Below are 55,089 nucleotides of genomic sequence, written 5' to 3'. Positions count from 1 at the left end.
ACGCCAACCTGTATCCGGGCCAGGACACCACCGGACTGTGCCCGGTCGATACGTTCGACAAGACGCCGCTCTATGCAGACGGCAACGGACCGGACGATGCGGAAATTGCCGCGCGCCGCGACGCAATCTGGCGTCCGTACCACAACGCGCTGGCCGAGGAGCTCGCCCGCCTGCGCGCAGCACACGGCACCATCGCGCTGTGGGACGCGCATTCGATCCGTTCGGTGCTGCCGCGCTTCTTCGACGGCAAGCTGCCCGATTTCAACCTGGGCACCGCCAATGGCGCGAGCTGCGATGCGGCGCTGGCGGAGCAGCTGCTCGACATCGCGAGCGCCGTGCCGGGCCATACCGCGGTGCTGAATGGCCGCTTCAAGGGCGGCTATATCACGCGCCAGTACGGGCAGCCGGAACAGGGCGTGCACGCGGTGCAGCTGGAGCTGGCGCAGTCCGCCTATATGAGCGAGACGTATCCCTTTGCCTACGACGAAGCACTGGCTTCAGGCTTGCAGCCGTCCCTGCGGGCGATGCTGGCCACGCTGCTGGAGTTCGTCGAAGGGAAGGGCTGAGGTCAGGGTCTGCGCGGATTGCGGGGGGCAGGGCACATCGGCGCGAAGGGCCGATGTGGTATTCGAGAAGCGCGTAGATGGGGCAGCGCGGCATAGGCCGGCAGCCCGCGGCTCAGGGTTGTTTGGACAGGCGGTCCTCGATATGTCTTGCGCGCTGCAGCGAGCCCGGGTGTGAGCTCAGCATGCTCGACTGGCCGCCATCCAGCGTGGAGAGCTTGCGGAATGCCGAGGCCAGCGCCTGGCGGTTGGCGCCGTTCCTGGTCAGCAGGTCGAAAGAGTAATCGTCCGCGGCGCTTTCCTGCCGTTGCGAGAACTGCGCGTTGACGAACTGCTCGCCCAGATCGGCCAGTTGCGAGGATGACAGCGCCGCGAGCGTCGCATTGCCGGTCGCGCCGAGCAGCCCGCGCGCAGCGGTCGTCGAATAGGCCACCTGCATCGCGGCCTTGGTGTGGCCCAGCGCCACGTGGCCAATCTCGTGCCCCACCACGCCGCGGACTTCATCGTCGCTCATCAGGTCCATCAGTCCGCTGTAGACGCGCACGCAGCCGTTGGCCATGGCCCAGGCGTTGACGTCCTTGGTCATGTAGACCTTGGCGTCCAGCGGCAACCCGGTATTGCCCAGGCCGCTCATGACCGTGGCAAGCCGTTTCGTGTAGGTGCTGTCGGCGGTGGCCAGGATGTTTTTCTTGTCCATCTCAGCGCAAGACTGGTCCGACAGCGTCTTTACGTTGGCATCTGACAGCGTCGCCGCCGAAAACAGGCTGCCGCCGGCCTGCGTCAGGCTGTCCATGTTGGCGCCAGCGCAACCGGCCAGCAGGGCGGAACAGGCGAGGGCGGAAAAGGTGAGTCGCTTCATGGTCGGCTCCGGAGGGGAGGTTGGCAATCCCATAGGATAGGAAACCCGCAGGGGTGATCGCCAGTGGATTTCGTCCGACATGGTGCCGTTCCGGCGGGGTGACTAAGAGCGCACGGACGTGACGTGGCAGTCCAGGCCTGGTGGCCTGCGCGCGATCCGCCGGGCCGGTGCTTGCCGGCGGCGGTGGGCAATCTGGAACGGGGAAATTAAGCTGGTGCCCGGGGTCGGACTCGAACCGACACGCCTTGCGGCGGGGGATTTTGAGTCCCCTGCGTCTACCTGTTTCACCACCCGGGCAGGGTGTCTGGCGCCGGAACCGGCGCCGTGCTGAGCCGCGAATTATGCCGGATTTCCCTTGTGCAGACAACAGCCCGGCAGGTCAGCGCCCGCGCCGGGCGTTCGTGGAGCGGCTGCGGTCGTAGTACTCGGGCGGCTTGCGCGCGACCCAGCGGACGAAGTCGGCGATGGCAGGGTGGCGGCGCAGGGCATTCCAGTCGTGGAAGGTCGAGGCCAGCTCGGACTCGGTGAAAACGGAATGGATCTTCTGGTGGCAGATGCGATGCATCGGCACGACATCGCGGCCGCCGAGGCTGCGCGGCACGGGATGATGCAGGTCGGTGCTCGGCCCGGCGACCAGTTCGCGGCCGCACAGCGGGCACCGTGCGGCGGCCGATGTTGCCGGCGAGGGCGGGCCAAGCTGGCCGGACTGCCCGGCTCTCAGGCTGCGTTTTACGACCATGACGGTTTCATCAGACTGGAATAGCGTAGGCGCGGGTAGCGGGCCAGGCTACAGAACCCATTTCACAATGAAGAAGGGGACCCTTCTTCATTGTGAAATGGGTTCTTATCCGGTTAGGATGGCCGGATTGCCATGCAGTGCCGTCCCGATCCCTCCCACCGACCCGGAGCGCCATGTCAGCCCAATCTTCCCTGGCCAGCCTTGCAGAATTGCCTTCGCAGGATCCGGCCTTCTACGAGCGAGAATATAACAACCGGGCGCGCGTGCCCGACAACGCCGAGCATATGGCGCGCTGGGCGGCATTGTCGGCGCAGGTGCGCGCTCGCGGCAGCGTGCTTGAGGGGTTGAGCTACGCGGAGCCGGGCTCGCCCCTGGCGGCGGACGAGGAACTGGATTACTTTCCCGCCAGCGGCCCGAATTCGCCCCTGCTGGTGTTCGTGCACGGCGGCTACTTCCGTGCGCTGGACAAGCGCGACCACAGCTTCGTCGCCAGCGAACTGCCCCGGCTCGGCGTTTCCGTGGCGCTGCTGAACTATTCGCTGTGCCCCGCCGTGACGGTCGAGACCATCGTGCGCCAGGTGCTGCAGGCCACGGCGTGGCTGTATCGCCAGTCGGACGTGCTTGGCCACGAGCGCTCGCGCATCTTTGCCGCGGGTCATTCCGTTGGCGGCCATCTCGCGGCGATGCTGATGGCGGCCCTGTGGCCGCAGGTGGGCGAGGACCTGCCGCACGACCTGGTGAAGGGCGGCCTGTCCGTCAGCGGGCTGTATGACCTGGAGCCGCTGCGGCGTGCCGAATTCCTGCAGCGCGACCTGAAGCTGTCCGAGACCGATGTGGCGCGCCTGTCGCCCGCCTTCATGCAGCCGGCGACGGCAGCGCCGCTGGTCACCGCGGTGGGCGAGCTCGAGGCGGCGGAATATCACCGCCAGAACGCGCTGATCCGTACGGCTTGGCCGGCCAACGCTGCCGAAGACGTGCCGCTGCCGGGGCGGCACCATTTCAACGTGATGGATGACCTGGCGAAGCCGGACAGCGCACTGCTGCGCGCCGTGCTGAGGCTCGTCGGCGCCTGAGCTTCAGCTTTCCAGCACGCGCAGCAGGGACGAGGTGTCGTCCTTGCCCCAGCCGTGCTCCATCAGCGATTGCAGCTGGGCCGAGGTGGCCTGCATGGCGGGCAGCTTCAGGCCGATTTCCTCGGCGATATCGCGCGCCAGCCCGAAGTCCTTGTCGTGCAGCCGTGCCTCGATGCCGGCGGAAAAATCGCGCGCCACCATCTTCGGGCCCATCAGGTCCAGCATGCGGCTGCCTGCCATGCCGGTGGAAATCGCCTGGAACACCCGGCCGGTGTCGACCTGCTGTGCGGCGGCAAAGCGCATCGCTTCGGCGATGCCTTCGATATTGACCACCTGTGCGATCTGGTTGCACAGCTTGGCCACCTGGCCGGCGCCGTTGTCGCCGATATGTGTGATTGTCTTGCCCAGCAATGCCAGCAGCGGGCGCACGCGCTCCAGCATCTCGGCCTTGCCGCCGACCATGATGGTCAGGCTGGCGGCTTCGGCCCCGGCGGTGCCGCCCGAGACCGGGCAGTCCAGCGCCTCGATGCCGCGCGCGGCCAGCGCCGTGGCGATTTCGCGCGTGACGATGGGCGAGATGGTGCTGTGGTCGACGCATATAGTGCCCGGCGCGGCGCCGTGAATCACGCCCTGGTCGCCCAGCAGCACCTGGCGCACATCGTCTGACGAGGTCACGTTGGTGAACACCACGCTGGCGCCCTGCGCCGCTTCGGCGGGCGTGAAAAACGGTTCGGCCCCCAGCGCGCGGGCGGCCTCGGCGGCTTCGGGGCGGCGCACATAGGCGCGCACGGTGTGGCCGGCGGCCAGCAGGTGGCGGACCATCGGCGTACCCATGGCGCCCAGGCCGATGAAGGCGACGGTGACGGGGGTTTGGGGGGAGGTCATGCGGTGCTTCCTTTCAACGGGTTCAGGCTGATTCTGGCTACTTGTCGCCCGCATAGGCGAACTTGCCGTTGCGAATAACCCCCATCACGCGCGAACGCTGGTCGAAGCCCTGATGGTCCTTCGCATTCATGTTCATCACGCCATTGGGGATCGTGAGGTTGGTAGTGGTTTCGAGCGCGTCGCGCATGGCCGCGCGGAATTCGCGCGTGCCCGGCTGGGCGCCGGTCTTCAGCGCGCGGCGGGCGGCATCGTCCAGCAGCTGCCAGGCGCCCCAGGCGTCGCCGGCGAACTGGGTCACGCTGTCGGCGCCGTACTTCGCTTCATAGCGGGTGACGAATTCCATCGCCACCTTCCTGACCGGATGGCTGTCCGGCAACTGGCGCGCGACCACGACCGGGCCGGTGGGGAACAGCGTGCCTTCGACATCCTTGCCGCCCACGCGCAGGAAGTCCCAGGTGGCGATGCCGTGGGTCTGGTAGACCTTGCCCTTGTAGCCGCGCTCGCCCAGCGTCTTCTGCGGCAGCACCGACGGGGTGCCGGCGCCGGCGACGAGGATCGCGTCAGGATTGGCGGCCATCAGCTTGAGCACCTGCCCGGTCACTGAGGTGTCGTTGCGCGAGAAGCGTTCGTTGGCCACGACCTTCAGCTTGCGCACCTCGGCCAGCTTCGAGAATTCGCGCCACCAGCTCTCGCCATAGGCGTCATTGAAGCCGATGAAGCCGACCGTCTTCACGCCGTGGTTGCTCATGTACTCGGTCAGCACCGTCGCCATATGCGAATCGTTCTGCGGCATCTTGAAGGCCCAGCGGCGCCTGGCGTCGGTCTGCGGCTCGATGATCGCGGCCGAGGCGGCAAGCGCCACCATCGGCGTTTCGCCTTCGGCCACGGCATCCAGCGAGGCGATGGCGGTCGGCGTGATGTTGGGGCCGACGATCACGTCGACCTTCTCTTCGGAAATCAGCTTGCGCACGTTGCGCACCGCGGCGGCGGGGTCGGAGCCGTCGTCCAGCAGCACGTAGTGCGCCTTCTGGCCGCCGAGCGTCTCGGGCCACATCAGGATGGTGTTCTTGGAGGGAATGCCGATCGACGCCGCCGGCCCGGTGGTGGACACGTCAACGCCGACACGGATGTCGGCGAGGGCGGCGGTGCTGGTGCAGAGCAGGGCGGTGCTTAGCAACAGGCGGCGCAGGGGTTGTTTCGGCATTGTCGACTCCTCCGTTTTTATATGTGACGGGAAGGATAGCCGAACTCGCGCCGGGCGGGAGGGCATGCAGCCGCCCTCGCGCCCGGAGGACCGGTCAGCGCGCGCCGAGCCGCCAGAGCGTCGTCACTTCGGCGGAGCGGGCCGCGTGCAGCGGATCCTCGATGTCCGTGGCGCGCGGATGGCGCGCGCGGATGTCGGAGCGGCCCAGCACTTTCAGCCCGGCCGCCTCGATCCAGCCCATGAGCTGCTCGCGCGGGCGCAGGCCGAGATGCTCGGCCAGGTCGGACAGCAGCAGCCAGCCTTCGCCGCCGGGCTCCAGATGCGCCGCCAGGCCTTCCAGGAAGCCGCGCAGCATGATGCTGTCGGGATCGTAGACGGCACGCTCGACCGGCGAGCTCGGCCGGGCCGGCACCCAGGGAGGGTTGCAGACCACCAGCGGGGCGCGGCCGGCGGGGAACAGGTCGGCGTCGATGATCTCCACCTGCGCGGCGTAGCCGAGCCGGTCGATGTTCTCGCGGGCGCTGGCCAGGGCTCGCGGGTCCTGGTCGGTAGCCACCACGCGCTTCACGCCGCGTTTGGCCAGCAGAGCGGCCAGCACGCCGGTGCCGGTGCCGATATCGAAGGCCAGGGCCTTCGACGGCAGCGGCTCGGCCGCGACCAGGTCGACGTACTCGCCGCGCACCGGCGAGAACACGCCGTACCACGGGTGGATGCGGTCTTCCAGCGCGGGGATCTCCACGCCTTTCTTGCGCCATTCATAGGCGCCGATCATGCCGAGCAGCTCGCGCATCGACGCCACATAAGGCTCGCTGGCGGCGCCGTAGACCTGCTCGCAGGCCTCGCGGACATCCGGCGCGCGGCGCAGCGGCACGCTGTGATCGGCTCCGAACGGCAGCAGGAGCATGCCCAGCGTGCGCGCGCGTTGCGACTGGGCCAGGCGGTGCAGGTGGAAGGCCTCGGTCGGGGAGGCCGGTGCCTCGGCCTTGGCCTTCTTGCCGGGGCGCGTTGCCTTCTTCGGCTTGCGCTCGGTGCGGCGGGCCATGGCCTGCAGCAGCTGGCGCGCGTTCTGGAAGTCGCCGCGCCAGAGCAGGGCGGTGCCTTCACAGGCCAGCCGGTAGGCGGTGTCGGCGGTGGTGGTGTCGTCGGCAATCACCACGCGCCGCGGCGGCGGCAGGCCGGCCTCGGAGCGCCACAGGGCGCTGTGCTCGACGCCGTCTTCGGTCCAGTGGATTTGCGGTAGGTCGCTCACGGGCGCAGCTCCGGCTGGCGCGAAAGGGATGGGGAAAAGTGCATGTTTCGGGTCCTGCTATATAGAAGGGGGCTCTGACACCGCTCGGGGCGGCTTCAGAGTTCGTAAGCTTCGTGCTCGCCGGACATCGCCTGTTCCACCAGCTTGCGGTTCAGGGTCGGCGAAAACAGCTCGATAAATGTGTAGACAAAGCTGCGCAGGTAGGCGCCCTGCTTGACGGCCAGGTGTGTCACGTTGGTGCCGAACAGGTGGCCGGCCGGAATGCCGCGCAGCGTGCGGTCGCGCTCGGCATCGAACGCCACGCCCGCGACGATGCCGACGCCCATGCCGATCTCGACGTAGGTCTTGATCACATCGGCGTCGATGGCCTCCAGGATGATGTCGGGCTTCAGGTGGCGCAGCTCGAATGCCTTGTCGATCTTCGGCCGGCCGGCAAAGTTCGGATCGTAAGTGATCAGCGGGTAATCCATCAGGTCTTCCAGTGCCAGGTGCTTCTTCTCCAGCAGTGGATGATCGGGTGGCGTAATCACCACGTGCTGCCACTGGTGGCCCGGCAGCGAGACCAGGTTCTTGTCGTCGGAGATGCCTTCCGTGGCAATGCCGATGTCGGCCTGGTCGTGCAGGATCATGTCGGCGATCTGTGCCGGATTGCCCTGCTGGATCGATAGCCGCACCTTCGGGTAGCGCTTGGTGAACTCGCCGATCACGCGCGGCAGGGCGTAGCGCGCCTGCGTGTGGGTGGTGGCGATGGTGAAGTTGCCCTGGTCCTGGGCGGCGTAATCCTTGCCCACGCGTTTCAGGCTTTCCACTTCCTGCAGGATCTTCTCCACCGATGCCAGGATCCGCCGGCCCGGTTCGGTCAGGCTGCGTATGCGTTTGCCATGGCGGGTGAAGATATCGACACCCAGCTCTTCCTCCAGCTCGATAATGGCCTTGGATACGCCGGGTTGTGACGTGTAAAGCGCTTTGGCGGCCTCGGTCAGATTGTAATTCTGCCGTACCGCTTCGCGCACAAAGCGAAACTGGTGCAGGTTCATATAACTAGGGTCGTATAAACAAACAACTTCTTATTAGTTTGAGGTATGAGGCCAGTTTATTACGATTCTCGAACTTTGTTAATTAATGCCCGGCCCTCCGTGCGTCCTTCCGCAGCAACCACTGGTGAAGCGGAACCGGCAGGCCAGGCTCAATCGAGTCCCCCCAAATGTCCCTTGCCTATACCGTATCCGGTTTGCTGGTAGGCGTCCTCGTCGGTCTGACCGGTGTGGGCGGGGGCTCGCTCATGACGCCACTGCTGACGCTGCTGTTCGGCTTCTCGCCGGCCACGGCGGTGGGTACTGACCTGGCCTTCGCGGCCATCACCAAGGGTTTCGGCACGATTGCCCACCGCGCGCACGGCCATGTGCAGTGGCAGGTGGTGCGCCGCCTGTGCATCGGCAGCCTGCCGGCGGCCGTGGCCGCCATTCTGGTGCTCAAGAGCGCCGGTGAGCTCAATGCCCAATGGCTGCATGCGATTCGCCTGACCATCGGCGTGTCGGTGTTGCTGACCGTGCTGTCGCTGCTGTTTCGCAAGCAGATGCTGGCGTGGCTGTCGCGCAATCCTCGCTTCCAGCTCGAAGGCCGTCCGCAGGCGGTTGCCACCGTCGTGGTGGGCGCCGTGCTGGGCGTGCTGGTGACGGTATCGTCGATCGGCGCCGGCGCGGTTGGCGCCACACTGATCCTGCTGCTGTACCCCCATATGAAGCCGGCCGAAGTGGCCGGCACCGACATTGCCTACGCCGTCCCGCTGACGGCGATTGCCGGGCTGGGCCACGTGTGGCTCGGCACGGTCGACTGGAATTTGCTGCTGGCGCTGCTGGTGGGCTCGATCCCCGGCATCTGGCTGGGCGCGCAACTGTCGCGGGCACTGCCCGAACGGCTGGTGCGTGCCGCGCTGGCGACCACGCTGACGCTGGTCGCCATCAAGCTCGTTTCCTGAATTCAACGAATACTGAACGGACCCCGCCATGTATCAGTACGACCAATATGACCAGCGCATCGTCGCCGAGCGCGTCGCCCAGTTCCGTGACCAGGTGCGCCGCCGCGTATCCGGCGAGCTGACCGAGGAAGAGTTCCTGCCGCTGCGCCTGCAGAACGGCCTGTACATGCAGCGCCACGCCTACATGCTGCGCGTGGCGATTCCGTACGGCCTGCTGTCGTCGAACCAGCTGCGCAAGCTGGGCCACATCGCGCGCGAGTACGACCGCGGCTACGGCCACTTCTCCACCCGCCAGAACATCCAGTACAACTGGATGGACCTCGAGCGCGTGCCCGACGTGCTGGCCGAGCTGGCCAGCGTCGAGATGCACGCCATCCAGACTTCGGGCAACTGCGTGCGCAATATCACCACCGACCACTTCGCCGGCGTCGCGCCGGACGAGTCGGTGGACCCGCGCGTGCTGGCCGAACTGCTGCGCCAGTGGAGCACCTTCCAGCCGGAATTCGCCTTCCTGCCGCGCAAGTTCAAGATCGCCATCTCCGCTTCGGCCGACGACCGCGCCGTGGTGCAGATGCACGACATCGGCATCTACGCCTACAAGAACGCCGAGGGCGAGACGCGCCTGCGCATCCTGGCCGGTGGCGGCCTGGGCCGCACGCCGATCCTGGGCTCGATCATCAAGGAAGACCTGCCGTGGCAGCACATGCTGTCGTACGTCGAGTCGGCCATCCGCGTGTACAACCGCTATGGCCGTCGCGACAACAAGTACAAGGCGCGTATCAAGATCCTGGTGAAGGCCATCGGCGCCGACAAGTTCGCGCAGGAAGTAGAAGAAGAGTGGCAGCACAGCAAGGACGGCCCGGCCACCCTGACGCAGGCCGAGTTCGACCGCGTGGCGCAGTACTTCGTGCCGCCCGCCTATGAGAAGCTGGCCGACACCGACGCCTCGTACGAGAACCATCTGCTGGAAGACAAGGCCTTCGCCCGCTGGGTGAGCCGCAATGTGCACGGCCACAAGGTGCCGGGCTACGCCGCGGTGACGCTGTCGACCAAGCCGGGCGTGGTCTCGCCGCCGGGAGACGCTACCGACGCGCAGATGGAAACCGTGGCTGACCTGGCCGACCGCTTCGGGTTTGGCGAACTGCGTGTGGCGCACGAGCAGAACCTGATCCTGCCGGACGTGAAGAAGCGGGACCTGTTCGAGTTGTGGCGCCTGGCCAAGAAGGCCGGCCTGGCCACCGCCAACATCGGCCTGCTGACCGACATCATCGCCTGCCCGGGCGGCGACTTCTGCTCGCTGGCCAATGCCAAGTCGATTCCTATCGCGCTGGCGATCCAGGAACGCTTCGACGACCTCGACTACGTCTACGACCTCGGCGAGATCTCGCTGAACATCTCGGGCTGCATCAACGCTTGCGGCCACCATCACGTGGGCAACATCGGCGTGCTGGGCGTGGACAAGGACGGCGAGGAGTGGTACCAGGTCACGCTGGGCGGCGCGCAAGGCAACAAGACCGCGCTGGGCAAGGTGATCGGCCCTTCGTTCAAGGCCGAGGAAATGCCCGAGGTGGTGACCCGCATCATCGACACCTTCGTTGCCAACCGCATCGAGGACGAACGTTTCATCGAAACCCTGGCCCGTATCGGCATCGCCCCGTTCAAGGAGCGCGTGTACGCCGACAAGCAGCCGCGCGAGCGCGCCGAAGCCTGAGGACCGGAGACTGAACATGGCAAAGATTATTCAATTGCAACGTGACGCCGCTGCGGTCACCCCGGTCATCGTCGATGACGCCTGGACCGTGCTGCGTGGCACCGAAGAACAGCCGCTGACCGATGAGCAGATCGCTGCCGCCGCGCAGGGCACGGATGCGGTGCTGTTTCCGCTGTCGGTGGTCAAGGCCAACGAAGCACTGCTGGCAGGCCGCGAGGCCGCTCGCACCGGCGTCTGGCTGGCGCCGGAAGACGAGCCGGGCGATGCCGCCGCGTACTTCGACCGCGTGGCGGTGGTGGCGGTGGACTTCCCGGTGTTCCGTGACGGCCGCGGTTTCTCTACCGCCTACCTGCTGCGCACCCGCTACAACTGGAACGGCCAGCTGCGCGCCATCGGCGACGTGCTGCGCGACCAGCTCAACTTCATGAAGCGCTGCGGCTTCGACGCCTTCGCGGTGCGCGCCGACAAGAACATCGAAGACGCGATCAAGGGCTTCACCGAATTCACCGTGGCCTACCAGGCATCGGTGGACGAACCGCTGCCGCTGTTCCGCCGCGCGCGGGCAGAGGTGGGTGCTGTGCAGTCGAAGGAAACGGCATGAGCACGGTTTTGAGCGATATCGCGGTGGTCGATGGCAGCGGTGCTGCGTCGTCGCTGCGTCCTCCGGCCTTGTGGGTCGCGCCGGAGTACACCGGCAGCATCGAAGCGCTGGAGCAGAAGGAACGCGCGCTGGGCGAGCGCCTTGCGGGAATCGCCGGCCGCTTCTTCCGCGCACGCTTTGCGTCGAGCCTGGCCGCTGAAGACATGGTCCTGACCGACGCCATCCTGCGCGGCACGGAAGGCGTGCGCGCCGGCATCCGCGTGTTCACGCTGAACACCGGCCGCCTGCACGCCGAGACGCTGGCGGTGCTCGATGAAGTGACCTCGCATTATGGCTACACCATCGAGCAGTTCACGCCGGACACCGAGGCCGTCGAGAATTACCTGAAGAAGCATGGCCTGAACGCCTTCTACGACAGCATCGACCTGCGCAAGGAATGCTGCGGCATCCGCAAGGTCGAGCCGCTGAACCGCGCGCTGTCGCACGCCGACGCCTGGCTCACCGGCCAGCGCCGCGAGCAGGCCGTTACGCGCGCCGAGCTGCCGTTCGAGGAGCTGGACGAAGCCCGCGGCATCCCCAAGTTCAATCCGCTCGCGGACTGGACGGAGGCCGAGGTGTGGGCTTACCTGAAGCGCCACAACGTACCGGTGAACGCGCTGCACGCCAAGGGCTACCCGAGCATTGGCTGCGAACCTTGTACGCGTGCCGTGCGCGCAGGCGAGGATGTGCGCGCAGGACGTTGGTGGTGGGAGAGCAAGGACTCGAAAGAGTGCGGGCTCCATGAACAGAACATCAAGCATTGATAGCGAGGCCTAACGACATGGGCATCATGAACGACATCGCAGAAGCCACCTCCGGCGTGGCCCACCTGTTGGAGGTCCAGAACGACCACCTCGACCGGCTCGAAGCCGAGTCGATCTACATCATCCGCGAAGTGGTGGCCGAGTGCCGCAACCCGGCGCTGCTGTTCTCCGGCGGCAAGGATTCGATCGTCATGCTGCACCTGGCGCTGAAGGCCTTCCGCCTGGGCGACCGCAAGATCGAGCTGCCGTTCCCGCTGGTGCACATCGACACCGGCCACAACTACCCGGAAGTCATCACCTTCCGTGACCAGCGCGTGGCCGATCTGGGCGCGCGCCTGGTGGTGGGCCACGTCGAGGATTCGATCAAGCGCGGCACCGTGCGCCTGCGCAAGGAAACCGATTCGCGCAACGCCGCGCAGGCCGTGACGCTGCTGGAAACCATCGAGGCGCACCAGTTCGACGCGCTGATGGGCGGCGCCCGCCGCGACGAAGAGAAGGCGCGCGCCAAGGAACGCATCTTCTCGTTCCGCGACGAGTTCGGCCAGTGGGACCCGAAGGCCCAGCGCCCCGAACTGTGGAGCCTGTACAACGCCCGCATGGCGCAGGGCGAGCAGATGCGCGTGTTCCCGATCTCGAACTGGACCGAGCTGGACGTGTGGCAATACATCGCCCGCGAGAACCTGGCGCTGCCGCCGATCTACTACGCGCACCAGCGCGAAGTGGTGCGCAAGAACGGCCTGCTGGTGCCGGTCACGCCGATCACGCCCAAGCAGGACGGCGACGTGAGCGAAGTGCTGTCGGTCCGTTTCCGCACTGTTGGCGACATCAGCTGCACCTGCCCGGTGGCCAGCACCGCGGCTTCGCCAGTGGAAATCATCGCCGAGACCGCCGTGACCGAGATCACCGAGCGCGGAGCGACCCGCATGGACGACCAGACGAGCGAAGCCTCGATGGAACGCCGGAAAAAAGAAGGCTACTTCTGATCCCGGACGCAGCAAAGGAATTCATCATGACTCACCAAGCAACACATCAGGGCCTGCTGCGCTTCATCACCGCCGGCTCCGTCGACGACGGCAAGAGCACGCTGATCGGCCGCCTGCTGTACGACAGCAAGGCCGTGCTGTCCGACCAGCTGACCGCGCTGGCCAACGCCAAGAACAAGCGCACCGCCGGCGAGCAGATCGACTTCTCGTTGCTGACAGACGGCCTGGAAGCCGAGCGCGAGCAGGGCATCACGATCGACGTGGCCTACCGCTACTTCTCGACCGCGCGCCGCAAGTTCATCATCGCGGACACGCCGGGCCACGAGCAGTACACCCGCAACATGGTCACCGGCGCCTCGACCGCGGACGCGGCCATCGTGCTGGTCGACGCCACCCGCGTCACCGTCACCGACGGCCGTGCCGAACTGCTGGCGCAGACCAAGCGCCATTCCGCGATCCTGAAGCTGCTGGAAATCCGCCACGTGATCGTCGCCATCAACAAGATGGACCTGGTCGACTACAGCGAAGAGCGCTTCAATGAGATCCGCGCCGCCTACACTGAGCTGGCCAGCCAGCTTGGCCTGAAGGATGTGCGTTACGTGCCGGTGTCGGCGCTGCGCGGCGACAATATCGTGCACGAGAGCGATGCCATGCCGTGGTTCCAGGGCGAGCCGCTGCTGCCGCTGCTGGAAGAGCTGCCGGTGGAAGAAGCCGCGCCCGAGGACGACGCTGCATTGCGTTTCCCGGTGCAACTGGTGATCCGCCAGGACGGCGCGCAGTCGGACGACTTCCGCGGCTATGCCGGCCGCCTGGAAGCCGGCACGGTGCGCGTGGGCCAGAAGCTGCGCGTGCTGCCGGCCAACCGCGAGGCTGTGGTGGCCGAAGTGCTGACGCCCAACGGCGCGGCCGAATCCGCCAATGTCGGCGACACGGTCACCGTGCGTCTGACGGAGGATGTCGATGTATCGCGTGGTGACATGTTCGTCGCCGCCGACGCCGCCACCGCGCCGGCCAAGCAGCTGCAGGCCGACCTGTGCTGGTTCGACGACGAATCGCTCAACCCGGCCCGCAAGTACGTCCTCAAGCACACCACGGCCAGCGTGTTCGCGCGCGTGTCGGCGGTGGACCGCGTGCTGGACGTGCATACGCTGTCGCACGAGACCGGCCGCCACGACATCCGCCTGAACGATATCGGCTCGGTGCAGATCTCGCTGCAGAAGCCGATCGTGTGCGACGCCTATGGCGATAACCCGGCGACGGGCGCCTTTGTGCTGATCGACGAAGCGACCAATCACACGGTGGCCGCGGGCATGATCCGTGCGTTCTCCTGATCGGTAACGACAGGCAAGGGGCAGGAGATGGACATTCAGGCGCGGAAGACTTACGGCAAGGTGACCCTGATCGGGGCAGGCCCCGGTGCGGCAGACCTCATTACGGTGCGTGGTGCACGGCTTTTGGGCGAGGCCCAAGTGGTCCTGCACGACGCACTGGTGTCGCCGGAGATGCTCGCCTGGTGTCCGCAGGCCGAACTGGTCGAGGTGGGCAAGCGCTGCGGCCAGCGCTCCACCGCCCAGCTCTTCATCAACCGCCAGATCGTCGACCTGGCGAGCAAGTACGACCGCGTCGTGCGGCTCAAGGGAGGCGACCCGATGCTGTTCGGCCGCGCCGACGAGGAACTGCAGGCACTCGAAGCCGCGGGGATCGAGTATGAGGTCGTGCCCGGCATCACTGCCGCGCTGGCTGCCGCCTCGGCCATCCGCAAGCCGCTGACCAAGCGCGGCGTCTCGCGCAGCGTTGCCTTCGCCACCCAGGCCAAGGCTGCCGACGGTGAGGGCTCTGCCGACATCGAGGCCGCGGTCAAGGCCGATACGCTGGTCTACTACATGGGCCGCGACCAGGCCGCATCCATCGCCGCGCAGCTGATTGCGCATGGCAAGCCGGCATCGACGCCGGCTTGGGTGGTGGAAGCTGCCACCACGCCGCAGCAGCGCAGCCGCGAGTTCACGTTGCGCGAGATGGCTGCCGGCGAAGCAGCTGAGTGGATCGATCCGATCCAGCCGAGCCTGCTGATGATCGGTGCGGCGCTGGCGGCGCGGGCCACAGAGGCGGGCGAGGATGCCGCGCCGGACACGATGACTGTCAGGGCCGCCTGAGACGCGCCATACGCGCTGTCAGCGGCACCATCCGGAGCCGGGCAATTGCCCGGCTTTTTCATTGCAGGAGGGGGGATGCCCGGCGTCAGGGTGCGTCGGGCGGCGTGGACACTAGCGACGCCACGCAATAGGCGGCAATCGCATCGAGGACGTTGTCCGACTCGCCGACCGCGGCGGCGCAGCGAATCCGCAGGGAAGGATATTGCTGCCGGCACTGGTCAACCAACGCCGGCAGGTCGCGGCGCAGATGGCCACCCTGGCCGAAGAACACCGGCACGACGGTGACGTCGGTCACGCCGGCGGCTGCCAGTTCAGGCAGGCAGGCCGGGAGGTCCGGCGTCATCAGTTCCAGGAACGCCAGCCGGACAGCGCCTTGCGGCCAGGCGACGGCCAGCTTCTGCTGCAGACGGTCGAACGGCTCGCGCCAGCGCGCGTCGCGCGCGCCGTGCGCGAACAGCACCAGGGCCTGGCGGGAGGGCGTTTCCATGAACGACATTTCAGTGACGGTCGACCCAGCGCAACGCCGTCAGCGCCACCAGCAAGTACAAGGTGCCGGGCACCAGCGCCGAGATGATCGGTGGCCAGGTATGCAGCAGGCCGACGTGCGAGAACAGCGTATTGGCCAGGTGGAACGACAGCCCCAGCATGATGCCGCCGAACACCTTGACGCCAACCGCGCCGGCACGTGCGTGCAGGTAGGCGAACGGCAGGGCCAGTGCCACCATCACGAACAGCGTCAGCGGGTAGACCACCTTCTTCCAGAAGGCGATCTCGTAGCGCTGCGTGTCCTGCTTGTTGTCGCGCAGATGGCGGATATAGCGGAACAGGTCCAGCGTGGACATCCGCTCCGGTGTGACCAGCAGCACGGACAGGATCTGCGGGGTCAGTTCGGAGTGCATGGTCACGGTCGGGAACTTGACCTGCTCGGCGCGGAATTCCGGTGCCAGGGCGTCGCGCTGGGCGGGCGGGCCTTGCGCGAGTTCAGTGAAGCGGGTCTCGTTGACGCCCTTCAGCTCCCAGGCCTGGCCGCCCTGGTATCGGCCTTCCTCGGCCACGCGGATGACGCGCAGCCGGTACTGGGGATCGAACTCATAGATGGTGATGCCGGTGATGGTCTGGTCCGCGCGCAGCCCAGCCACGTTGACGAAGCGGGTGATCTCGCCGCCGCCGGCGGCCGCGGTGTCCTTGTCGCGGTCCTTGACCCAGACGCCGGAGCGGAAGTCCGACGACACCGTCGCGCCAACCGCCTCGAGCTTGATCTTCTGCGCGAACTGCTCGGCGCGCGGTCCGATGAACTCGCCGAAGATAAAGGTCACGATGGCCAGCGGGATGGCGAGCTTGAACAGCGAGAACAGCGCCTGGCGCGTATTGAGCCCGGCAACGCGGAAGATGGTGAACTCCGACTGGCTGGCCAGCTGCGAGAACACATAGATCGCGCTGATCAGCACGGCAATCGGCAGCACCTCGTAGACCCGCGTGGGCGCCTGCAGGATGACGTGGAAGAACGCCACCAGCGAGGTGTACCTGCCGTTGACGCTCTCCAGCTCATTGAGCATGTCGAAGAACACGAACAACGACAGCACCGCGAAAAGGATGAAGACGAACACGCCATAGACCAGGCTGGCGAAGTAGCGTTCGTAGACGCGCAGGACCCTCATGCCTGACCTCCCGTGCCGGCCGTGCGGCGCAGGCCGAACACCGCGCGCCATCCGCCCAGGCTGCGGTTCTGCCGGTAGCGGAATAGCATCAGCGCCCCCAGGAACACCACGAGGTGGATCGGCCACCACGCGAGCCAGAACGGGATCGAGCCCGAGCGCACCCACGACTGCGACAGGTTGATCAGGTTGCTGTAGGTCAGGTAGATCAGCACGGCGAACACCAGCGGGGTGTAGCGGCCAAGGCGCGGGTTCACGTACGCGAGCGGAATGGCGATCATTACGAAGTTGAAGGCGAGAATCGGCAGCGACATGCGCCAGAGCAGCTCACCGAGGTTTTCCCGCGTGGGATTGCGCAGCAGGTCGATCGTATTGCGGCTCTTGGGTGGCATATCGGCTTCGGTCTCGGGCGGCTTGTTGTCCACCTTGACCGCATAGCGCGCGAATTCCACGATCCGGTAATCGATCTGGCCCGGTGTGCCGGCATAGCGGCGGCCGTTCTCCATCACCACCAGGCGGTCGCCGTTGGGCATGGTCTCGAACTGGCCCTGGTGGGCCAGCGCCACGCCGATCTTGTTGGCTTCGGCATTGGCGACGAACACGTTGCGCGCGTGCTTCATGTCGCTGTCGATGCCCTCGATGAACAGCACATAGTTGCCGTTGGAGGGCTCGATAAAGCGCCCGGCGGCAATCATCGACAGCACGCCGCGCTGCTCGAAGCGGTCGCGGAACAGGGCGCTCTGCTGGTTGGCCCACGGCCACGCGAACATGCCCAGCAGCAAGGCCAGCACGACGAACGGCGCGGCGAACTGCAGCACCGGCTTGACCAGGTCGCGCAACGAGATGCCGGCCGAGAACCAGACCACCATCTCGGAGTCCTTATACCAGCGCGTCAGCACGATCAGGGTGGAAATGAACAGCGTGGCCGAGAGCAGGATCGACAGGTAGCCGATGGTGGCCAGGCCGATCAGCATCAGCACGTCGTTGGGGCTGGCCTTGCCATTGGCGGCCAGTCCGAGAATGCGGATCACGAGCGACGTGAGCATGAAGGTCAGCATGACCAGGAACACCGCGCCGGCGGTGTAGGCGAGCTCGCGTCGCAGGGCTTGTTGAAAGATCATGCAGGTTCGGTTCCGGGCTGCCGGCCGGAGCGGGCGATGTGCCGTGCAAGAAGTGCCTGACAGAACAGCGGGCTGGCAGGACAGCGAGTTGTCAGCCTGGCGGATCAGCGGCGGCAGGTCGCGGGTAAAAATCGCGGATAATGGAGGCTTTCGTGTCTAACGAGCCCCTGAAGGAAGCGCGATGGAATTTAGCACAAAAGCCCTGGATTGGAGTAAAGCCGGCCAAAATGGTTTCCTGGCAACCAAGACCGACTGCCTGGTGGTGGGTCTGTTCGAAGGCCAGAATCTGGCCGGGGTGGCCAAGGCACTGGATGTGGCGACCAAGGGCTTGGTGGCGCGCCTGGTCAAGCAGGGCGACTTCGAGGGCAAGCGCGGGACGCACCTGATGCTGCACGAAGTGGCCGGCGTGGGCGCCGCGCGCGTACTGCTGGTGGGCCTGGGCAAGGAAGCCGAATTCAGTGACAAGGCATTTGCCGACGCGGTGCGCACGGCCGTGCGTGCCTTGTCGTCCACGCGCGCCACGTCGGCGCTGTGGTGCCTGGCACAGCAGGCGCCGCTGCAGCGAGATGTGAGCTGGAGCGTGATCACCACCATCACGCTGGTGCGCGATGCCGGCTACCGGCTGCTTGAGCGCCATCCCGGCCTCAAGCGCGCCAATGCGAACGGCAAGGGCAACGACAAGGCGTCGCTGCGCAAGGTGGTGCTGGCCGTGAACGCCGAAGACGCCAAGGTGGCGACGCAGGCCGCGGTGCGTGGCACCGCCATCGCCAACGGCATGGAACTGACCCGCGACCTGGGCAACCTGCCTTCCAATATCTGCACGCCGACCTACCTGGCCAATGCCGCGCGCGGCATTGCCAAGCGCCACAAGCTCAAGGCCGAGGTACTGGGCCGCAAGCAGATCGAAGCCCTGAACATGGGCGCCTTCCTTTCCGTGACCAAGGGCAGCGTAGAGCCGCCCCAGTTCATCATGCTGCGCTACGACGGCGCCGGCGCCAAGCAGGCGCCGGTGGTGCTGGTGGGCAAGGGCATCACCTTTGACACCGGCGGCATCTCGCTCAAGCCGGGCGAGGGCATGGACGAAATGAAGTACGACATGTGCGGCGCGGCTTCCGTGCTGGGCACCATACAGGCCGTGGCGGAAATGGGCCTCAAGCTCAACGTGATCGCCGTGGTGCCGACCTGCGAGAACATGCCGAGCGGCATCGCCAGCAAGCCGGGCGACGTGGTGACCAGCATGTCGGGCCAGACCATCGAAATCCTGAACACCGACGCCGAGGGCCGCCTGATCCTGTGCGACGCGCTCACCTATGTCGAGCGCTTCAAGCCGGCCGCCGTGATCGACGTTGCCACGCTGACCGGCGCCTGCATCATCGCGCTGGGCCACGTCAACAGCGGGCTTTACGCGCGCCCCGATACCCTGGCGGACGAGTTGCTGCAGGCCGGCCGCAAGGCCATGGACCCGGCCTGGCGCATGCCGCTGGACGACGAATACCAGGACCAGCTCAAGTCCAACTTCGCCGACATGGGAAATATCGGCGGCCGCCCGGCCGGCAGCGTGACCGCGGCCTGCTTCCTGTCGCGCTTCACCGAGAAGTACGACTGGGCCCACCTGGACATCGCCGGCACTGCCTGGAAGAGCGGGGCGGCCAAGGGCGCCACTGGCCGCCCGGTGCCGCTGCTGACGCAATTCCTGATGGACCGCGCGGCCTGAAGGCCGCGCAGGAAGACAGGCGACCATGACGCGTATCGATTTCCACAGCAACGTGCCCGACAAGCTCGGCTATGTCTGCCGGCTGGTCCGCAAGGCCTATGGCGCCGGCCAGAAGGTCGTGGTGCACGGATCCTCCGCGCAGCTGGCGGATCTCGACGCGCGCCTGTGGACCTTCTCGGCGCTGGATTTCCTGCCGCATTGCGGGCTGGAAAGCCCCAACGCGGCGGTCACGCCGATCCTGCTCGCCGCCACGCTCGAGAGCCTGCCTCACCACCAGCTGCTGATCAACCTGGACGCTGAAGCACCGGCCCAGTTCGCCAGCTTCGAACGGCTGATCGAAGTGGTGGGTGCGGGCGCCGAGGACCGGGAGGCGGGCCGCCAGCGCTACCGTTTCTACCGCGAACGCGGCTATCCGCTGACGCATCACGATCTTGGCCAGGCTCGGGGAGAATCCGCATGAGCGAACGCACCACCTCGCGGGTCATCCCGCGGCTCGGACCGAACGACAGCATTCCGTTGCTGACGGAGGTCGTGGAACTGCCCGACGCCAGCCATGAAGCTGACACCTCGCGGCCGGCCACGCCGCAGGGCGCCGTGATCGATACCTTCGACATGGCGGAATCGGGCGTCGTAACACATGTCGGCAATACGGACGAGCTCGACGACGGCGAACCCACCCTGCCTGTCACGTTGCCGGACCCGGACACAGCGGACAGCTACCTGCGCGAGCCTCCGGGCGAAGACGACCTGCGCGCGATGCGCACCGAACTGCTGACGCGCGTGATGATGCGCTTCCGCACCGAGTGGCCGCAGGTGGTCGAGGCCCACACCGAAGCCACGCTGCAGTCGCGCCTGGCACCGCTGACGGCGCAACTGGCCAATGAGCTGACGCAGGCGCTGGAAGCGCGGCTGGTGGAATGGCTGGATGCGACGCTGGAAGAGATCGAGCGCACGCCGGGCGGCGATTGAGCCGGGCGAGATCTTCGCCCCATCCCAAAACAAAAAAGCCTGCGATCACTCGCAGGCTTTTTCTATGGTGCCGACCCGGATCAGTCCGTCACAGCGCCCTTGCTGGCGGTCGAGGCCAGCTTCGAGAACTTGGCCAGCACGCCGCGCGTGTAGCGCGGCGCCGGCTGCTTCCAGCTGGCGCGGCGCCGGGCCAGCTCTTCATCCGGCACGTTCAGCTGCAGCACAAGCTTGTGCGCGTCGATGGTGATCGAGTCGCCTTCGTGCACCAGTGCAATGGTGCCGCCCACATACGCTTCCGGCGCCACGTGGCCGACCACCATGCCCCAGGTGCCGCCCGAGAAGCGGCCGTCGGTGATGAAACCGACCGACTCGCCCAGGCCCTTGCCGATGATGGCCGAGGTCGGAGCCAGCATTTCCGGCATGCCGGGGCCGCCCTTGGGGCCGAGGTAGCGCAGCACCAGCACGTCGCCGGCATTGATCTTGTCGGCCAGGATGGCATCCATGGCGCTTTGCTCGTCCTCGAACACGCGGGCCGGGCCGGTGATGACCGGGTTCTTCAGGCCGGTGATCTTGGCGACTGCGCCTTCTTCGGCCAGGTTGCCCTTCAGGATCGCCAGGTGGCCTTCCTTGTACAGCGCCTTCTCGATCGGCAGGATCACGTCCTGGTCGGCGCGCGGGGTGTCGGGCACGTTTTCCAGTTCTTCAGCCAGCGTGCGGCCGGTGATGGTCAGGCAGTCGCCGTGCAGCAGGCCGGCCTTCAGCAGGATCTTCATGACCTGCGGGATGCCGCCGGCGCGGTGCAGGTCGGTGGCCACGTACTGGCCCGACGGCTTCAGGTTGCAGATCACCGGCACCTTGCGGCGGATGCGCTCGAAGTCGTCGATGGTCCATTCCACTTCAGCGGCGTGGGCGATCGCCAGGTAGTGCAGCACGGCGTTGGTCGAGCCGCCGGTGGCCATGATCAGCGCCACGGCGTTCTCAATCGACTTGCGCGTGATGATGTCGCGCGGCTTGATGTCCTTCTTGATGGCTTCCACCAGCACGCGGGCAGATTCGGCGGCGCTGTCGACCTTCTCCTGGTCGGGGTTGGCCATGGTCGACGAGTACAGCAGCGACATGCCCAGCGCCTCGAACGACGAGCTCATGGTGTTGGCGGTGTACATGCCGCCGCACGAGCCGGTGGACGGGCACGCGTTCCTTTCCACGCCTTCGAAATCTTCCTCGCTCATACGGCCGGCGGTGAATTCGCCCACGGCTTCGAACGACGACACGATGGTCAGGTCCTTGCCTTTCCAGTTGCCCGGCTTGATGGTGCCGCCATAGACGTAGATGCCCGGCACGTTGGTGCGTGCCAGCGCGATCATGCCCCCCGGCATGTTCTTGTCGCAGCCGCCGATCACGACTACGCCGTCCATCCACTGGCCCTGGGCAGCGGTCTCGATGCAGTCGGCGATGACTTCGCGCGAGATCAGCGAGTACTTCATGCCCTCGGTGCCCATCGACATGCCGTCCGAGATGGTCGGGGTGCCGAACACCTGCGGGTTGGCGTCAGAGGCCTTGATGGCGTCGATGGCGGCATCGGCCAGGCGCTGCAGGCCGGCGTTGCAGGGGGTGATGGTCGAGTGGCCGTTGGCGATGCCCACCATCGGCTTGTCGAAGTCTTCCTTCTGGTAGCCGAGTGCGTAGTACATCGAACGGTTGGGGGAACGTGCCACGCCTTGCGTGATGTTCTGCGAGCGCTTGTTGAATGCCATGGTGGGGAATCTCCGGGGGATCTTCAGTGCCGCCCTGCGCGGGTCGCATGTGCAAACGGTGCACGGCGGCGATGTTGTGGCGGAAAGGATGACGCTTGCGTTTTGGTGTGTCAAATATATTATTTGACCTTTATTGAGTCGAAAAATATATCAGGAGCCGGTTTGGACCTGCGCCAGCTGCGTTACTTCGTCACAGTGGCGGAAGAGTTGCATTTCGGCCGCGCTGCACGCCGCCTGGCCATGACCCAGCCGCCGCTGTCGCAGCAGATCCAGGCGCTGGAAGAGGAAATCGGCGTGCAGCTGTTCGCCCGCACGCGCCGCTCGGTGGTGCTCACGCCCGCTGGCCAGCAGTGGCTGCCCGAAGTGCGCAGGGTGCTGGCGGACGCCGCCGCGCTGCCGGGCCTGGCGCAGCGGCTGGCACGCGGCGAGGTCGGCTCGCTGGCGCTGGCCTTCGTCAGCACGGCCGACTACGGCATCCTGCCCGACCTGCTGCGCCGCTTCCGCGCCCGCCACCCGGAGGTGCAGCTGCAGTTGCGCGAGGCCACCAGCGACATCCAGCTCGAAGCGCTGATCGAGGGCACCATCGACGCGGGCCTCGTGATCCGGCCGCAGCTGCCGGCCATGCCGCACGGCCTGTCCTACCTGCCGCTGGTCAGCGAGCCGCTGGTGCTGGCCGTGCCCGACGGGTGGCAGCCCGCAGCGGGAGGCCTGGCGAACGATGGCAAGGTGTCGCTGCGTGAGGCCGCGCACGAGCCGCTCATCATCTTCCCGCGCCGGAGTGCCCCGGCGTTTTATGACATCATTACGGGCTACTATGCGCGCGACGGCCTGTCGCCGGTGATTGCCCAGGAGGCCATCCAGATGCAGACCATCGTCAGCCTGGTGTCGGCCGGCATGGGCGTGGCGCTGGTGCCGGCCTCGCTGTGCAACCTTCGCCGTACCGGCGTGTCCTATCTCGCGCTGCGGGAGGCAGGCCCGCAGATCGAAACCGGTCTGGTGTGGCGCGAAGGGGCGGCCGGCGTGGCGCCGGTGCTGCGGTCCTTCATCGAAATCGCGAGCGGGCTGGCGGATGCTTGCGCGGCCATCCCGGTGACGCACGAGGCTGGTATAACAGCAGCCAGGCAATCGGGGCGGCAGATCTTGTCACCCTGACTGGCTGCCAACCCGGCCCCGTTCAACTTCCACTCATGCAAACATGCTGATTCATCCCCAGTTCGACCCGGTCGCCATCCATCTCGGCCCGCTTGCCATTCGCTGGTACGGCCTGATGTACCTGGCCGGGTTCATCATGTTCCTGTGGTTCGGGCGCCTGCGCATCCGCCAGCCGCACATCGCCGCGAAGGGCTGGGCGACGCGCGATCTCGACGACATGCTGTTCTTCGGCGTACTGGGCGTGATACTGGGCGGGCGGCTCGGCTACGTGCTGTTCTACAAGCCATCGTACTACCTGGCCCACCCGCTCGAGATCTTCAAGGTGTGGGAAGGCGGCATGGCCTTCCATGGCGGCTTCCTGGGCGTGATTGTCGCGATGTGGCTATTTGCGAAGCTGCGCAAGCGCCACTGGATGGAAGTCACCGATTTCATCGCGCCGATGATCCCGTGTGGCCTGGCGGCCGGCCGTATCGGCAATTTCATCAACGGCGAGTTGTGGGGCCGCCCGACCGACCTGCCCTGGGGCATGATCTTCCCGCAGGCGGGCGACAACATCCCGCGCCATCCTTCGCAGCTGTACCAGTTCGCCGGCGAGGGCGTCGCGCTCTTCATCATCCTGTGGCTGTTCGCGCGCAAGCCGCGGCCGATGGGCGCGGTGTCGGGCGTGTTCCTGATCGGCTACGGATGCTTCCGCTTTGCCGCCGAGTTTGCCCGCGAGCCGGACAACTTCCTGGGCCTGCTGGCGCTGAAGATGTCGATGGGCCAGTGGCTGAGCCTGCCAATGATCCTGGTCGGCGTGGCGATGGTGATCTGGGCCTACCGCCGCCAGCCTGGCGCCGGGGAGCCCCAGCCGGTCACGGATTCGGGCGCCTGAGGGACACTAGCGTCCCGCCGCCCGTAAGGCGTCGATCCGCTCGCGGGTATGCGGGTGGGTGGACAGGAAGTTGTCGCCTTCGTCGTCGTTTGCCTTGCCGGCCTGGTCTGCCGCGGCCGGTTTTCTTTCGTCGTTCTTTCCGGCCTTTCCTGCACCGCGGTTCTCCAGCGCCATCAGCACATCGGCCAGAGCCGATGGCGGCAGCCGGTTGCGCTGCATGACAGCGATGGCGTAGGCATCGGCCTCGCGCTCGTGGTTGCGCGAGTAGCGCAGTGTCAGGATGGCGGCCGGCACGCTCGCCAGCACCGTTGAGAAATCCCCGAACATGTAGGCGGCCAGCGCACCGACTGCCGAGGCCTGGATCACCTGCTGCAGCCCGTGGCGCCGCGCCACGTGGCCGGCTTCATGGGCAAGCACGCCCATCATGCCGGCGCCGGTGCCGGCGAGTCCCACCATCTCGTCAGTGACCACGATAGTGCCACCCGGTAGGGCGAGCGCGTTGGCGCCGATCCGGCCTCCCTGGCGGAACACGATCTGGTAGTCATGGCCGGGATCGGCCGGACGCGCCAGCGCCGCAAAGCCGGAACGGATGCGCTGCTGTTCGGCTGCAGGCAGCCGGGTCGGACCGACGATGCCGTTGTCCAGGCTGGCCAGCGTTGCCCTGCCGAGCTGCGCTTCCAGCGCCGGCGGCACCGCGCGTGCCATCACGGCCGCGCCCCACGGCAGCAGCACGTAATAGCCGAGCACCAGCAGCGCGACCAGCGCCAGCACCGCGAACCCGGCCATCCGCCAGCTGTTCTGTGCCTTCGCCACCCAGCCTTCGCGATGGCCCGTCGCGGACAGCATCCTGTCGAAGGCCGCGTGGTCCGCGATCTCACAAAATGCGCCATCGGCGAACGTGACCAGGCGCGGCGCGCGCCGCACGCGCTCCGACACCCGCAGGGAAGAGAGCGGAGCGCGCCGCAGCTCGGCGCCGGTGTCATCGCGCAGGACCGCCTGCTGGGCGTCCACGGCCAGCGTGGCGGGGTGCGCGCGCGAGGAACGGCCGTCGAAGTAGGTGACTGGAATCATGGTGCAGGCGCGTCAGTCGGCGGTGGCGGATGGCCGGTTCAGAGTGCGATGTCGATGTCGTACCAGTCTACTGCGGCATCGCCCAGCGCTCCGACCTGTTCGGCTTCGCCCGCGACGAAGGTGTCAAGCGGCGCGGCTGCCAGCATCGTCATGCTTTCGATGCGATAGCGGGTAGAGCGCACGCGCGCGAACGGCATGAACAGGCCGAGGGTCAGCGCAATGCCGAGCAAGTTGGTCACGAAGATCAGGAACAGGCGGCCCGCCTTCACCTCGCTGCGGAAGCTGTGCGGCGCCAGCGTGGTGTGGTTCCACACGACGTTCTGCAGTTTCGCCGTGAAGTACGGACCTACCGCCAGCATCGCCAGATAGATACCGAGCGTGGCGAAGATACCCGCCAGCACCGAAGCAGCCTTGCCCGATCCGCTACCGATCCCAAGCGCGATCCCTGCCACCGCCGCCAGCACCACCAGCAGCACCGTCAGGCCGAAGGCACGCAGGTAGACGCCATAGAAATCGCCCGCGCTGGCGCTGAAGGCGAACGGCGCGGTGCCGAAGCGCGTGTGGTTGTGCTGGTACTGCTTGAAGCGCTGATGCGCGAGCGGCGTCAGGGCGCCGAGCGTGATGGCCGCCAGCAGCGGCCACAGCACGAAGACCTTGTACGCGGGGCCGTCGGCGCCGGTAAAGGCAAAGCGCAGCCCGCGGTAGCTTGAGTTGGCCATGCGGAAGCGCAGCGAGCGCACCAGCAGGAAGGGGAACACCGCGGCCAGCACCAGCGCCATCACCAGTGCGAGGATCGGTGATACCTGGCTGCATAACTGGAACACCAGCGCCAGCCCGAACACGATGGCGCGCCCCTTGAGAATGGCAGCCGGCTTGCCGTGATAGTCGAAGGTGGCGTCGTCCAGGCGCGTATTGCGATAGAAATACTGGAGCGTGCGGACCTTGGCCCAGGCGGAGTAGATGCCGAACGTGACAATTGTTAGCAGTGCGTTGACGATCCAGATCCTGAAGTACTCCGAGCCTGAACCGGTAAATGCCAGGCGTAACGGCTTTGGCGTTGCGTAGGGCCCATCTGGCAGGGCAGGGATTGCGTCGCTGCCGCCGAATCCGGCCGGCGTTACATCCTCGTGGTTACCAAAATGCATCACGTGACCTCCCGTCCTTGCAAAAAGCGCCGCAGAGCGCCGTCTTGTTTCATGGATGCAACCGATTCGTACGGGCCATTTGCGCCCGAAGGATTACATTTTCACACTGCAAAATACACAATTCATCACAACTAGCACATTCGCCGCAATCGTAGCGAATTCCGAGCTTGGCAAGTGAGGGCAAACGCTCGTAACATGAGAGTAACATTCTGTTACATGAAACCGCGTCTGTAACAAGTTGTCCATGGCTGACATCAATAAAATCAAGGAGTTGTGGCTTCTGGCACGATAATCGCTATGAAGTCTGTTACAAGATGAGAGCGTGCCACGCCGAAGGCCGCTCCGGAAGCGCCGAGGGAGGACTAGCCGGAAAGGCAGGGGCGCTTACCCACAAAACGGCAGACGGGAAAATCTGCGCACCTGGACCAGGGCGCATTTCAGGGGGTGGCGCGGGGCCAGCGCCAGATAAATGTCAATGACCCACGCCAGGCAATTGCACTGCAAGCAATGGCCAGGCGATGAGAAAGTGTCCGCCAGCAGTACTTTCAGGCGCGGGCGGCTATCTGCCAGGGAGGGCAGGCAGCCGCCCGCCGCACCTCTCCGGCGTTCCTGCCGACACCATTCCAGTCATTCCGTCATCCGGCAAAAGGCATTCTGCTGCACGCATTCACTAAAATCGGGTTGCGTTGCACTATGAAAATGCCTTGCCAAGTTCTTTTGGTTATTCATAATTATGAATTACCAAGATGTGCTGACTTCGGCAGACACTGCGTAGTCCCACACAGCCTTATGCGGAGGCAGAATGCGCATCATCCAGCAAGCGCTGTACCTGGAAGTCGCCGATCGCTTGCGAGCCATGATCGACGCGCACGCACTGGCGCCAGGCGCATGGATCGACGAGAGCGCACTGGCGGCATCGCTGGGCATCTCGCGCACGCCGTTGCGCGAAGCGCTCAAGGTGCTGGCAGCGGAGGGCCTCGTGCGGCTGGAGCCGCGCCGCGGCTGCTTCGTCAACGAGCTGTCCGAACAGGATCTCGACGAAATATTTCCGCTAATGGCCTTGCTGGAAGGGCGCTGTGCCTTCGAGGCCGCGCGCAATGCCAGCGCGGCCGACCTGGACGCGCTTGAAGACCTGCATGCCGGGCTGGCCCGCTATGCACAAGCCGGCGAGATCGACGCGTACTACGAAACCAACTACCAGATCCACGAGGCGATCCAGCGGCTTGCCGGCAATCGCTGGCTTTCGGGGCTGATCAGCGACCTGCGCAAGGTCCTGCGTTTGTCGCGCCACAAGAGCCTGAAGCTGCCCGGGCGCATCGCGGAATCGTGCGCCGAGCACCTGTCGGTGTTTTCCGCGCTGAAGGCCCACGACCCGGAAGGCGCCGAGGCGCTGATGAAGACGCACCTGCTGCGCCAGCGTGCCGCGCTCAAGGCGCTCGATCGTGCCGAAGCGGCGTCGGATGCCACCACTGCCGTCAGTGCGCCGCCGCCGGAAACGCAGCCTGCGCGCGCTGCCACAGGCAAGCGCCTGCGGCTCGCCGGCAAGGACTGAGCGCCCTTATATCGCTTTGATAGTTTCGTCACGCACCCAAGGCAGGTATCCCATGAACTCCTTCGACACCGGCGACCAGAAGATCAGCGCCCCGTTGGGCGAGAGCGAACCGGCGGGCTCCAATTTCCTGTCGCGGCTTGGCCGCTGGTGGGGGCGCAAGGGCGATGGCGAGGCCGCGCCGGCGGCCGGCAAAGACGCCGAGCCGGCGCCGCTGCCGGCCCGCGTGGTGCGGCGCCAGCGCGAACAATTGCGCCTGTGCTTCGATGCGCGGTTGACGGACGGCGCCGCCAATGCCGCCGCGCAGGCGTGGCAGGCAGAGTACGAAGCGGCAGGCGAAGGCATGCGCCGCGGCATGCTGGCGGTGCTGGCCGAAGTGGCCAACAGCAGCAGCGCGGAAGACGGCGTGCCGGCAGACTCGGACAAGGGAGAGAAGGGCGACAAGCCCGTTAAATCCGCCCGCGCCAGTTCCGCGCTGACGCAGGCGTTGTCGAACGCCCGCATCCGCTTCTTCAAGCGCCTGGCGGCCCTGCACGGCAAGAGCGACCAGAGCGCATGCGGCCTGCATTTCCTGATCCAGCTGCGTGCCGACATGCTCCGCTGGCAACGCCGCATGCCAGGCCTGCGCGTGCTCGACGATGACCTCGAGGCGCTGTTTTCCAACTGGTTCGATGTCGGCCTGCTCGAGCTGCAGCCCATCACCTGGGACTCGCCGGCCTCGCTGCTCGAAAAGCTGATCCGCTACGAAGCCGTGCACGAGATCTCGTCATGGACCGACCTGCGCAACCGCCTCGATTCCGATCGCCGCTGCTACGCGTTCTTCCACCCGCGCATCCCGCGCGAGCCGCTGATCTTCGTCGAGGTCGCCTTCGTGCCGGAGATGGCAGCCAATGTCCAGGCATTGCTGGACGAGGCCGCACCACTGGAAGACCTGCGCCGCGTGAAGTGGGCGATCTTCTACTCGATCTCCAACACGCAGGCTGGCCTGCGCGGCGTCAGTTTCGGCAATTTCCTGCTCAAGCGCGTGATCGATGAAGTGCAGCGCGAATTCCCCAAGGTGAAGCAGTTCGCTACACTTTCGCCGATTCCGGGGTTTGCCGACTGGCTGCGCAAGCAGGACGGGGCGGCCGTGGCGCGCGTGCTGGGCGAGAAGCGCCTTGTGCGCTGGACTGACAAGCAAGGCCCGGCACCTGCGGACGGCGCCGCCTGGCTAGAGGCACTGCCGGCGGAGGCAAGCGATGCCATGGTGCGCGACACCGCGCTTACGCTGGCCGCGCACTACCTGGTGCGCGAGCGCAGCCAGTCGCTGCCGGCCGACCCGGTGGCGCGCTTCCACCTGGGCAACGGCGCCTGCGTCGAGCGCCTGAACTGGGGCGCCGACCTTTCGCGCAAGGGACGTGCGCAGGCGTGCGGCATGATGGTGAACTACCTTTACGTGCCGGAGGCGCTGGATGACAATCTAGCGCGCCTTGGCGAAGGCAACCCGCGCGTCAGCCGCGCCGTCGGGAAGCTGCTGTGACCGGGGTCGGGTCACGGAAAAGACACAACAGGACAACGCCGGGCGCATCGCTATTTTTGTCGGGATACCACCAGCAGTACTTCGATTGACTTTCCGTATCAAGAGAGAGAGGAGACAGTACATGAATCGTCGCCAGTTCAGCCTGGCAGCCTGCACTCGGGCTGCCGGCATTGCCGCAGGGGTCGTTGCGGGCATTGCGATGTATGCGCCGTCGGCATCGGCCGACACGTGGCCCTCCAAGCCGATCACGGTCATCGTGCCGTTCCCGGCCGGCGGTGGCACCGATGCCTTTGCCCGGCCGCTGACCGCCCAGCTTTCCAAGCAGATCGGCAAGCAGTTCGTCATCGACAACCGCGGCGGCGCCGGCGGCACTGTGGGCGCCAGCATGGCGGCCAAGGCCGCGCCCGACGGCTACACCGTCTTCATCGGTGGCGCGCACCACGCCATCGCGCCGTCGTTCTACAAGAAGCTGGACTACGACATCGAGAAGGATTTCATTCCCGTCACGGTGATCGCGCAGCCGCCTCAGGTGGTGGTGGTCAACCCCTCGCACGTGCAGGCCAATACGCTGCAGGAGCTGATCGCGTACGCCAGGAAGAATCCGGGCAAGCTGAACTACGGTTCGGCCGGCAACGGCTCCTCGCATCACCTGGCCGGCGAGCTGTTCAAGCTCCAGACCAAGACCTTCATCACCCATATCCCATACAAGGGCGCGGGACCGGCGCTGTCGGACCTGATCGCCGGCCAGATCGACCTCGATTTCGACGGGTTGGGTTCGTCGGCGCAACACATTCGAGCAGGCCGCATCAAGGCGCTGGCGGTGGCGTCGTCCAGGCGCTCGCCGGCTTTCCCCAACGTGCCGACTGCGGCCGAGGCGGGCGTGCCGAACTACGAGGTGTCGACCTGGTATGCGCTGTGGGTGCCGAAGGGCACGCCCAAGGAAATTGTGGACCGGCTCTATACCGAAACCGAGAAGGCCCTGAACACGCCGGAACTCAAGCAGATCTGGCTCAACAACGGCTCGGAAACGCCGTCGTTCACGCCTGACCAGTTCGCGCAGTTCCAGCACGCCGAGATCAAGCGCTGGGCGCAGGTGGTGCAACTGTCCGGCGCCAAGATCGACTGACCCCGGGCCCGGAAGCGAGCAGAGATGAATCTGATCCACGTACGCGCCGGATGTCCGGCAGGAGTTTCGCGATGAGCGGAGCCGTCTTAGTTGCTTCCGAGGGCGCGACGGCCACCGTCACGCTCTCGCACCCAGGCAAGCTCAATGCCATATCCGCGCAGATGTGGCAGGCGCTCGCCGATGGCTTTGCGCGGCTGTCCGCGGACACCTCGCTGCGCTGCGTGGTGGTGCGCGGCGCCGACGGCAACTTTGCCGCCGGCGCCGATATTGCCGAGTTTCCGCAGGTACGCGGCGACGAGGCAGCGGTGCGCCGCTACCACATGGAAATCATCGCGCCGGCACTGGCCGCGATTGCCGGATGCACGCACCCGACTGTCGCCATGATCGAAGGCGTATGCGTGGGCGGCGGACTGGAGATCGCCTGCCACTGCGACCTGCGCATTGCCGCCGACGACAGCCGCTTCGGCGTGCCGATCAACCGGCTCGGATTCCCGATGGCACCCGGCGAGCTGCAGGGATTGCTTGCGCTCGCCGGGCGTGCCGTCACACTTGAAATCCTGCTCGAAGGCCGCGTGTTCGATGCAGCCGAAGCGCGCGAAAAGGGCCTGCTGACGCGCGTGGTATCGGCGGTCGGGCTCGCGGAAGAAGTCGCTGCCACCGTGCGCCGCATTGCTGCCGGGGCTCCCACCGCAGCCCGCATCAACAAGGCCACTATCCGGCGGCTGTCGCCGCAGCCGGTGCCGCTGACGGCGGCCGAGCTTGACGCGCATTTCGCCTATGCCGGGGGCGAGGATCACGCCGAAGGCGTGTCGGCGTTCCTGGCGCGCCGCTCCCCTCAATTCAACGGGAATTAGCTTCCCTCACGCTTTCACCTTCCAGGCCGCTGCACGCAATTCGCAAGTCTTCATTTCCGATCTACACCATGAACGCCAACCTGTTCGCCCTGTTCGAATCCCGCTTCCCCGCCGACCGCACCGCCTGCTGCATCGAAACGCACGACGGCCTGTACTACAGCTGGGACGATCTCGACCGCGCCACCGCCAAGCTGGCCAACCTGCTCAAGTCGCTGCACCTGCCCGAAGGCTCGCGCGTAGCGGTCCAGGTCGAGAAGTCGCCCGAGGCGCTGTTCCTGTACCTCGCCACGCTGCGCGCCGGCTATGTCTACCTGCCACTGAACACGGCCTACCAGGAAGCCGAGATCGACTACTTCGTCGGCAATGCCGAGCCGGCGGTGGTCGTGTGCAGCAGCAAGAATTTCGGCTGGGTGTCGAAGGTGGCATTCCGGCACGGCACCGGCCATGTCTTCACGCTCGACGAAGACCGCAGCGGCTCGCTGCTGTCGCGCGCCGCGGCGCAGCCGGATACGTTTGAAACGGTGCAACGCGCCGAGGAAGACCTGACGGCCATCCTCTATACCTCGGGTACCACCGGGCGCAGCAAGGGGGCGATGCTCACGCACGGCAACCTGTCGTCGAATGCACAGACGCTGCACGAATACTGGGGCTGGCGCAGCGACGACGTGCTGCTGCACATGCTGCCGATCTTCCATGTGCACGGCCTGTTCGTGGCCTCGCACGGCGCGCTGCTGGCGGGCGCCAAGATGATCTGGACGCCCAGGCTCGATATGGCGCAGGTGCTGAAATTCCTGCCGCGCTCGACCGTGATGATGGGCGTGCCCACCTACTATGTGCGCATGCTGCAGGAACCGCGCTTCGACGACGATACCTGCCGCCGCATGCGGCTGTTCGTGTCGGGCTCGGCGCCGCTTCTGCTCGAAACCTTTGACGAATTCCGCACGCGCACGGGCCACACCATTCTCGAGCGCTACGGCATGAGCGAGACCGTGATGTTGGTATCGAATCCCTATGACACCGCGTTAGGCGATCGCATCGGCGGCACCGTCGGCATGCCGCTGCCGGGCGTGTCGGTGCGCGTGGTGGATGGCGAAGGCAAGGCCTGCGCCGCCGGCGAGATCGGCAATGTCGAGGTGAAAGGCCCGAACGTGTTCAAGAGCTACTGGCGCATGCCGGAAAAGACGCGCGAGGAATTCGCCGGTGACGGCTGGTTCAAGACCGGCGACGTGGGCCGCTTTGGCGGGGCCATCGTCAGCCAGTCAGGCGAACGCGCGGTGCCGGACGACTACCTGACCATTGTCGGCCGCAGCAAGGACCTGATTATCTCGGGCGGCTACAACGTGTACCCGAAGGAGATCGAGAGCTTTATCGACGAGATGCCCGGCGTGGTGGAGAGCGCGGTGATCGGCGTGCCGCATGTCGACTTCGGCGAGGCCGTGGTGGCCGTGGTGGTGCAGAAGCCCGGCGCCGAACTGGACGAGGCGGCGCTGATCGGCACGCTGAAGGGGCGCATCGCCAACTTCAAGGTGCCCAAGCGCGTGCACGTGGTGGAGGAACTGCCGCGCAACACCATGGGCAAGGTGCAGAAGAACGTGCTGCGGCAGCAGTTCGCCGGGCTCTGAGGGACTTGCAGACGCTGCCGGTGTGCTGCCTCTCCCGCTTGCGGGAGAGGCAGCACACCGGCGGGTGGTCAAGCGCCTTCCTTACTTCAGCATCTGCACAGACCCGTTCACCGACACGGTGACCTGGGTCTTGCCGCCCTCGACCGGCACCGGTGCGGCGGCGTCGGCCATCATGGCCTTGGCGGCGCCATACATGCGCGGCATCGGCGGCACCACGCCGCTTTCATTCAGGTTCACTTCGCGGATCGTGTAGCTGTTGTAGCCGAACAGCTTGGTGGTGGCCTGCGCCTTTTCGCGGAAGGACCCAACGGCCTGCTCGGCGAGCTTGCTTTCCGCTGCTTGGCGGGCCTCGCGCGACAGCGAGAAGGCGATGTTCTGCACCTGCATCTGGCTGGCCAGTTCGCCGGCGAGCTTCGAGACCGCGGCGAAGTCGCGCGATTGCAGGATGACCTCCGAGCGCCCGCGCCAGGTGCTGATGCGGCCATTGCGGTCAGTGGTGGGGTGGATGGTGAAGCCCCCCGATTCCGCCTGCACGCCCGGGGTGCGCTTGGCCTGCGTGATGACCGCCTGCGTGCGGGTCGACAGCGCGGACGAGATTGCCGCCGGCTCCGCGCCTTCCTGCTCTGCTGCCAGCGTCAGGTGCACGATATCGGTCGGGACTTCGGTAACGGCCTGCGCGGACAGCGACAATACTCCCGACGGCGGCTCAGCAGTGGGGCCGCCGGCCGCGGACGCAACGATGGCGGTGGTGCCGAGCAGGGTGGCCGCGAGCAGTTGTTTCATCTAGTTCTCCCGTTAGAAGTGATGGGTATGAGACGCAACAGCCTGTCAATCGTTCCCTGCGTGCGGCACGGCCATGCGGCTCAGAACGCGCGCCAGGCCTTCCACAGCATGTACGTTGCCAGGCAGAGTAGCAGCACGGCGAAGGCCTTCTTGAGCTGGCTCACGTCCATCCGGTGCGCGGTGCGCGCGCCGAGCGGCGCGGTCAGCACGCTCGCCATGGCGATCACGAACAGCGCGGGCAGATAGATATAGCCCAGCGACGCGGGCGGCAGTCCCGGCTGATGCCAGCCGCTCCAGATGTAGCCGAGCACACTGGCCACCGCGATCGGGAAACCCAGTGCCGCCGAGGTAGCCACGGCATTGTGGATCGGCACATTGCACCAGGTCATGAACGGCACCGAGACGAAAGCGCCACCGGCGCCCACCAGGCTCGACAGGAATCCGATCACCGAGCCCGCCCCGAGCATGCCGGGTGTGCCGGGCAGTTGCCGGGACGGCGCCGGACGCCGGTTGCGCAGCATCTGCAACGCAGAGAAGCCGACGAAGCAGGCAAACGCCAGCGACAACCAGCTCGTCTTGAGCGCAGCGAAGACCTTGCCGCCGCCGATCATGCCGCCGGCCAGGATGCCGGGCGCCAGCGCAAAGACGATTGGCCAGCGCACGGCGCCGCGTTTGTGATGGGCGAGCACCGACGAGAGCGAGGTGAACAGGATGGTCCCCATCGAGGTGGCAATCGCCATGTGCACGATGGCCTCGTCGGCGAAGCCCATGCTGGTGAACAGCAGCGTGAGGAAGGGCACCATCATCATGCCGCCGCCCACGCCGAGCAGGCCGGCGCAGAAACCGGTAAAAGCGCCGAGCGCGAGCAGGCCGGGGATCAGGGTGAGGTTCATCGGGTGACGCGTGTCGTTGTTATTGTTCGAGTCTGGCCGGCCCCCCCGTTCGGGCTACGGCCGGTGAAACAGGTCAGCCCATCAGCCGGGTGGTGATGAAGCGCCATTCGGCGGGCGTCACCGGCGTGATCGAGAGCCGGTTGCCGCGCCGGAGCACCACCATGTCGGCCAGTTCTTCATGCTCGCGCAGGGCTGCGAGCGGGATCAGCGCGCTTTTTCGATCGAAGCGCACATCGATCAGCATCCAGCGCGGCTCTTCGCGTTTGGAGGCGGCATCGTAATACGTGCTCTTCGGATCGAACTGGGTGGGGTCGGGATAGGGCGTCGAGCAGACCTCGGCCAGCCCCGCGATGCCCGGCTCGGGGCACGACGAGTGATAGAACAGTACGCCGTCGCCGATCTGCATGGTGTCGCGCATGAAGTTGCGCGCCTGGTAATTGCGCACGCCGGTCCACGGCAGTGTGCCTTCCCTGGCAAGGTCGTCGATGCTGGCTTCGTCGGGCTCCGATTTCATCAGCCAGTACTGGCGGGCGCGTTTCGGAGCGGGCGGGGTGGCGGCGCGGCTCATGGGCGTGGATGTGCGGATGAGTTGGCAAGGGGCGCTGCAAGGCTCGCGGCAGCACGGATGGCTGCGTGAGCGGGAAAAGCCAGGCAAGAAAAAAGGCGGTGGTTCAGAAAACCACCGCCTTTTGAGGGGTCCCCGCCTCGGCCGCTGGGTCGGCATCCTGAACCCAAGTGAGGTTCAGAGTGGCTGCGGAAGTCGCATTTTGGGTACATCACCCACTCAGGGAGTCCAAGCCAGGCCCGGACTATGAATGAAGCGACACGCTCGCCCATGCGACATGATCCCGCACCATGCAATGCATATCGGTTCAAGGAGTTTATGACCCTCACGAACCAGGCAGGGAAACTGTCAAACGTCTGACTCTCCAACACCCCTTGCGTGCCCCGTAAAAGCGAACCCGCGGGCGAGATGTCAGACGTTTGCCGTTTCGAACTAGGATGGGATGAGAACGGCGGCCAGGCGCGATAACCCGACCTTGATGCTGCACATCTGTGGTGCTTCGTGCAGTCTGGCTACACTATACACCGCGTCGAGTTGCATACCAAGTCCGTCAGCGCCCGTCGTTACATTTTGCGCAACAGCGCGGCATCCAGCGCACATCGCATGCCGGCGCCATTGCGCAAGCTCAACCCTGCGGCTGCGATGCCTGCGTGCCGGTGCCTACATGCGCGTACTGGCGCAGGGCCTCGTCGGCGCGCTCGTTGAGTTCGCGGATGCGCGCGCGGATGGCGTCGACCGGAATGGTCCCGTCAGCCTGCTGCTTGCGCTGCAGGGCGAGCAGGTCCGAGGCGATGCTGATCGCGGCCATCACGGCTACGCGTTCAACGCCCTTGGCCGCCACGCTGTTCTTCAGCTTGCTCATCTGGGTGTCGACCAGCGCCACCGCCTCGAGCAGCGCGGCCTCGTTGTCGGGCGCGATGGCGAAGCGGTAGGGCTGGCCGGCGATATGGACTTCGACTTGCTTGTTGCTCATGCGTGTTCTCCGGGGGCCTTGTCGGTGCCGGGGCCTTGCGCAGCGGCGCCTTCGCCCAGCAGGTCAAGCTGGCGCGCGTCGCTCGCGGTGGGCAGCTTGTCGAGAATGGACTGGATGCGCAACTGGGCTTCCTCGATCTTGACATTGAGCAACTCGCGATCGGCGGCCATGGCCTCGCGGTCGCTGCGCAACTGTGTGGCTTCGCCTTGCAGGCGCGCAATTTCCTCGCGCAGCCGCTGGTTTTCCGCCGCCAAGGTATCCGCATGATGGAGCACGCGTCCGATCTTGGCGGCCAGTTGTTCGAGTTCGTTGAGCATAGGGCCTGTCATGTTCAGGGGTGTCAGGTATCGGGATTCTAGCCGAAGCGCCGTCAGGCACAATGCGATGGAGGCGGTTCTGACCAGTCTTGCGCGCGGAAGTTGCACGCATCTGCGTCGAAAGTGCCGCTCCAGGGCGGTAAATGCGTACCCGGCCTCGCATTGACTCGGGTGGTGAAACTGCCTACACTCGCGCACGTTCCAGGTGCTCGCAATTCTGTTCACTACAGGGTTGCAGTTCAACGGGAAACAGGGAGCCGGGCGCCGACAGCAGGTCGCGCAGGCCAACCTGTGCTGCCCCCGCAACGGTAAGCGATCGCAGTGTGCACGTCCTTGCTCAATGAGGATTTGCCATCGCAGGGCCGGCCACACGCCACTGAATCCACGGTTCGGGAAGGCGGCCAGTCTGATGTCGCCAGCCCGGATACCGGCCTGAACGCGGGCTGCCGCCGTGCGCGGCACGCCTCATCGCCATATGGCCCGCGGGGGAACGGGCCCGGCCGTCCTCATCCATTCCAGCATCATGCGTTCATCGCTTTGCAGGTCGAACCGCCCGGCAGTGCCGACGGTGCGTCCTTCCGTGGCCGTCATTCTCGCGGCCGTTGCCTCCTCGAGCCTGTTTCCCGTCGTTGCCCGCGCACAGGCCGCCGGCGACAAGACCGCCACCCAGCTTGCGCCGGTGGTGGTGACCTCCACCCGTACCGCGCAGCCCATTACCGAGGCGCTGCCGCACACCACGGTGGTCACGCAGGAGGACATCGTCAACTCGCAGGCGGCCGACCTGCGCACGCTGCTGCGCAACCAGGCCGGCGTGGAGTTTTCCACCAACGGCGGCATGGGCACCAACACGTCGCTGTTCATGCGCGGCGCGAATTCGAACCAGACCCTGATCCTGATCGACGGCGTGCGCGTTTCGTCCGCCAGTACCGGCACGGCGCAACTGGCCAATATCCTGCCCGATCAGATCGACCATATCGAGGTCGTGCGCGGCAACGTGTCGGCGCTCTACGGCTCCGACGCCATCGGCGGCGTGGTGCAGATCTTCACCAAGAGCGGCGCCGGCCAGGCTCCCGCGGCGAATGCGCAGGTGGAATACGGCAGCAACAACACGCGCCAGGGCACGGTCGGCTACGGCGGGCAGGTCGGTGACACCTCGTTCAACCTGACCGGCTCGGCCTACAAGACCGACGGCTTCTCGTCCATCAATACCGCGCAGGCGCCGCGCGCCAACCCGAACGACAACCCATACGAGAACCAGAGCGTGTCCGGCCAGGTGAAGCACCGCTTCACGCCCGACTGGGACGCAGGCGTCGTGGGCTACTACTCGAAGAGCAAGCTGTCGTTCGACAGCGCCTTTGGCCGTCCCACCGACGACAACCGGATGAACAGCGAGCTGTACACGCTGTCCACCTTCGTCAACGGCAAGGTGCTGCCGGACTGGTCCACGCATTTCAAGCTGGCGCAGAGCGAAGACAACAGCGATAGCTTCCTCAACGGCACGAAGAACGGCACCTTCAACACGCGCAACCGGCAGTTCAACTGGCAGAACGAGTACGCGCTGGCGCCCTCGCATACACTGTTGTTCGGTACCGACTATCTGCAGCAGGCGCTTGACGCCAACAGCTTTGGTACCGTCTTCAGTCCGACCCGCAATGTGTTCTCCGTGTTCGGTGGCTATGACGGGCGATTCGGCAAGCATCAGTTGCAGCTCAACGCGCGCAATGATCATTACTCGGACTTCGGTAACCAGGGAAGCTTCTTCGCCGGTTATGGCTACAATCTGACCGACGCGCTCAAGCTGATTGCCAGCGTCAGCAACGCTTTCCGCGCACCGACCTTCAACGAGCTGTATTTCCCGGGTTTCGGCAATCCAAACCTGCAGCCTGAACGGGCCAAATCGGCCGAAGCTGGGCTGCAGTACAACACGCAAGGCACGGGGCTGCTGCGCCTGACAGCCTTCGAAACCCGTTACGACAACCTGATCGTCAACGCGACCCAGGCCAATGGCTTGCTGGCACCGCAGAACGTCAACAAGGCCAAGGTACAAGGTGTCGAGGCCTCGTGGCGCGCCACGCTGTGGGGCACCGATGTGGGCGCCAGCGTGACGTTCCAGAACCCGATCGACGAGCAGACCAATACGCAACTGCTGCGCCGCGCGCGCCGTCATGCCGCGTTGGACGTGGGCCGCAATTTCGGCAACTGGCGCTTCGGCGGCGAATGGCTGCTGTCGTCGTCGCGCCTGGACACGGGCTCGCGCACGCTGGGCGGATACGGTATCGTCAACCTCAACGCGCGCTACAACATCGACAAGCAATGGTTCGTCGCCGCCCGGGTAGAAAACCTCTTCGACAAGAACTACCAGCTGGCCTTCCCCTACAACACGCAGGGCCGGGCCGGCTTCATCACGCTGGGCTGGCGCCAGCGATGAGCGGGTGCGCGCGCCATGGCTGATTTCAGGCGCGCACTCGCGGTCTGGCTGGCGCTTGCCGCCGCGGCGCTGGCGGTGTTCCTGCTGTCGCTGGCGCTGGGAAGCGTGTCGATGAGCGCCGGCCAGCTGTGGCAGGCACTGACCGGCGCCGACACCGGCACCGCGGGCGCGATCGTGCGCGAGCTGCGCCTGCCGCGTGCGGCGGCGGCATTTGCGTGCGGCGGCCTGCTGGCGCTGTCGGGCGCGCAGATGCAGGTCTTGCTGCGCAATCCGCTCGCGGAACCGTATGTGCTGGGGGTTTCCGGCGGCGCTGCCACCGGCGCGCTCGGCGCCATGCTGATGATGCTGCCGCTGTGGGCCATCCAGGCTGGCGCGGCCGGCGGCGCGTTGTTATCGATGGTGCTGGTGGCCACGCTGGCGCGGCGCGACCTGCTCCATCCTCAGGTACAGGGTGGCCATCACGAAGCCGGCGCACGCCTGTTGCTGACCGGTGTGATCCTGGCCGCCGGCTGGGGCGCGCTGATCACGCTGATCCTCTCCGTCGCACCGGAATCGCGGCTGCGCGGCATGCTGTTCTGGCTGACCGGCGACCTGAGCGGAACAGCCTCCTACGGCGTGGCGCTGACGACGCTGGTGGCGGCGCTGTTGCTGACGATGCCGATGGCGCGTTCGCTCAACGTCATGCTGCTCGGCGAAACGGTGGCGCAGTCGCTTGGCGTGCGGGTAGGGCGGGTCAGGCTGGCCACGTTCGTGCTGGCATCGGTCTCGATCGCGGCTGCCATCACCACGGCGGGCTCGATCGGCTTTGTCGGGCTGGTGGTGCCGCACCTGGTGCGGCTGGCGTGGGGCAATGACCAGCGCCTGCTGCTGCCGGCTTCCGCACTGCTTGGGGGGGCGCTGCTGATGGCGGCCGACGTTATCGCCCGCACCGTGATCGCACCGGCGCAACTGCCGGTGGGTGTCATCACCGCGCTGCTCGGCGTGCCCACTTTCCTCTACCTGCTGTTGCGGAGGCCGCGATGAGCCACTGGTCCGAGCCGCTCGCCGCCTGTCCCGTGCTGACGCTGCGTGACGTGCGGTTGCGCACCGGCACACGCGTGCTGGCCGAGCGGCTGGCGCTGGAGATTGGCGCAGGCCAGTTGTGGTGCGTGGCTGGCCCCAATGGCGTCGGCAAGTCGACCCTGATGGGCGTGCTGGCCGGACTGCGGCACGCGGATGGCGGCAGCGTCGTCATCAACGGTGAACCGATGGGCCGGATGGCGCCGGGCGCGCTGGCCAGGCTGCGCGCCTACCTGCCGCAGGCGGTGCACGATACGTTCTCGATGTCGGTGCTCGACGCGGTGCGGGTCGGACGGCATCCGCATCTGTCCGGCTGGGGCTGGAGCGGTCGCGAGGACGACAGCGTGGTGCGTGCCGCCATCGAGGCGATGGACCTCGAAGCACTGGCCGCGCGCGACGTGCTGACGCTTTCCGGCGGCGAGCGCCAGCGCGCATCTCTGGCCGCGGTGCTGGCGCAGCAGGCGCCGTTGCTGCTGCTGGACGAGCCGGTCTCCCACCTGGACCTGCGCCACCAGATCATGGTGCTGGAAGCGGTGTCCGCGCTGGCACGGGCCGGCCGCCATGCCATCGTGGTGATCCTGCACGACCTGAACCTGGCGCGCCGCTACGCCACCCATGCGCTGCTGATGTCCGAGGACGGCAGCGCGCTGCACGGCCCTGCGCAGCAGGTGCTGACTCCCGAACAATGTTCGCGCGCACTGCGCACCCCGATCGTCAGCGTCAGCGACGGCGTGCATACCGCGCTGATTCCCGATGGCGTTCCCCGTCACGGACCAAAAGGCAAGCAACCATGAGCGATACCGACAACACCAATCCCACCGATGACGACGGCCGCGATGCCCGCCACAAGGCGCGCATGGTCCGCAAGAAGGACGTGATCGACGCCAAGATCGCGGCCGCGCAGACCGAGCGCGGCGTGATCGTGATCACCACCGGCAATGGCAAGGGCAAGTCCAGCTCGGGCTTCGGCATGGTGGTGCGTGCGCTCGGGCATGGCATGCATACGGGCGTCGTGCAGTTCATCAAGGGTGCATTTCCCAGCGGCGAGGAGATGTTCCTGCGCCGCTTTCCCGAAGTGTGCGACTTCCACGTGATGGGCGAGGGCTACACCTGGGAAACCCAGGACCGTGCGCGCGACGTGGCCAAGGCCGAGGCCGCATGGGAAATCGCGCGCGGCATGCTGCGCGATCCGGAGATTGGCCTCGTGCTGCTCGATGAGCTGAATATCGCGCTGAAACTGCACTATCTCGATGTGGATCAGGTCATTGCCGATCTGCTTGCCCGCCCGCCGATGCAGCACGTGGTCATCACGGGCCGCGGCGCGCCGCCGGCGTTGGTGGAGGCGGCCGACACGGTCACCGACATGACACCGGTCAAGCACGCTTTCCAGCAGGGCATCAAGGCCCAGCGCGGCGTGGAAATGTAGCAGTACACTGCGCAGCAATTCCCTCTTATAGCCCGTACCGTATCCACACCATGCAGTTTCCGGAAATCGCCCCCCTCGATGACGCGCTGCGTCCTGTCCTGCAGGCCGCCATCGATGACAAGACCAAGCCCCTCGGCGCGCTCGGCCGCCTTGAAACCCTTGCGCTGCAGCTCGGCCAGATCTGCGGCACGACCCGGCCCGAGCTCAAGCGCCCGACCGTGATCGTCTTTGCCGGCGACCACGGCGTGGCCGATGCCGGCGTCAGCGCCTACCCGGCGGAAGTGACCGCGCAGATGGTGCTCAATTTCCTGGGCGGCGGCGCGGCCATCAATGTGTTCTCGCGCCTGCACGGCATTGCGCTGGAAGTGGTGGATGCCGGCGTGCGCGCGCCGCTGCCGGCATCGCCCGGCCTGGTCAATTGCCGCATTGCCGACGGCACCCGCAATTTCGCCGAGACGCGCGCGATGACGGCGGAGCAACTCGCAGCTGCCATGACCGCCGGCATGGCCCGCGTGCTGCGCCACGCGCAGCAGGGCTGCAATGTGATCGGCTTTGGCGAGATGGGCATTGCCAATACCTCGTCGGCCGCATGCCTGATGAGCCGGCTCACCGGTCAGCCGCTGGCTGATTGCATCGGGCGCGGCACCGGGCTGGACGACGCCGGCCTCGCGCGCAAGCGTGAAGTGCTCGAGCGTGCGCTGGCCCTCCATGCCGATGCAGTAGAGCCGCTCGATGTGCTGGCGGCCTTCGGCGGCTTCGAGGTCGCGATGATGACCGGCGCCTTCCTTGCCGCCGCGGCAAGCCGCATGGTGATCCTGGTCGACGGCTTCATCGCGTCGGCGGCATTGCTGGTGGCGCAGCGGATCGACCCGAAGGTGCTGCAGTACTGCGTGTTCTCGCATTGCTCGCACGAGCGCGGCCATCGCGCCCTGCTCGATCACTTCAAGGCCGAGCCGCTGCTGGCGCTGGACCTGCGCCTGGGCGAGGGCACCGGCGCGGCACTGGCATGGCCGCTGGTGGCGTCGGCCGCGGCCTTCCTGAACGAGATGGCGACCTTCAGCGGTGCGGGCGTCAGCACGGCGTCCACTTAAGCCATGTCATCCGATCCGGCGCCGACTCCGCGGCCACCTGCCAGCATGGGCGATGAGCTCCGGTTCTTCCTGACCGCGCTTGGCTATTTCACGCGGGTACCGCTGCCGGCCGGGCTGGCGCGCTGGGTCGGCTTCGAGCCACGCTACCTGAACGCCGCGGCGCGGTACTTTCCGCTGGTTGGGCTGCTAGTGGGTGCCGTGGCGGTGCTGGCGACATGGGGCGCGATGCAGTGGTGGCCGCCAGGCGTGGCAGTGCTGCTGGGCATGGCCGTCACGCTGCTGCTGACCGGTGCGTTCCACGAGGATGGCCTTGCCGATTGCGTCGATGCCTTTGGCGGCGCGTGGCAGCGCGAGGACGTGCTGCGCATCATGCATGACTCGCGCACCGGCGCCTTCGGCGCCATCGCACTGGTGTTGGCGCTGCTGCTGAAATGGCAGCTGCTGGCAGCCATTGGTGCGCGCAGCGGCTTGTCCGAGTTGCTGCTGGTGCTGTTTGCGGCGCACGGCGCCAGCCGCGCGATGGCAGCGAGCTACCTGGCCACGCTCGAGTATGTGAGGCCGGAAGGCAAGGCCAAGCCCGTGGCGCAGCGGCTGGCTGGCAAGGGGCTGGTCTTCGCACTGCTCTGCGGCGTCCTGCCGTTGTGGCTGGTGTCGCCTGCGTTTGCCGCTGTGACGGTGGCGGCGCTGGTCGTGTTGCGCCTGCTGCTGGGCCGCTATTTCGTGCGGCGCATTGGCGGCTATACCGGCGACTGCCTGGGCATGGCCCAGCAGCTGGCCGAACTCCTCATCTACCTGGTGGCGGCGGCATGGACGTGGTCCTGATCCGCCACGCGCGTCCGGACGTGGCGCCGGGCATCTGCTATGGCAACCTGGACCTGTCGCTGGCGGTGCCGATGACGCCCGCGCCAACGGCCATCGTCGCAGCGTTGCCCGTGCCGCAACGCGTTGTCACCAGTCCGCTCCTGCGTGCCGGCGATACGGCCAAGGCGCTGATGCGCGCGTTGACGCTGGCCGAACCTGCCATTGAAGTGGAGCCCCGCCTGCGTGAACTGGATTTCGGTGACTGGGAAGGCAAGCCCTGGGATGTCATTCCGCGCGCCGAACTGGACGACTGGGCCGGCCATCTGCTCGAAGGCCGCCCGCACGGCGGCGAGAGCGCGGCACAGGCGATGGCGCGCGTGACCGCGTGGGCAGACACGCTCGGCGGCGCGCAGGATAGCTGCATCTGGGTGGTGGGCCACGCCGGGCCGATGCGCATGTTGGCGGCCCACTGGCTGCGCCTGCCGCTGGACCGCACGCTCGGCTGGGAGCTGGCGTTCGGCGCCAGCTGCCTGTTCCGGCTCGGCTATACGCAGCCGCAGCTGGCGTGGTGGAACCGCGGCGCGGCGTGATCAGCGGGCCGGGCGGCGCGAACGCGCGACGTCGAGATCCTTGCAGATCTGCTCCGCGCCTTGCACCACGCGCGGGCCGGCGCGATTGACGAGATCGCCGTCGATCACGAACAGGTTGCCGCGCGCCACGGCGGTGACCTGCTTCCAGCGTTCCCACATCGAAAAATCCGCAAGCGGCCGGTCTGACCGCGTGGCGCCCATGCCGGCGGTAAGCATCGCTTCGGGATTGCCTGCCACCACGGCTTCGACCGATACCGTCGGCACCAGCGGCGCTTCCGCGGCAAACAGGTTGCGGCCGCCGCACAGCGCCAGCAGGTCGCTGACCAGGTGCTGGCCGTTGAGCGTCATCAGCGGCTGCTGCCAGACCTGGTAGAACACTGTCACCGGCGCTCGCGCGGCATAGGTCTTGCGCAGTGTCTCGACCTGCTGGCGGAAGCTGTCAGCCGCGCGCCGGGCCACCGGTTCGGTGCCGAGCAGTGTGCCCAGTTTCTCGAGGTTCTCGGGGATCGATTCCAGCCGGCGCGGCTCGCTGTAGAACAGCGGCATGCCGAGCGCCTTCAGCCGGTCAGTCTGCTTCTGCGCATTGCCGTGCCGCCAGACCACGATCAGGTCGGGCTTGAGCGCGGCGATGCGTTCGAGATCGAGCGCCTTGTTGTCGCCCACGCGCGGGATGTCGCGGGCCTGCGGCGGGTAGTCGCTGTAGCTGACGGTGCCGACGATGCGATCGCCGCCGCCGGCGGCATAGATCAGCTCGGTGACATGCGGCGCCAGCGAGACCACGCGGCGCGCGGGCTGGGCGAGCGTGACGGTCTGCCCGGCATCGTCGACGACGGAAATGGCCGCGTTTGCGCTGGCTGACAGCAGCAGGGCGGTGATGAGGGTCGCGCGGGCGACGGAGAGAGCAGCGGGCATCAGTATTGTTTTCGGTTCTCAGGCCGGCACGCTGGCCAGCGCATCGTCAAGCCGCTGCCATGCCTGCGGCAGGTCGGGTGGCAGGCCAAGGCGCAGGCTCGGCGGGCAGTCGGCGGCGGCATCGAACAGGCGTGTCCAGATGCCGTGCCCGGCCAGCGCTTCGTGCAGTCGCGCTGCCTCGGGATGCGGCACCCAGCAAAAAAGCGGCTGCATGACCGGCGCCAGGCCGTGTCGTGCCAGCAGCGCGGCAAGGCGTTCGCCGGCTGCGGCAAGCTGGTTCCGGGTGGCAGCCTGCCAGCCGGGATCGGCCAGCGCAAGGCGGGCCACTTCGCGCGCGGGGCCGGATACGGTCCAGTGACCGAGCCGCTCGCGCAGGGCAGCGAGCAGTGGTGCGGCGCCCAGCACGAAGCCGCAGCGTATCCCCGCCAGTCCATAGAACTTGCCGATCGAGCGCAGCACCAACAGCCCGGTTTCGCCCGAACGGGAACACAGCGAATGCCGGGGCGTGCAGTCCATGAACGCTTCATCGAGCAGCAGTGTGCCGCCGCGCGCGGCCAGTGCGGCGTGCCAGTCGGCGAGCGTTCCGGCCGGCAGCAGGCGGCCGGTCGGATTGTTCGGGTTGACCACCACGAGATGGTCCAGGCCGCGCCGGTCGGGCAACCCGGCCTGCATGAAATCCGATTCGGCCAGCAACACGACCTCATGCCCGGCAGCGGCAAATGCAGGCGCGTACTCGCTGTATCCCAGCGCGGCGATGCCCACGCGTCCCGGCCTGAGCAATGGCGGCAATGCGCGGATGGCCGCCTGCGAGCCTGCCACCGGCAGTGCATGCGGCGCACCGTAGGCCAGCGCCGCGGCTTCGGACAGGCCATCGTCGTCTTCGGGCAGGCGCTGCCATGCCTGTGCGGGCAACTGCGGCACCGGATAGCCGGTGGGGTTGATGCCCGTCGAAAGGTCGAGCCAGTCGGCGGCGGGGCGCCCGTAGCGGCGTACTGCCGCGCGCAGGTCGCCGCCATGGCGGATGGGTGCCGTCGGTGAAATCACGTTGCAGAGAGGGGCGGAATGATGGTCAGGGCCAGCGCGCTGGCGACGGCAAGCGCCAGCCACAGCCACAGCGTGCGCCGGACCAGTCGCAGGCAGGCCATGATGCGGGCGGCATCGGGCGCGACGCCGGCGCCCAGCGGCGGGCGGAATTCGATCTCGCCGTGATAGCAGGCGGGGCCGCCCAGCGCGACGCCCACCGCGCCTGCGCCCGCGGCCATCACCGGGCCCGCGTTCGGGCTCGACCAGGCCGGCGCCTGCGTGCGCCAGCAGCGCAGTGCCTGCGTGGTAGCGCCGAGCAGCGCGTAGGAGAGCGCGGTAAGCCGGGCAGGCGCGAGATTGAGCAGGTCATCGAGTCGTGCCGCCGCCCAGCCGAAATCACGCAGCCGGTGCGTGCGGTAGCCCCACATCGCATCGAGCGTGTTCGCGAGCCGGAACGCAATGACCGCGGGCGCACCGCCGACCAGGAACCAGAACAGCGCGCCGAAGATCGCATCGTTGCCGTTTTCCAGCGCCGATTCACAGGCGGCACGGGCCAGGGCCTCGGCGTCGGCATCGGCGGTATCGCGAGAGACAATACGCGCGGTGAGTGTGCGGGCCGCACCCAGGTCGCCGCGTGCGAGCGCCTCGGCAATCGGGGCGATGTGCTGGTGCAGGCTGCGTGCGCCCAGCGCGGCATAGAGCGCCAGCGCATGCAGCACGAGTCCGAGCGCGGCGTGCCAGTGGCTGGCCGCTGCGACGAGCCACCATGCCAGCGCGGCAGGCACCAGCACCATCAGCGACCAGGCCAGCAGCCCGCTGAGTCGCCGGACGATTGCGGTAGAGGGATTCGCATGAAAGCGGTTCAGTCGCCGTTCAAGCGCTGCGGCGAGCCGGCCGAAGCCGACCAGCGGATGCCAGCGCCGGGGCTCGCCGAGCCATTGGTCCAGCAATACGCCGGCCAGCGCGGCCGCCACGCAGGCCGGCCAGGACAGCATCAGCATGCGGGATCGGCGCCCTTTACCGCGACCGGGATGCCGGCCACGAGCAGCCGCACGCGGTCGGCTGCCGCAGCGAGCTTCTGGTTCAGGCGGCCCAGCTCGTCCACATAGAAGCGGGTGATGGCGCCCATCGGCACCACCCCGAAACCGATCTCGTTCGACACCAGGATGACGTGGCCGGGAAGCGTGGGTAGCGCGGTCAGCAGCGACTCGATTTCCTCGGTGAACGCATCGGGCGGCGTGATCACGCCATGCTCTGGATAGCTGCGGCCGTCGGGGAAGATCAGGTTGTTCATCCACAACGTCATGCAATCCACCAGGATGCAGCCGTCGTGGCGCGCATGGGCATAGAGGGCATCGGCCAGCCGTACCGGCTCTTCCACCAGGTGCCAGTCCGCCGGGCGCCGCGCGCGGTGCAGGGCGATGCGCACCGCAAGTTCCTCGTCGGTGTGCTCGGGATCCTGGCGCGCGGTGGCGATGTAGGTGACGGGGCCGCCGGTAATGGTGGCGTGGTCGGTCGCCAGCTGCTCGGCATAGTGACTCTTGCCGGAGCGGGCCCCGCCCAGCACCAGCGTGAGCTGGCGGGCGCCATGGCCGTTGCCGGCGGCACGCGGCTCGGTGGCGGCGGTCGGTGCGGTATCGGGTGCGATGGCCGGTGTTTCCATCCGCGTATTGTAGCGGTCGCATCCGGTGGTCGCACGGCCGGGTGCGATAATCCGCGGATGCAATTTCAACCTGTTTCGGCGAATTCGCCGTGGATTCCGGGTGCCCTGCACGGCACGCTGATGGTGCAGGGCACGACCTCCGACGCCGGCAAGAGCACGGTGGTGGCCGGCCTGTGCCGGGTGCTGGCGCGCGCCGGCACGCGCGTGGCCCCGTTCAAGCCGCAGAACATGGCGCTCAACAGTGCGGTGACGGCGGACGGCGGCGAAATCGGCCGGGCACAGGCCTTGCAGGCGCTGGCCGCAGGGCTGGCCCCGCATACCGACATGAACCCGGTCCTGCTCAAGCCGAGCAGCGATACCGGCGCGCAGGTGATCATCCATGGCAAGGCGCGGCTGGACCTGGATGCGCGCGCCTATCACGCCTACAAGCCCGAGGCGATGAAGGCCGTGCTGGCCTCGCACGAGCGGCTGGCGCAGGCGTACGACGTGGTACTGGTGGAAGGGGCGGGCAGTCCTGCCGAAATCAACCTGCGCGACCGCGATATCGCCAACATGGGCTTTGCCGAACGGGTCGACTGCCCGGTCGTGCTGGTGGCCGACATTGACCGCGGCGGCGTGTTCGCCCATCTGGTCGGCACGCTGGATTGCTTGTCCGAAAGCGAACGCGCGCGCGTCACCGGCTTCATCATCAACCGCTTCCGTGGCGACATCGGCCTGCTGGAGCCGGGGCTGGACTGGCTGGAACAGCGGACCGGCAAGCCCGTGTTTGGGGTGTTGCCCTACCTGCACGGCCTGCACCTCGATGCGGAGGATGCCATCATCGGCGCGCAGGTCGGCAAGCGCGGCGAGCCCGGGCAGCTGCTGCGGGTGATCGTGCCGGTGGTGCCCCGGATCGCCAACCATACGGACTTCGACGCACTGCGCGCGCATCCGCAGGTGGACCTGCGCTTCATCGGTCCGGGTATGCCGGTGCCGCCGGCGGATCTGGTGATCCTGCCCGGCAGCAAGAGCGTGCGCAGCGACCTGGACTTCCTGCGCGCCAACGGTTGGGAGCCGGCGCTACGGCGGCATCTGCGCTATGGCGGCAAGCTGATCGGCATCTGCGGCGGCATGCAGATGCTGGGGCGCCGTGTCCACGATCCGGACGGGCGCGAAGGGCCCGCCGGCAGCAGCGACGGCCTGGGACTGCTCGACTACGAAACCACGCTGGCGGCGGACAAGCAGCTCCGGCAGGTCACCGGCCAACTGGCCGATGCCAATGCGCGGGTTCGCGGCTACGAGATCCACCTTGGCGTAACCACCGGCGCCGGGCTGGCACGCCCCGCGCTGTGGCTGGACAGCGGCGACGGAAAGGTGCGGCCGGACGGCGCGCGGTCAGACGACGACCAGGTGCTGGCCACTTACGTGCACGGCGTGTTTGACGAGCCGGCGGCCTGCCAGGCCCTGCTGCGCTGGGCCGGCCTGGAGGCCGCGGAGGCCGTGGACCTGGCGGCGCTGCGCGAGGCGTCGATCGGGCGGCTGGCCGACAGCATGGCAGCGCATCTGGACCTGGACGCCATGCTCGCGCCGCTGCGGCGCTGACGCCGGCCCGCTACGGCTGGCGCGGCACAAGGCGCGTGCGCAGCGCGCCCACGTCGGGCCAGGTCACGCGTCGGATGCTGACCTGGCCTTCGGCCCCCGGGAACTCGTCTTCAAAGCTTTCCGACTCGGTGCCGCCCAGGCGGCGGTAGAACTCTCGCGCCTGTGCATTGCCCTCCAGTACGTAGAGGAACAGCGGTCGATCCGGCCAGCCGGTGGCGACGCGCTGCGCACAGTGGGCCAGCAACAGCTTGCCGAGCCCGTGGCCATGGAATGCCGGCAGCACGTGCAGGTTGTCGAGGTAGATGCCATGGGCGGGCTCGGCCTGAGGCGCGAGGCAGGCAAAGCCTGCGGGCTGGCCGCCAACCCTCGCCAGCGTTACCTCCAGTGGTCCGTCGGCGCCGTCGAGCATGCGCGCCCGCCAGGCGGCGCGGCGCTCGTCTGGCGCTTCCCGGGACAGGTAAGCGTCGGGCAGCAGTCCGGCATAGGTCTGGCGCCAGCTTTCCGTGTGCATGGCGGCCAGTAGGTCGGCATCGGCGGCCGTTGCGGGAATGAGCTCGACGTCAGGGGAGGGCATATGGCGTGTCCGGGGCAGCGCTGGAGCAGGGCAGCCGACATTGTCGCGGATGGCGCGGTCGCGTGCGAGCTTCAGGATTCGCATGTGAGGGCCGCGCGGCGCGCACAGCCTGATAGAATTGCGAATCTTTCGCATTTGCGTTTGGCGGATGTGGCATAGGCGCCGCACGCGAATCGCTCCCTGATATCCGCTTCCCATGGTCACCGGCCGCCTTCGCGTCGTCATCGTCAAGCTTCACCTCTATATCGGCCTGACTCTGGGCCTGTTGTTCGTCCTGATGGGGCTGACCGGCACCGTGATCGCCTGGCGCGATGAACTCGATGCACGGCTGAACCCGGACCTGCTGGTGTCCTCCGCGCCGGTGGCACTGCCCGTGACCCCTGCCGTGGTGCAGGCGGTGACGAAGCGCCTGGCCGAGCCCGGCTACGGCCGGCCCAACCTGCTGATGCTGCCGAATTCCACGGAAGGCGTGTTTGTTGCCTGGTATCCGGTCAAGGGGCCCGATGGCGTCGTGGCGGGGCGCTCGCGCCAGGTGATGGTCGATCCGGTCACGCTGGAGATCAAGGGCGAGCGCGTGTGGGGCGAGGCGGGGCTGTCGCGGCAGTTGCTGCTGCCAACGGTGTTCCACCTGCATCGCTACCTGCTGAGCGGCGAGACCGGCAAGACCATCACCGGCGTCGGTGGCATGCTGCTGTTGCTGACGGTGCTGCTGGGCGTCGTGGCGTGGTGGCCGAAGCTGCGCGTGCGCTCGATACTGCAGGCGTTCCGGATCACACATGGCGGCTCGTGGTCGCGCTTCAACTATTCGCTGCATCGCGCCGGCGGCATCCTGGCGGCACCGGTGCTCGCCACGATTGCCTTCTCGGGCTGGTACCTGAACCTGCCAAAGTGGGTGACGCCGATGGTTGCCAGCGTGATGACGGTGACGCCACCCGCGAAACATGTCTCGGCTGCGGCCCCGGCAGATGCGCGGCCGCTCGGCGCGGCGCAGATCATGAGCGCGGCGCAGTCGCAATATCCGGGCGCCACGGTGACGCGTATCAGCTTCCCGCGCAAGGCGGGCGATGCCTACGAGGTCCGCCTGCGCCAGCCCGGCGAAGTGCGCAAGGACAGCGGCGCCACGCGCCTGTGGCTCGACGCATGGACCGGCCAGCGTCTCGGTGTGCGTGATCCGAACGATGCGCCGGCCGGCGATATCTTCCTGAACTGGCTGTTTCCGCTGCACACCGGTGAAGCGTTCGGCCTGCCAGGGCGGCTTTTCATTACGATGTTCGGGCTGACACCGCTGATGTTTGCCGTGACCGGCGTTCTGATCTGGTGGAAGCGGCGGCGCGGGCACCGGCGCCACATCGCCAAGGCCAGCCAGCGCGCCAGCTTGCGGCGGGCCTGAAGCAAAAAAAAGAGCAAGGTCGCGGCTTGCTCTTTTCCATTGCGGCGGCGCTCGCCGCGTGCCTCAGATCTCGAGGTTGTCGATCAGGCGGGTCGCCCCCAGCTTGGCGGCGGTCAGCACCACCAGTGGTTCGCCCGCAACGAACTCCTCGCGGGTCGGCGCCTGCAGGTTGACGCGCTTGCGGATCGACACGTAGTCCGGCTTCCAGCCACGCTTTTCCAGTGCCGCCCTGGCACCGGCCTCGACGGCCAGCAGGTCGGCGGCGGCGCGGTCGCTGCCCAGCACCGTATCGCGCACGTCGTGCAGCGTGCGGTACAGCACCGGCGCTTCGGCTCGCTCGTCCGGCGTCAGGTAGCGGTTGCGCGACGACAGCGCCAGGCCATCTTCGGCGCGAACGGTCTCGGCAGCGATGATGTCGATCGGCAGCGCGAACTGCTGCACCATGCGGCGCACGATCATCAGCTGCTGGTAGTCCTTCTTGCCGAACACGGCCACGCGCGGCTGCGCGGTCGAGAACAGCTTCATGACGACGGTGCACACGCCCTTGAAGAAGCCGGGGCGGAACTCGCCTTCGAGGATGTCGCCCAGGTCATGCGGCGGCTCCACACGGTATTCCTGCGGCTCGGGGTACATATCGCGCTCGGTGGGCGCGAACAGCACGTAGACGCCTTCCTTCTGCAGTTTCTCGATGTCGTCCTGCAGCGTGCGCGGGTATTTGTCGAAATCCTCGTTCGGGCCGAACTGCAGGCGGTTGACGAAGATCGATGCCACCACCGGGTCGCCATGCTGGCGCGCCAGGCGCATCAGCGACAGATGGCCTTCGTGCAGGTTGCCCATGGTCGGGACGAACGCAACCCGGTTCTGTCCGCGCAGCTGGTCCCGCAGCTCTGTGATGGAGGAAATGACTTTCATGAACGTGGTGTGCTGGTCGTGGTAGGTGTGACCCTGGCGCCGTGGATGGCCCGGCGCTTCGCAATACCGGTCTGTACCCTGTATGGGCTTATGCTGCCGGCTGTCGGCGGATTGTAGAACAAGTGGCCCGGTGGTGGACCCCGCCGCGCGGGTGGGTCAGGTCGGCGTGTACGCCAATCGCACATAAATCGGCGCGAACGGCTCGGCCTGGGTGATTTCCACCAGGGCCTCGCGCGACAGTTCCAGCATGGCGATGAAGTTCACCACCACCACTGGCACGCCCTTGCCGGAGCGGATCGCGTCGTCGAAGAGTTCGGTGAACTCCATGAAGCGCGAGTGCTGCAGGCGGCGCAGGATCTGGCTCATATGCTCGCGCACGGACAGCTCCTCGCGCGAGATCTTGTGGTGCTGGTTGAGCTTGGCACGCTTGAGCACATCGGCCCAGGCGGCCTGCAGGTCCACCGTTTCCACCTCGGGGAAGCGGGGCGCCAGGCTTTGCTCGATATAGACCTGCGAGCGCAGGAAGTCGCGGCCGAGCTGGGGCACATGGTCCAGCCGCTGCGCGGCCAGCTTCATCTGCTCGTATTCCAGCAGGCGGCGCACCAGTTCGGCGCGCGGATCCTCGGCTTCCTCGTCACTGTCGGCCTTCTTGACCGGCAGCAGCATGCGCGACTTGATCTCGATGAGCATCGCCGCCATCAGCAGGTACTCCGCCGCCAGCTCGAGGTTGGTCTTGCGGATCTGCTCGATGTACGAGAGGTACTGCCGGGTGACCTGCGACATCGGGATGTCGAGGACGTTGAAGTTCTGCCTGCGGATCAGGTACAGCAGCAGGTCCAGCGGACCCTCGAACGCTTCCAGGAAGATCTCGAGCGCGTCAGGCGGGATGTACAGGTCCTGCGGCAGCTTGAACAGCGGCTCGCCGTACAGGCGAGCGAACGCCAGCCCATCGACCACTTCGGCGGGTGCGCCGGGCTGGGCCGGCGCCACGCTGGGCAGATCCACTGCCAGCGGCAGCTTTTCCTGATCGCTCGGGTTCATGGACGGTGTCCGGGGCGGGCCGCGGCCGGTGCTCAGTCGAGCGAGTAGACGTACGGCTTCTGCGCGACGCGCGAAGCCTCGGCGCGGGCACGCTCTTCCAGATTGATCGGCTCCTTGTCCCACAGCAGTGCGCGGCCCTGGCGTTGCTCGTTTTCGAGCGAGGGACGTTCCTGCTTGAGCGTCTTCAGGAACTGGGTGATCTCCGATTCGTACAGGGCCATGATAGATCCGTGTGATGCGCCGCGTGCGGCTGATGGGGACGGTGGGGCAGGATTTTACAGTATCGGCCTCTCATGGCGCGCGAAGCGTCCTCTGAATGGTTCCGGCAGCAGGCCGGGGCAAGTGCACAGCCTCTTGTAAGCTTCGCATAGCTATGTAAATATGCTCACCCATGAGCATAATTGCGAAGGTTTCAATGAAGGAGGCGTGCGCGATGCTGGGGATTCATCCGGCCACGCTGCGTCGCTGGGAGGCGTCCGGAAAAGTCGTGGCCGACCGCACGCCTGGTGGACATCGCCGCTATGACCTTCAAACTTTGATGGCGCTCGCCGGCAAGCAGAACGACGAGTCGGAGCTGAGCCGCGTGACGGTAGGCTACGCACGGGTCTCCAGCCACGATCAAAAGGACGATCTGGAGCGACAGTGCCAAGTCCTCGAATTGTTCTGTGCGACAAAGGGCTGGCCTTTCGAGCTTATCCGCGACCTTGGGTCGGGTATGAACTACGACAAAAGGGGGCTCAAGCAACTGCTGAAACGAATTTGCACGGGGCAAGTCGATCGGCTTGTGCTGACCCACAAAGATCGCCTCTTGCGATTCGGCGCCGAGTTAGTCTTCTCTCTGTGCGAGCAATTTGGCACAGAGGTTGTCATCATCAACGCGAAAGGCGACTCTACCTACGAAGAAGATCTTGCCTCTGATGTGCTAGAGATCATCACGGTCTTCTCAGCCCGCCTTTACGGAAGTCGGTCGCACAAGAATCGCAAGGCAATGCAAGCGTTGAAGGACGCCGCAGAAGAAATTCAAAACGCTTAAAAGGGCTGCGCAGCATCAGCACTCGTGTAGAGTGGGTCCATAACGTGTGCGAACGCACGCGGACGTTTTAAAAGAACGCCAACAAAGATCGCCTCGTGCCTTTCAAGAAAGCCGACCCGGACATCGTGCAGTTTGCCCGCAAGGTCCGTCTCGATATAGATGCGGACGCTGCCGGGCGGCTCGATGGGCAATCGAAGATCTGCAACTGGCTGTGGAACCGCCTGAAGGATCAGGTCGAGGCTCGCCTGACTGAGTTGTTTCTGATGAAGTGGTTGCCCGTTGACGACGAGGCAACCACCAAAAAGCTGCTCTCCGAGGTTTATTCAGAGATCGGCTTGCGCAATCTTGTGCCAGTACTGAAGGACAGGCATCCGTTCCTTCGCTGCGTGCATTCGTCCCCGCTAAAGAACGTCGCCCTTCGCATGGCGAAGGCGATCACTGCGCATCGCAAATCGAAGAACGGCGAACGCGCCGGCCCTGATGTTGGCTGGATCAAATATAAGGCGTGGGCGAAGCAGTGGACGAGCCTGGAGTATGACGAGCCGAACAAGGGCTGGGATGTCTCGGAGTTCGGTTGGCTGAAACTCTCCTTCGGCGCCGATTGCGACGGCAAGCGCCTGTCGCTGAAGGTACGGATGATCAAGCCACCCAAGCACATCACTCAGGCCCGCACCTGTCGCATCGTCCGTGAGGGCAAGGATCGGTATTACGCGGTCTTCACCTTCAAGAAGCAGAAGAAGACGGAACGTCCGCTACCGCGGGTTGTCTATATCGACCCGAACCTGAAGAATTTTGGATACGCTCTGGACACCGAAGGAAAGGCCTTCGAGATCCAGAACCTGCAGAAGCTGCCGGAGGTCGAGCGCACGCTCGATTCACTGCGTGCGAAGCGGGACAGGTGTCAGAGAAAATCGCTGTGGGTGGATCACGTGCATGCGGACGGCACAAGGTCGACTCACTGGCGTCCCAGCCGGAAGTGGACAAAGTTCGATCGAGTGATTACCCGGCTGGAGATCAAAGTGCGAGAACAACGCAAGCACTTTCAGTACTCGCTGGCTAACCAGCTATTTCGGCACTATGACGTGGTAGGAATTGGGGACTATGTTCC

The 55,089-nt window shown here is 66.4% G+C and carries 55 protein-coding genes, 1 tRNA gene, 1 other RNA gene and 1 riboswitch (1 of these 58 only partly in view); of the genes, 30 read left to right on the top strand and 27 right to left on the bottom strand.

What is annotated here, in order from left to right:
• Window positions 1-566, top strand: the 3' portion of a protein-coding gene (hutG, locus tag RM96_RS06405) for an N-formylglutamate deformylase (RefSeq protein ID WP_039008921.1). It extends 250 nt beyond the left edge of the window; only the last 566 of its 816 coding nucleotides appear in the window; its start codon lies off the left edge, out of view; the stop codon is at window positions 564-566.
• A gap of 112 nt (window positions 567-678) precedes the next feature.
• Here hutG and RM96_RS06400 read toward each other — a convergent pair whose 3' ends face one another.
• From RM96_RS06400 to RM96_RS06390, 3 genes are all read right to left on the bottom strand, one after another.
• Entirely contained in the window at window positions 679-1,422 is a 744-nt protein-coding gene (locus tag RM96_RS06400) for a M48 family metallopeptidase (RefSeq protein WP_039008914.1), read from the bottom strand.
• 212 nt (window positions 1,423-1,634) lie between these two features.
• Window positions 1,635-1,719: transfer RNA gene (locus RM96_RS06395), tRNA-Leu, on the bottom strand.
• A gap of 82 nt (window positions 1,720-1,801) precedes the next feature.
• Complete coding sequence (locus tag RM96_RS06390; RefSeq protein ID WP_039008912.1) at window positions 1,802-2,161, bottom strand: HNH endonuclease; 360 nt, start codon at window positions 2,159-2,161, stop codon at window positions 1,802-1,804.
• A gap of 173 nt (window positions 2,162-2,334) precedes the next feature.
• Between RM96_RS06390 and RM96_RS06385 the strand changes: the two genes are divergently transcribed.
• On the top strand, window positions 2,335-3,234 hold the full coding sequence (locus tag RM96_RS06385; RefSeq protein WP_039008910.1) for an alpha/beta hydrolase: 900 nt from the start codon (window positions 2,335-2,337) through the stop codon (window positions 3,232-3,234).
• A gap of 3 nt (window positions 3,235-3,237) precedes the next feature.
• Here RM96_RS06385 and RM96_RS06380 read toward each other — a convergent pair whose 3' ends face one another.
• The 4 genes from RM96_RS06380 to RM96_RS06365 form a co-directional block, all read right to left on the bottom strand.
• Window positions 3,238-4,119, bottom strand: coding sequence for an NAD(P)-dependent oxidoreductase (locus RM96_RS06380; RefSeq protein ID WP_039008908.1), 882 nt, complete (start codon window positions 4,117-4,119; stop codon window positions 3,238-3,240).
• Window positions 4,120-4,156: 37 nt separating this feature from the next.
• Window positions 4,157-5,323: an ABC transporter substrate-binding protein gene (locus RM96_RS06375; RefSeq protein ID WP_039008906.1), complete on the bottom strand. Its 1,167-nt coding sequence runs from the start codon at window positions 5,321-5,323 to the stop codon at window positions 4,157-4,159.
• A gap of 94 nt (window positions 5,324-5,417) precedes the next feature.
• Window positions 5,418-6,572 carry a methyltransferase gene (locus RM96_RS06370; RefSeq protein ID WP_039008904.1) on the bottom strand — a complete coding sequence of 385 codons (1,155 nt, stop codon included), beginning with the start codon at window positions 6,570-6,572 and terminating at the stop codon, window positions 5,418-5,420.
• A 95-nt stretch (window positions 6,573-6,667) separates the two neighbouring features.
• Window positions 6,668-7,609 (bottom strand): CysB family HTH-type transcriptional regulator, encoded by a 942-nt coding sequence (locus RM96_RS06365; protein ID WP_039008903.1) that lies wholly within the window; start codon window positions 7,607-7,609, stop codon window positions 6,668-6,670.
• A gap of 167 nt (window positions 7,610-7,776) precedes the next feature.
• Between RM96_RS06365 and RM96_RS06360 the strand changes: the two genes are divergently transcribed.
• From RM96_RS06360 to cobA, 7 genes are read left to right on the top strand one after another with little or no spacing between them, the layout of a single operon-like run.
• Window positions 7,777-8,550 carry a sulfite exporter TauE/SafE family protein gene (locus tag RM96_RS06360; protein ID WP_039008901.1) on the top strand — a complete coding sequence of 258 codons (774 nt, stop codon included), beginning with the start codon at window positions 7,777-7,779 and terminating at the stop codon, window positions 8,548-8,550.
• A 28-nt stretch (window positions 8,551-8,578) separates the two neighbouring features.
• Entirely contained in the window at window positions 8,579-10,261 is a 1,683-nt protein-coding gene (locus RM96_RS06355; protein ID WP_039008900.1) for a nitrite/sulfite reductase, read from the top strand.
• A gap of 16 nt (window positions 10,262-10,277) precedes the next feature.
• Window positions 10,278-10,862: a DUF934 domain-containing protein gene (locus RM96_RS06350; protein WP_039008898.1), complete on the top strand. Its 585-nt coding sequence runs from the start codon at window positions 10,278-10,280 to the stop codon at window positions 10,860-10,862.
• Window positions 10,859-11,665 carry a phosphoadenylyl-sulfate reductase gene (locus RM96_RS06345; RefSeq protein ID WP_039008896.1) on the top strand — a complete coding sequence of 269 codons (807 nt, stop codon included), beginning with the start codon at window positions 10,859-10,861 and terminating at the stop codon, window positions 11,663-11,665. The genes RM96_RS06350 and RM96_RS06345 overlap by 4 nt, the downstream gene beginning before the upstream one ends.
• Before the next feature lie 17 nt (window positions 11,666-11,682).
• Complete coding sequence (gene cysD, locus RM96_RS06340) at window positions 11,683-12,648, top strand: sulfate adenylyltransferase subunit CysD (protein ID WP_039008893.1); 966 nt, start codon at window positions 11,683-11,685, stop codon at window positions 12,646-12,648.
• 26 nt (window positions 12,649-12,674) lie between these two features.
• On the top strand, window positions 12,675-13,979 hold the full coding sequence (locus tag RM96_RS06335) for a sulfate adenylyltransferase subunit 1 (RefSeq protein ID WP_039008891.1): 1,305 nt from the start codon (window positions 12,675-12,677) through the stop codon (window positions 13,977-13,979).
• A 27-nt stretch (window positions 13,980-14,006) separates the two neighbouring features.
• On the top strand, window positions 14,007-14,801 hold the full coding sequence (gene cobA / locus RM96_RS06330) for a uroporphyrinogen-III C-methyltransferase (RefSeq protein WP_039008889.1): 795 nt from the start codon (window positions 14,007-14,009) through the stop codon (window positions 14,799-14,801).
• Window positions 14,802-14,886: 85 nt separating this feature from the next.
• Here cobA and RM96_RS06325 read toward each other — a convergent pair whose 3' ends face one another.
• Genes RM96_RS06325 through lptF form a run of 3 tightly spaced genes read right to left on the bottom strand, consistent with a single transcriptional unit; the run spans window position 14,887 to window position 17,577 of the window.
• Window positions 14,887-15,288: a sirohydrochlorin chelatase gene (locus tag RM96_RS06325; RefSeq protein WP_039009142.1), complete on the bottom strand. Its 402-nt coding sequence runs from the start codon at window positions 15,286-15,288 to the stop codon at window positions 14,887-14,889.
• Window positions 15,289-15,298: 10 nt separating this feature from the next.
• Window positions 15,299-16,459: an LPS export ABC transporter permease LptG gene (lptG, locus tag RM96_RS06320; protein WP_039008888.1), complete on the bottom strand. Its 1,161-nt coding sequence runs from the start codon at window positions 16,457-16,459 to the stop codon at window positions 15,299-15,301.
• A complete protein-coding gene (lptF, locus tag RM96_RS06315; protein ID WP_039008886.1) occupies window positions 16,456-17,577 on the bottom strand; it encodes an LPS export ABC transporter permease LptF in 1,122 nt (373 codons plus the stop codon). Before lptF ends, lptG begins: the two co-directional genes overlap by 4 nt.
• Window positions 17,578-17,758: 181 nt before the next feature.
• On the opposite strand from lptF, the gene RM96_RS06310 reads away from it, so the two are divergent.
• Genes RM96_RS06310 through RM96_RS06300 form a run of 3 tightly spaced genes read left to right on the top strand, consistent with a single transcriptional unit; the run spans window position 17,759 to window position 20,260 of the window.
• Window positions 17,759-19,291, top strand: coding sequence for a leucyl aminopeptidase (locus RM96_RS06310; protein ID WP_039008884.1), 1,533 nt, complete (start codon window positions 17,759-17,761; stop codon window positions 19,289-19,291).
• Window positions 19,292-19,316: 25 nt separating this feature from the next.
• Window positions 19,317-19,751 carry a DNA polymerase III subunit chi gene (locus tag RM96_RS06305; protein WP_039008883.1) on the top strand — a complete coding sequence of 145 codons (435 nt, stop codon included), beginning with the start codon at window positions 19,317-19,319 and terminating at the stop codon, window positions 19,749-19,751.
• Entirely contained in the window at window positions 19,748-20,260 is a 513-nt protein-coding gene (locus RM96_RS06300) for a hypothetical protein (protein WP_039008881.1), read from the top strand. The genes RM96_RS06305 and RM96_RS06300 overlap by 4 nt, the downstream gene beginning before the upstream one ends.
• A gap of 80 nt (window positions 20,261-20,340) precedes the next feature.
• Here the strand turns inward: RM96_RS06300 and ilvD are convergent, their stop codons facing one another.
• The gene (ilvD, locus tag RM96_RS06295; protein WP_039008879.1) at window positions 20,341-22,014 is read right to left on the bottom strand and encodes a dihydroxy-acid dehydratase; all 1,674 of its coding nucleotides are present in this window, start codon (window positions 22,012-22,014) and stop codon (window positions 20,341-20,343) included.
• A 162-nt stretch (window positions 22,015-22,176) separates the two neighbouring features.
• Here ilvD and RM96_RS06290 point away from each other — a divergent pair, with 162 nt between their 5' ends.
• Complete coding sequence (locus tag RM96_RS06290) at window positions 22,177-23,166, top strand: LysR family transcriptional regulator (RefSeq protein ID WP_052279349.1); 990 nt, start codon at window positions 22,177-22,179, stop codon at window positions 23,164-23,166.
• A gap of 43 nt (window positions 23,167-23,209) precedes the next feature.
• Window positions 23,210-24,040 carry a prolipoprotein diacylglyceryl transferase gene (gene lgt / locus RM96_RS06285; protein WP_039008876.1) on the top strand — a complete coding sequence of 277 codons (831 nt, stop codon included), beginning with the start codon at window positions 23,210-23,212 and terminating at the stop codon, window positions 24,038-24,040.
• A 6-nt stretch (window positions 24,041-24,046) separates the two neighbouring features.
• Here lgt and RM96_RS06280 read toward each other — a convergent pair whose 3' ends face one another.
• A complete protein-coding gene (locus RM96_RS06280; RefSeq protein WP_039008875.1) occupies window positions 24,047-25,111 on the bottom strand; it encodes a M48 family metallopeptidase in 1,065 nt (354 codons plus the stop codon).
• 38 nt (window positions 25,112-25,149) lie between these two features.
• Entirely contained in the window at window positions 25,150-26,256 is a 1,107-nt protein-coding gene (locus tag RM96_RS06275) for a YjgN family protein (protein WP_082016438.1), read from the bottom strand.
• A gap of 802 nt (window positions 26,257-27,058) precedes the next feature.
• On the opposite strand from RM96_RS06275, the gene RM96_RS06270 reads away from it, so the two are divergent.
• The 5 genes from RM96_RS06270 (at window position 27,059) to RM96_RS06250 (ending at window position 32,926) form a co-directional block, all read left to right on the top strand.
• Window positions 27,059-27,808, top strand: coding sequence for a GntR family transcriptional regulator (locus tag RM96_RS06270; protein ID WP_039008873.1), 750 nt, complete (start codon window positions 27,059-27,061; stop codon window positions 27,806-27,808).
• 52 nt (window positions 27,809-27,860) lie between these two features.
• Complete coding sequence (locus tag RM96_RS06265) at window positions 27,861-29,324, top strand: malonyl-CoA decarboxylase domain-containing protein (protein WP_039008871.1); 1,464 nt, start codon at window positions 27,861-27,863, stop codon at window positions 29,322-29,324.
• A 121-nt stretch (window positions 29,325-29,445) separates the two neighbouring features.
• Window positions 29,446-30,450 (top strand): Bug family tripartite tricarboxylate transporter substrate binding protein, encoded by a 1,005-nt coding sequence (locus RM96_RS06260; RefSeq protein WP_039008869.1) that lies wholly within the window; start codon window positions 29,446-29,448, stop codon window positions 30,448-30,450.
• 71 nt (window positions 30,451-30,521) lie between these two features.
• On the top strand, window positions 30,522-31,304 hold the full coding sequence (locus RM96_RS06255) for an enoyl-CoA hydratase/isomerase family protein (protein ID WP_039008867.1): 783 nt from the start codon (window positions 30,522-30,524) through the stop codon (window positions 31,302-31,304).
• Window positions 31,305-31,372: 68 nt separating this feature from the next.
• The gene (locus RM96_RS06250; RefSeq protein ID WP_039008866.1) at window positions 31,373-32,926 is read left to right on the top strand and encodes a malonate--CoA ligase; all 1,554 of its coding nucleotides are present in this window, start codon (window positions 31,373-31,375) and stop codon (window positions 32,924-32,926) included.
• An 81-nt stretch (window positions 32,927-33,007) separates the two neighbouring features.
• Here the strand turns inward: RM96_RS06250 and RM96_RS06245 are convergent, their stop codons facing one another.
• The 6 genes from RM96_RS06245 to RM96_RS06225 form a co-directional block, all read right to left on the bottom strand.
• Window positions 33,008-33,709 (bottom strand): SIMPL domain-containing protein, encoded by a 702-nt coding sequence (locus RM96_RS06245; protein WP_039008864.1) that lies wholly within the window; start codon window positions 33,707-33,709, stop codon window positions 33,008-33,010.
• A gap of 80 nt (window positions 33,710-33,789) precedes the next feature.
• Entirely contained in the window at window positions 33,790-34,602 is an 813-nt protein-coding gene (locus RM96_RS06240; protein WP_039008861.1) for a sulfite exporter TauE/SafE family protein, read from the bottom strand.
• Window positions 34,603-34,675: 73 nt separating this feature from the next.
• On the bottom strand, window positions 34,676-35,170 hold the full coding sequence (locus RM96_RS06235; RefSeq protein WP_039008859.1) for an EVE domain-containing protein: 495 nt from the start codon (window positions 35,168-35,170) through the stop codon (window positions 34,676-34,678).
• A gap of 125 nt (window positions 35,171-35,295) precedes the next feature.
• Window positions 35,296-35,513, bottom strand: a non-coding RNA gene (ssrS, locus tag RM96_RS36535) — 6S RNA.
• 279 nt (window positions 35,514-35,792) lie between these two features.
• Window positions 35,793-36,140, bottom strand: coding sequence for a cell division protein ZapA (locus RM96_RS06230; RefSeq protein WP_039008857.1), 348 nt, complete (start codon window positions 36,138-36,140; stop codon window positions 35,793-35,795).
• Complete coding sequence (locus RM96_RS06225) at window positions 36,137-36,457, bottom strand: hypothetical protein (RefSeq protein ID WP_039008856.1); 321 nt, start codon at window positions 36,455-36,457, stop codon at window positions 36,137-36,139. Before RM96_RS06225 ends, RM96_RS06230 begins: the two co-directional genes overlap by 4 nt.
• A 186-nt stretch (window positions 36,458-36,643) precedes the next feature.
• A riboswitch (cobalamin riboswitch) is annotated at window positions 36,644-36,907 on the top strand.
• A gap of 73 nt (window positions 36,908-36,980) precedes the next feature.
• Between RM96_RS06225 and RM96_RS06220 the strand changes: the two genes are divergently transcribed.
• Genes RM96_RS06220 through RM96_RS06190 form a run of 7 tightly spaced genes read left to right on the top strand, consistent with a single transcriptional unit; the run spans window position 36,981 to window position 43,852 of the window.
• Window positions 36,981-38,885, top strand: a complete 1,905-nt coding sequence (locus RM96_RS06220) for a TonB-dependent receptor plug domain-containing protein (protein ID WP_039009137.1) — start codon at window positions 36,981-36,983, stop codon at window positions 38,883-38,885.
• Between the two features lie 15 nt (window positions 38,886-38,900).
• A complete protein-coding gene (locus tag RM96_RS06215; RefSeq protein ID WP_039008854.1) occupies window positions 38,901-39,908 on the top strand; it encodes a FecCD family ABC transporter permease in 1,008 nt (335 codons plus the stop codon).
• Entirely contained in the window at window positions 39,905-40,738 is an 834-nt protein-coding gene (locus RM96_RS06210; RefSeq protein WP_039008852.1) for an ABC transporter ATP-binding protein, read from the top strand. The genes RM96_RS06215 and RM96_RS06210 overlap by 4 nt, the downstream gene beginning before the upstream one ends.
• On the top strand, window positions 40,735-41,370 hold the full coding sequence (gene cobO, locus RM96_RS06205) for a cob(I)yrinic acid a,c-diamide adenosyltransferase (RefSeq protein WP_039008850.1): 636 nt from the start codon (window positions 40,735-40,737) through the stop codon (window positions 41,368-41,370). Before RM96_RS06210 ends, cobO begins: the two co-directional genes overlap by 4 nt.
• Window positions 41,371-41,420: 50 nt before the next feature.
• Window positions 41,421-42,461, top strand: a complete 1,041-nt coding sequence (gene cobT, locus RM96_RS06200; RefSeq protein ID WP_039008848.1) for a nicotinate-nucleotide--dimethylbenzimidazole phosphoribosyltransferase — start codon at window positions 41,421-41,423, stop codon at window positions 42,459-42,461.
• A gap of 45 nt (window positions 42,462-42,506) precedes the next feature.
• Entirely contained in the window at window positions 42,507-43,283 is a 777-nt protein-coding gene (locus tag RM96_RS06195) for an adenosylcobinamide-GDP ribazoletransferase (protein WP_039008846.1), read from the top strand.
• A complete protein-coding gene (locus RM96_RS06190) occupies window positions 43,268-43,852 on the top strand; it encodes a histidine phosphatase family protein (RefSeq protein WP_039008844.1) in 585 nt (194 codons plus the stop codon). The genes RM96_RS06195 and RM96_RS06190 overlap by 16 nt, the downstream gene beginning before the upstream one ends.
• On the opposite strand, the gene RM96_RS06185 is transcribed toward RM96_RS06190, so the two are convergent.
• From RM96_RS06185 to cobU, 4 genes are read right to left on the bottom strand one after another with little or no spacing between them, the layout of a single operon-like run.
• A complete protein-coding gene (locus tag RM96_RS06185) occupies window positions 43,853-44,764 on the bottom strand; it encodes a cobalamin-binding protein (protein ID WP_039008843.1) in 912 nt (303 codons plus the stop codon).
• Window positions 44,765-44,782: 18 nt separating this feature from the next.
• Window positions 44,783-45,808 (bottom strand): threonine-phosphate decarboxylase CobD, encoded by a 1,026-nt coding sequence (gene cobD, locus RM96_RS06180; RefSeq protein ID WP_152624050.1) that lies wholly within the window; start codon window positions 45,806-45,808, stop codon window positions 44,783-44,785.
• Window positions 45,805-46,788 (bottom strand): adenosylcobinamide-phosphate synthase CbiB, encoded by a 984-nt coding sequence (gene cbiB, locus RM96_RS06175; protein WP_039008841.1) that lies wholly within the window; start codon window positions 46,786-46,788, stop codon window positions 45,805-45,807. Before cbiB ends, cobD begins: the two co-directional genes overlap by 4 nt.
• Window positions 46,782-47,450 (bottom strand): bifunctional adenosylcobinamide kinase/adenosylcobinamide-phosphate guanylyltransferase, encoded by a 669-nt coding sequence (cobU, locus tag RM96_RS06170; RefSeq protein WP_082016441.1) that lies wholly within the window; start codon window positions 47,448-47,450, stop codon window positions 46,782-46,784. Before cobU ends, cbiB begins: the two co-directional genes overlap by 7 nt.
• 120 nt (window positions 47,451-47,570) lie before the next feature.
• Here cobU and RM96_RS06165 point away from each other — a divergent pair, with 120 nt between their 5' ends.
• Window positions 47,571-49,031, top strand: coding sequence for a cobyric acid synthase (locus RM96_RS06165; RefSeq protein ID WP_039009120.1), 1,461 nt, complete (start codon window positions 47,571-47,573; stop codon window positions 49,029-49,031).
• Between the two features lie 10 nt (window positions 49,032-49,041).
• Here RM96_RS06165 and RM96_RS06160 read toward each other — a convergent pair whose 3' ends face one another.
• Entirely contained in the window at window positions 49,042-49,605 is a 564-nt protein-coding gene (locus tag RM96_RS06160; RefSeq protein ID WP_039009118.1) for a GNAT family N-acetyltransferase, read from the bottom strand.
• 196 nt (window positions 49,606-49,801) lie between these two features.
• Here RM96_RS06160 and RM96_RS06155 point away from each other — a divergent pair, with 196 nt between their 5' ends.
• Entirely contained in the window at window positions 49,802-50,995 is a 1,194-nt protein-coding gene (locus RM96_RS06155; protein ID WP_039008840.1) for a PepSY-associated TM helix domain-containing protein, read from the top strand.
• A gap of 63 nt (window positions 50,996-51,058) precedes the next feature.
• Here the strand turns inward: RM96_RS06155 and panC are convergent, their stop codons facing one another.
• The 3 genes from panC to RM96_RS06140 form a co-directional block, all read right to left on the bottom strand.
• Window positions 51,059-51,907 carry a pantoate--beta-alanine ligase gene (gene panC / locus RM96_RS06150; RefSeq protein ID WP_039008839.1) on the bottom strand — a complete coding sequence of 283 codons (849 nt, stop codon included), beginning with the start codon at window positions 51,905-51,907 and terminating at the stop codon, window positions 51,059-51,061.
• Window positions 51,908-52,063: 156 nt separating this feature from the next.
• Window positions 52,064-52,948 carry a segregation and condensation protein A gene (locus RM96_RS06145; RefSeq protein WP_039008837.1) on the bottom strand — a complete coding sequence of 295 codons (885 nt, stop codon included), beginning with the start codon at window positions 52,946-52,948 and terminating at the stop codon, window positions 52,064-52,066.
• A gap of 32 nt (window positions 52,949-52,980) precedes the next feature.
• On the bottom strand, window positions 52,981-53,169 hold the full coding sequence (locus RM96_RS06140) for a DUF3460 family protein (protein ID WP_039008835.1): 189 nt from the start codon (window positions 53,167-53,169) through the stop codon (window positions 52,981-52,983).
• A gap of 170 nt (window positions 53,170-53,339) precedes the next feature.
• On the opposite strand from RM96_RS06140, the gene RM96_RS06135 reads away from it, so the two are divergent.
• Together RM96_RS06135 and RM96_RS06130 are read left to right on the top strand one after the other, a co-directional pair.
• The gene (locus tag RM96_RS06135; protein WP_443112239.1) at window positions 53,340-53,981 is read left to right on the top strand and encodes an IS607 family transposase; all 642 of its coding nucleotides are present in this window, start codon (window positions 53,340-53,342) and stop codon (window positions 53,979-53,981) included.
• A 95-nt stretch (window positions 53,982-54,076) separates the two neighbouring features.
• A partial coding sequence (locus RM96_RS06130; protein WP_052279348.1) for a hypothetical protein occupies window positions 54,077-55,089 on the top strand: 1,013 nt, incomplete at its 3' end.

The sequence above is a fragment of the Cupriavidus sp. IDO genome (genome assembly GCF_000812465.1).
Classification (GTDB): Bacteria; Pseudomonadota; Gammaproteobacteria; order Burkholderiales; family Burkholderiaceae; genus Cupriavidus.
Note: the sequence above shows the minus strand (reverse complement) of the source record. Positions and strands in the feature narration are given on the sequence as shown.

Coding starts and splice junctions, on each gene's coding strand:
- RM96_RS06400 (WP_039008914.1), bottom strand. CDS start 1,422: ATGAAGCGACTCACCTTTTCCGCCCTCGCCTGTTCCGCCCTGCTGGCC.
- RM96_RS06390 (WP_039008912.1), bottom strand. CDS start 2,161: ATGGTCGTAAAACGCAGCCTGAGAGCCGGGCAGTCCGGCCAGCTTGGC.
- RM96_RS06385 (WP_039008910.1), top strand. CDS start 2,335: ATGTCAGCCCAATCTTCCCTGGCCAGCCTTGCAGAATTGCCTTCGCAG.
- RM96_RS06380 (WP_039008908.1), bottom strand. CDS start 4,119: ATGACCTCCCCCCAAACCCCCGTCACCGTCGCCTTCATCGGCCTGGGC.
- RM96_RS06375 (WP_039008906.1), bottom strand. CDS start 5,323: ATGCCGAAACAACCCCTGCGCCGCCTGTTGCTAAGCACCGCCCTGCTC.
- RM96_RS06365 (WP_039008903.1), bottom strand. CDS start 7,609: ATGAACCTGCACCAGTTTCGCTTTGTGCGCGAAGCGGTACGGCAGAAT.
- RM96_RS06360 (WP_039008901.1), top strand. CDS start 7,777: ATGTCCCTTGCCTATACCGTATCCGGTTTGCTGGTAGGCGTCCTCGTC.
- RM96_RS06355 (WP_039008900.1), top strand. CDS start 8,579: ATGTATCAGTACGACCAATATGACCAGCGCATCGTCGCCGAGCGCGTC.
- RM96_RS06350 (WP_039008898.1), top strand. CDS start 10,278: ATGGCAAAGATTATTCAATTGCAACGTGACGCCGCTGCGGTCACCCCG.
- RM96_RS06345 (WP_039008896.1), top strand. CDS start 10,859: ATGAGCACGGTTTTGAGCGATATCGCGGTGGTCGATGGCAGCGGTGCT.
- cysD (WP_039008893.1), top strand. CDS start 11,683: ATGGGCATCATGAACGACATCGCAGAAGCCACCTCCGGCGTGGCCCAC.
- RM96_RS06335 (WP_039008891.1), top strand. CDS start 12,675: ATGACTCACCAAGCAACACATCAGGGCCTGCTGCGCTTCATCACCGCC.
- cobA (WP_039008889.1), top strand. CDS start 14,007: ATGGACATTCAGGCGCGGAAGACTTACGGCAAGGTGACCCTGATCGGG.
- RM96_RS06325 (WP_039009142.1), bottom strand. CDS start 15,288: ATGGAAACGCCCTCCCGCCAGGCCCTGGTGCTGTTCGCGCACGGCGCG.
- lptG (WP_039008888.1), bottom strand. CDS start 16,459: ATGAGGGTCCTGCGCGTCTACGAACGCTACTTCGCCAGCCTGGTCTAT.
- lptF (WP_039008886.1), bottom strand. CDS start 17,577: ATGATCTTTCAACAAGCCCTGCGACGCGAGCTCGCCTACACCGCCGGC.
- RM96_RS06310 (WP_039008884.1), top strand. CDS start 17,759: ATGGAATTTAGCACAAAAGCCCTGGATTGGAGTAAAGCCGGCCAAAAT.
- RM96_RS06305 (WP_039008883.1), top strand. CDS start 19,317: ATGACGCGTATCGATTTCCACAGCAACGTGCCCGACAAGCTCGGCTAT.
- RM96_RS06300 (WP_039008881.1), top strand. CDS start 19,748: ATGAGCGAACGCACCACCTCGCGGGTCATCCCGCGGCTCGGACCGAAC.
- ilvD (WP_039008879.1), bottom strand. CDS start 22,014: ATGGCATTCAACAAGCGCTCGCAGAACATCACGCAAGGCGTGGCACGT.
- lgt (WP_039008876.1), top strand. CDS start 23,210: ATGCTGATTCATCCCCAGTTCGACCCGGTCGCCATCCATCTCGGCCCG.
- RM96_RS06280 (WP_039008875.1), bottom strand. CDS start 25,111: ATGATTCCAGTCACCTACTTCGACGGCCGTTCCTCGCGCGCGCACCCC.
- RM96_RS06275 (WP_082016438.1), bottom strand. CDS start 26,256: ATGCATTTTGGTAACCACGAGGATGTAACGCCGGCCGGATTCGGCGGC.
- RM96_RS06270 (WP_039008873.1), top strand. CDS start 27,059: ATGCGCATCATCCAGCAAGCGCTGTACCTGGAAGTCGCCGATCGCTTG.
- RM96_RS06265 (WP_039008871.1), top strand. CDS start 27,861: ATGAACTCCTTCGACACCGGCGACCAGAAGATCAGCGCCCCGTTGGGC.
- RM96_RS06260 (WP_039008869.1), top strand. CDS start 29,446: ATGAATCGTCGCCAGTTCAGCCTGGCAGCCTGCACTCGGGCTGCCGGC.
- RM96_RS06255 (WP_039008867.1), top strand. CDS start 30,522: ATGAGCGGAGCCGTCTTAGTTGCTTCCGAGGGCGCGACGGCCACCGTC.
- RM96_RS06250 (WP_039008866.1), top strand. CDS start 31,373: ATGAACGCCAACCTGTTCGCCCTGTTCGAATCCCGCTTCCCCGCCGAC.
- RM96_RS06245 (WP_039008864.1), bottom strand. CDS start 33,709: ATGAAACAACTGCTCGCGGCCACCCTGCTCGGCACCACCGCCATCGTT.
- RM96_RS06240 (WP_039008861.1), bottom strand. CDS start 34,602: ATGAACCTCACCCTGATCCCCGGCCTGCTCGCGCTCGGCGCTTTTACC.
- RM96_RS06235 (WP_039008859.1), bottom strand. CDS start 35,170: ATGAGCCGCGCCGCCACCCCGCCCGCTCCGAAACGCGCCCGCCAGTAC.
- RM96_RS06230 (WP_039008857.1), bottom strand. CDS start 36,140: ATGAGCAACAAGCAAGTCGAAGTCCATATCGCCGGCCAGCCCTACCGC.
- RM96_RS06225 (WP_039008856.1), bottom strand. CDS start 36,457: ATGCTCAACGAACTCGAACAACTGGCCGCCAAGATCGGACGCGTGCTC.
- RM96_RS06220 (WP_039009137.1), top strand. CDS start 36,981: ATGCGTTCATCGCTTTGCAGGTCGAACCGCCCGGCAGTGCCGACGGTG.
- RM96_RS06215 (WP_039008854.1), top strand. CDS start 38,901: ATGGCTGATTTCAGGCGCGCACTCGCGGTCTGGCTGGCGCTTGCCGCC.
- RM96_RS06210 (WP_039008852.1), top strand. CDS start 39,905: ATGAGCCACTGGTCCGAGCCGCTCGCCGCCTGTCCCGTGCTGACGCTG.
- cobO (WP_039008850.1), top strand. CDS start 40,735: ATGAGCGATACCGACAACACCAATCCCACCGATGACGACGGCCGCGAT.
- cobT (WP_039008848.1), top strand. CDS start 41,421: ATGCAGTTTCCGGAAATCGCCCCCCTCGATGACGCGCTGCGTCCTGTC.
- RM96_RS06195 (WP_039008846.1), top strand. CDS start 42,507: ATGGGCGATGAGCTCCGGTTCTTCCTGACCGCGCTTGGCTATTTCACG.
- RM96_RS06190 (WP_039008844.1), top strand. CDS start 43,268: ATGGACGTGGTCCTGATCCGCCACGCGCGTCCGGACGTGGCGCCGGGC.
- RM96_RS06185 (WP_039008843.1), bottom strand. CDS start 44,764: ATGCCCGCTGCTCTCTCCGTCGCCCGCGCGACCCTCATCACCGCCCTG.
- cbiB (WP_039008841.1), bottom strand. CDS start 46,788: ATGCTGATGCTGTCCTGGCCGGCCTGCGTGGCGGCCGCGCTGGCCGGC.
- cobU (WP_082016441.1), bottom strand. CDS start 47,450: ATGGAAACACCGGCCATCGCACCCGATACCGCACCGACCGCCGCCACC.
- RM96_RS06165 (WP_039009120.1), top strand. CDS start 47,571: ATGGTGCAGGGCACGACCTCCGACGCCGGCAAGAGCACGGTGGTGGCC.
- RM96_RS06160 (WP_039009118.1), bottom strand. CDS start 49,605: ATGCCCTCCCCTGACGTCGAGCTCATTCCCGCAACGGCCGCCGATGCC.
- RM96_RS06155 (WP_039008840.1), top strand. CDS start 49,802: ATGGTCACCGGCCGCCTTCGCGTCGTCATCGTCAAGCTTCACCTCTAT.
- panC (WP_039008839.1), bottom strand. CDS start 51,907: ATGAAAGTCATTTCCTCCATCACAGAGCTGCGGGACCAGCTGCGCGGA.
- RM96_RS06145 (WP_039008837.1), bottom strand. CDS start 52,948: ATGAACCCGAGCGATCAGGAAAAGCTGCCGCTGGCAGTGGATCTGCCC.
- RM96_RS06140 (WP_039008835.1), bottom strand. CDS start 53,169: ATGGCCCTGTACGAATCGGAGATCACCCAGTTCCTGAAGACGCTCAAG.
- RM96_RS06135 (WP_443112239.1), top strand. CDS start 53,340: ATGAGCATAATTGCGAAGGTTTCAATGAAGGAGGCGTGCGCGATGCTG.